This is a genomic window from Methylobacterium sp. EM32 (genome assembly GCF_040593685.1).
In the GTDB taxonomy this organism is placed as follows: Bacteria; Pseudomonadota; Alphaproteobacteria; order Rhizobiales; family Beijerinckiaceae; genus Methylobacterium.
The window spans coordinates 1-56,645 of sequence record NZ_JBEXZS010000103.1; the positions used below are offsets into that span (position 1 = coordinate 1).

Sequence of the window (56,645 nt, forward strand, 5' to 3'; positions counted from 1 at the left end):
TTCGTACCGCCGCGATGGCGTCGCGGCGGTGCAGCCCTCTTTGGGCGTTTCCTCCCTAGACTTCGGGCCGCCTCGCAAGGGCGGCCTTTTTTCTGTTGCGTGCGCGACTCCCGCGGCGGCACTCTCGCGGTGCGGGCGAGGGTCCGGACCGCGCGGGAGATCGATCGATGGAGCGCCCACGGAGCGTCGGCATCGCCTGGTACGAGCCGGGCGACTATCCCCGGATCCGGGAGGCGATGGCGGAATCCGGCCTGCCCGAGAGCTACGCCACCTGGCAGATGTCCGCGACCCAGGTCGAGCGCGAGGTGTCGCGCAGCGGGGTGGCGGTGGCCCGCATCCGGATCGAGCCGGAGGCCTTCCTGGCCTGGTGCCACGCGAAGGGCACCGCACCCGACGCGGCGGCGCGGGCGGCCTTCGTGCGCGAGACGCACGAGGCGGGCGGAGGCTGAGCCGGAAATTCTAGCGCCGGCATTGACGCCAAATTCGTCGCCGGTGGAACGGTTCCTGATCCCATTCTCGACCTCGTCCTGAGGTGTCAGTCGATCAACGATCGACTGACCTCGAAGGAGACTTCCAGAGATCACAGAGCTTTCTGGAGCCCTCCTTCGAGGCTCTCTTCGGTCGCACCTCAGAGGGTCGCGGATGAGATGAGGACGGCCCCCGTGACGCTGTTCTTGCTCGCCGAACAGGCTCCTGCACGATGTCGAGGCCGACTCGTCCGAGCGCCCCGAAATCCCCCTCGATCAATGCCCGGGCCTGACCCTGATCAGCCCTGTGCAGGTTCCCTTGAGCGGACGAGGTCGAGCGCCGCCGCGACGGCGGCCTCCGTCTCCGGCCGCGGCCGCACCAGGGGCAGGCGCAGGTCGGGCGCGACGCCGGGGCGCAGGCGCGCGAGGGCGAGCTTGACCGGGGCGGGATCGGTCTCGAGGGACAGCGCCGCGATCAGCGGCGCGAGCCCGGCCTGGATCGCCCGGGCGCGGGCATGGTCGCCGGCCCGGATCGCCCGCTGCAGGGCGGCGCAAGGGCCCGGCACGAGGTTGGCGATCACCGAGACGCAACCCAGCCCGCCCATCGCGCCGTGGGCGACGGCGGCGGCGTCGTTGCCGCAGAGCACCGGGAAGCCTGGGCCGGCCGCCCGCGCGACCTCGCCCAGGGAGTCGAGGTCGCCGGCGGCATCGACCAGGCCGGCGATCCGCGGCAGGGCGGCGAGGCGCGCCAGGGTCTCGGGCCGCAGCGCCATCCCGGTGCGGGCCGGATCCGCGTGGAGGAGGAGCGGCCGCCCGCACGCCGCGGCGATGGCGGCGCAATGCCGGGTGAGCCCCTCCTGCGTCGGGCGGCTGTAGTAGGACGTGACCGCCAGGGTGGCAGCGGCCCCGGCGGCCTCCGCCGCCAGGGTGCGGTCGATCGCCGTGCGGGTGCAGTTGGTCCCCGACGCGACGATCACCGGGATCCGGCCCTCGGCCGCCGCGACGACGACGCGCACCACGCGGTCGCGCTCCGCCTCGGTCAGGGTCGGCCCTTCGCCGGTGGGGCCGCCGACCACCAGCCCCTCGGTGCCCGCCGCGACCTGGGCGGCGACGAGGTCGCCGAGCGACCGCTCGTCGATGCCGGTCCCGCCGGCGGTGAAGGGCGTGACGAGGGCGGTGAGTGCGCCGCCGAACGGGGGCTCGCGCCCCGTCACGGGGCCAGCGCCAGGGTGGTGTCGGCGAGGCGCACCGCGTCGGGCCGGCGGCCGGTCTCGGCGGCGGCGTAATGCAGCGCGTCCCGGCAGGTGCGGAAGAGGCCGCCACCGAGGCCGTGCGTCTCGACGGCGAGCCAGTGGCCCTCGGCGCTGCGGCCGACGAGGAAGGCGAGGGTGAGACGGGCCGGGCTCGGGGCCGGCGCGGTGACGTCCGTGGGGTGGGGCATCGGGAGTTTTTTCGGTTCGCGCGGCCGTCCTCGCGGCCGCACCCTCAAGGTGTCCCGGTCGGCGTCAAGGATCGAGGCGGGCGGACCGGCCCCGGTATCAGGATCCCGTATGGTTTTGCCGTGACGCCTCGCGCATGCCCTCCCCATACGGCGACGCCCCCGCGGAGGACCGCGAGGGCGAGGACGAGACCGACGAGGAGGCGGATCAGGCCCCTGCCCCGCATGCCGGCGTCACGGCTTGAGCGCGACCCGGCGGATCTCGCCGACCACCACGAGGTAGCACAGGCCGGCCACCAGGGCGTTGAGGCCGACGAAGACCAGGGCGCCGTTGAACGAGCCGGTCTCACGCACGATGTAGCCGATGACGATCGGCGTGGTGATGCCCGCGAGGTTGCCGAAGGTGTTGAACAGGCCGCCGCTCAGGCCCCCCGATTCCTTCGGCGAGGTGTCCGACACCACCGCCCAGCCGAGCGCGCCGATGCCCTTGCCGAAGAAGGCGAGCGCCATCAGCCCGACCACCAGGGCGTCGGCCTGGACGTAGTTGCAGCCGATGATCGCCATCGAGAGCAGCATGCCCGACACGATCGGGATCTTGCGGGCGGCGGTCAGGGAATAGCCGCGGCGCAGAAGCTGGTCCGAGATCACGCCGCCGAGGATGCCGCCCAGGAACCCGCACAGGGCCGGCAGCGTCGCGGCGAAGCCCGCCTGCAGGATCGACAGGCCGCGCTCCTTCACCAGGTAGACCGGGAACCAGGTGAGGAAGAAGTAGGTCAGCGTGTTGATGCAGTACTGGCCGACATAGATGCCGAGCAGCATCCGCTCCGAGAGCAGCTGGCGCAGGGTGCGGCCGGCGCGGGTCGCGGTCTCGGCCTTGCGGCCGTCCATGTCCATCATGGCGCCGCCGGCTTCGAGGTAGTCGCGCTCGGCCGGGTTGATCGCGGGGTGCTCGCGGGGCCCGTGCACCACCTGGGTCCAGAGCAGCGCGAAGGCGATGCCGAGCGCGCCCATCACCGTGAAGACGTGGTGCCAGCCGAAGGCGTGCACGATCCAGCCCATGAGGGGCGCGAACAGCACGGTGGCGAAGTACTGCGCCGAGTTGAAGAAGGCCGAGGCCATGCCGCGCTCGTGCGCCGGGAACCAGGCCGCGGTGATGCGGGCATTGGCCGGGAAGACCGGCGCCTCGGCGAGTCCGACGGCGAGGCGGAGCGAGAACAGCACCGCGACGGCGGCGAAGCCCGAGAAGAAGCCGACCGCGCCCTGCATCAGCGTGAAGGCCGACCACAGGAAGATCGCCGCGGCATAGACCCACTTCACGCCGTAGCGGTCGAGCAGCCAGCCGCCGGGGAGCTGGGCGAGGACGTAGGACCAGGCGAAGGCCGAGAACACGTAGCCCATGGTCACGGCGTCGAAGCCGAGATCCTTGGCCATGGCCGGGCCGGCGATGGCGATGGTCGCCCGGTCGGCGTAGTTGATGGCGGTGGCGGCAAACAGCATCGCCAGGATGACGAGGCGGATGCGGCTCCGCTTCGCGGCCACAAGGCCGAGGACTGCGCTCATGGATCTCCTCCCGGGCGGTCCAGGGAACCGCGACGGCGTCTCGTTCGCGCCCCGTCTTGCAATGAGGGGCGTTCCGGGACGGGACCCTAGGGGCGGCGTCGGGGCGAGGTCCAAGTCAAAGGCTGAATGGGTCGATGCGCGCGCCGCATCGACCAGAGCCTGACAGCGAGGTGGGCGGCATCGATTCCGGGATCAGGAGGCGAGCCCGTAGACCGCGTCGCCGAGGCGGCGGAAGACGGTGCCGGCTTGCGCGCGCTTCCACAGCCGGGTGTTGAGCGCCGCCACCGGGTCGTGGCCCGGCAGGGTCAGGCCGCGGGCGGCGAGCCGCTCCCAGATCTCGGCGGCGTGCATCGGCCGCCCGGCCTCGGCCAGGATCTCCTCCGCCGCCTCCATCAGCCGGCGGCCCTCCTTGCGGCTCTCTTGGCGCGCCGTCGCGCCGGTGGGGGATTCGGTCTGCGGCTGGGTGGATGCGGGAACAGGCTCCGCGACGGGCGGCGAGACCGGCTGCGCCCGGGCCGGTTCGGCGGCAGGCCGGGCGAGCCGGCGGCCGAGATCGAGGTAGAGTTCGTGCTCGGCGATGGCCCGGTCGAGGGCGGCGCGCTGGCGCCGCAGGTCGTCCAGCCGGGCCTCCGTTTCCGCTTCCGACAGGAACATGCTGGCCTCTTGGAATATTCCATATTTCAACAGATCGCATCTTGGTCTGCCGGAATGCGTAGAATAGGAATATTCTTCGAGAGTGCAAGCCCGTCACCGGAATGCCCGGGCACGATCCACCGCGCAAAGGCTGCCGCTCGTCCGGATCTCCCTTCCGGTGCGAGACCGTTGGGGGAAAAGGAATGGCGCTGGAATTCTCCTCTCCCCGCGGGCGGGAAGAGGGCTGTGTTCCCATTCAGGGAACACAGCGAGCGCAGACGTAAGCCGGAGCGAGGGCGAGGGGGTCTCGACGCGCGAGACTCCTCCGGAAACACCCCCTCACCCTCGCCCTGTGGGCTCGCTGCCGACCCAACAAGGGGTCGGCAGCCCTCTCCCCGCCCGCGGGGAGAGGAGAATTCCAGCGTCATTCCCTGTTTTCCGACAGCTCTGCCCACACGTGAAGGCGGTACCGGTCGAAGCGCGGGCTTGACGGATCATCGAGAGATTTCGAATGAATTCGAAACATTCTATTAATTAAAAATGGAATGTTCCTTTATTTGAAATCCCCAGCCCTCGCAGGGAATCAGAATTCCCGATCGTCGACGGGTTGGGACGGAACGGCCATGGCCGCCGCGCCACACGACACCGGCGGCCTTTTATCCTGCCTCCCCTCAGGCAGCCCCTGCCCTCACCACCGCCTTGCGGCGGGCGGGCTTGGGCGGCACGAGCAGGGTGCCGGGATCGGTCGGCATCAGCTGCAGGCCGGCCTCGTCGAGGCTGATCGGCAGCTTCGGAAACACCTCCTTGACGTGGGCCACGTCGGCCTTGAACGCCTGGCGGAAGCTCCTCAGAGAGGCGTTGTCGGCGCCGAACTGCTTGTGGACGAGGTCCCAGGAGAGGCGGAGCGGCCGCTGCAGGCTGCGCAGGCGGTAGCCGACCCAGAACAAGAGGTCGAGCTTGCGCGCCGAGCCCGAGAAGGCGCGGGCGGCCCGGATGTCGACCGGCAGGGCGTGCTGGATCAGGTTGTCGTAGAAATCCTGGTGGAACTGCACCGTCTTCGACCAGGCGATGCCGTCCTGGCCGCTCGCGCGCCAGAGGTCGAGCTGGCGGAAGGGCGGCATGGTGATGGTCGAGGAGCGCGACTGCCCGTCCCACAGGCCGATCTGCATCGTGCAGGCGGCCAGGCGGTGCAGCTGCTCCTTGAACTGCCGGATGGTGCCGCGCTCGCCGCCGGTGACGGCGAAGCCCATCTCGCGCATGAAGCCCGACAGGCTGTCGGCGACCTCGACCGTAGGGCTGCGCTGGCGCACCGCCTCGGTGCAGAGATGCAGGAGCACCAGCCGGGCCTTGGGGCCGTAGGGCAGCCCCTGCAGCTCCATCTGGCCGGTCGATGGGTTCTTCAGCCGGCCGGCGAGGATGCTGAGCGTGTTGCGGCCGTACTCGCGAAAGAATTCCCGCTCGTCGCCGGGGTCGCGGTAGGGCAGACCGCAGAGCGCCAGCACGGAATGGATGTGCTGGATCGTGTCCGGGGTGACGGGCTCGGCCTCGATCACCATCCGCACCGCGTCGCGCCGGCGCTGGTCGCGCCCCATGGCGGCGCGGGCATCCTGCTGGCGGCCGGCCTCCGCCCGCTCGGCGTCGCGCAGGGCCTGGCGGTGGGCGATGTGCTCGACGATGACCGCGAACAGGAACCCGCCCCGGGCCGCTTCCAGCTCCGCCAGCAGGTCCTCGTCGTGGATCGCCGCGATCCTGGCCTCGATGCTCATGCGTGACGTGTCTTGCCTGCCGACCGTGCCCGGCGCTGAACGGCGCTCCCCGCCGGTGATGGGCCGAACCCCGGATACCCAAGCCTTCATGCACGATTCCGATCCCGGGATTCCGGGGGCGGGGACGGGTTATCCCAAGATTCCCACGACTCGTCCCCGTTATCCCGCCCGGATTCCGGCGTCCGCCCGCCGCGAGGCCCGTGCCGGCCCACCGGGAACCCCCACAAGCCGGTTTCGGGACTGGGGGCCTTGGGGAGGCCCCTGCCCCGCCTTGAGCCTGTGGGCGGCCTGTGCACGGCCCTGTGGGCCGGTCCGGGACGGGCGGCGGACGATCCCGCCCGGAGCCTGTGGGCGAACCGGTGGACGGGCCGTGGGTGAGCGGGCGCAGATTTCGATACGGGGCCGGATCGGGGGATCGCGGCCCGCGCAGAGTTCGATACGCGGGGGGCCTCGCGAAACCGGCGGTTTCCGAGGGAAGCGGCGGGGCCCGACGCCGAATCCGATGCGCGGCCACGCCGAATCCGATGCGCGAACCCCCGGAATCCCCGCAGAATCCGATGCGCCTCCACGCAGAGTCCGATGCCGATCCACGCAGAACCGTATGCGCGACCACCCCGCAAACCGTTGTCCGATCAGCGGAATTCACCCCTCCATATAATCCACATAACTGACTCTCTGAGACTCCATGACTGATAAGTCACCTATAGGCCCGAGAGAGGGTTCGTTTTGAAGAACGGCACGAGGCGCCTTCGGCGCAGATTGGATACAATCGACGATTTGAGGGAATTTATGGAATAAGTGAGGAAGATCAGGCTCCTGCCCTGCCGGCTCGCGCGCTTCCCCAGGCGCCCGGCGACGCCTATGAGCGGGTCCGAGGCGCCGCCGGAGGCGGCGCGGGCGGATGGCGAGCGAGCATGAGCACCCCCCCGATCGCGCGGCTTCTCGGGATCATGGCGCGCCTGCGCGATCCCAAGGGCGGCTGTCCCTGGGACCTGGCGCAGAGCCATGCCAGCATTGTCCCCTACACGATCGAGGAGGCCTACGAGGTCGCCGAGGCGGTGGAGAGCGGGGATCCGGAGGAGCTGCGCGACGAGCTCGGCGACCTGCTGTTCCAGGTCGTGTTCCAGGCCCGGATCGCCGAGGAGGCCGGCACTTTCGCGTTCGACGACGTGGCCACTGCCATCGCCGACAAGATGGTGCGCCGCCACCCCCACATCTTCGGCGAGGTCCGCGGCCTCGATCAGGCCGCGGTGAATGCCCAATGGGCGGCGATCAAGGCGCAGGAACGGGCGGAAAAGGAACGGGCGGCGAAGGGCCGTCCGGCCCCGGAGGGTACCCTCGCCGGCGTGCCCCTGGCGCTGCCCGCCCTCGTCCGGGCGGAAAAGATCTCCCGCAAGGCGGCCTCCGTCGGCTTCGACTGGCCGGACGCCGCCGAGGTCATCGCCAAGGTGCGCGAGGAGACCGACGAGGTCGCCCAGGCGCTCGCCGGGGAAGGCCCGGAGGCGGTGGCGGAGGAGATCGGCGACCTGCTGTTCTCCGTCGCCAACCTCGCCCGCCATGCCGGCGTCGATCCGGAGGAGGCCCTGCGGCGCGCGAATCTCAAGTTCCAGCGCCGCTTCTCCGCGATGGAGGAGGAGGTGACGAAGGACGGCCGCACCCTGCCGGAGGCCGGCCTCGCCGCCATGGAGGCGGCCTGGGTCGCGGTGAAAAGGCGGGAGCGCTGAGGCGGCTCACCGGAAGACGTGATCGGCCGGGCTTGACTTCTGTTCGAATGTGAGAGAATTTCTCTGATATGAGAAAAGCTCTCGTGCCCGACCCCGATCCCCTGCCCGACGCCCTGGCCTCCGACATCGACCTGCGCCTCGCCGCCCGGCTCGCCTCCTTACGGCAGGAGCGGGGCCTCTCCCTCGACGAGCTCGCGGGCGCGAGCGGCATCAGCCGCGCGACCCTGTCGCGGCTGGAGCGCGGCGATACCAGCCCGACCGCCTCGCTGCTCGGCCGGCTCTGCACCGTCTACGGCAGGCCGATGTCGCGGCTGCTCGCCGAGATCGAGGCCGACCCGGCCCGGCTGGTGCGCGAGGCCGAGCAGGCGGTCTGGGTCGATCCCGAGACCGGCTTTCGCCGCCGCGGCGTCTCACCCCCGGCCCATGGCTTCTCCGCCGAGCTCGTCCACGGCACCCTGCCGACGGGGGCGGCCATATCTTATGAGGCGCCGCCGGTCGGCGGCCTCGAGCATCACCTCTGGATGCTGGAGGGCCGGCTCGACCTCACCCTCGACGGCGTCACCCACGCCCTCTCGCCGGGGGATTGCCTGCGCTACCTCCTCGCCGGCGCCTCGCGCTTTTCCTGCCCGGGCCCGGAGGCCCGCTACCTCATCGCGATCTGCCGGCCGTGAGTGCGTCCATGCTATCGATCGACACCCTCTCCCCCGAGGCGGCCGAGGCCGCCCTGCCCGGCCTCGCCGCCCTGCTCCATGCCTGCGTCCTCGACGGCGCCAGCATCGGCTTCGTGCTGCCCTTCGCCCTCCCCGAGGCCGAGGCGTTCTGGCGCGACGGGCTGCCGGCCCTGCGCAGCGGCGCGCGCCGGCTGCTGGTGGCGCGGCAGGAAGACAGGATCCTCGGCAGCGCCCAGGTCGGCCTGGCCGGCCCGCCGAACGGCCGTCACCGGGCCGAGATCACCAAGGTGCTGGTCCACCCGCAGGCGCGCCGCCGCGGCCTCGGCCGGGCGCTGATGCTGGCGGCGGAAGCCGTGGCCCGGGCCGAGGGCCGCACGCTCCTGATCCTCGACACGCGGTCCGACGATGCCGGCGAGGCGCTCTACCGGGCCCTCGGCTACGCCGTCACCGGCGTGGTGCCGGATTACGCCCGCTCGCCCGAGGGCGTGCCGGAGGCCTGCACCTTCATGCACAAGCGGCTTCCGGTGCCCGCGCACCAGATTGGAACTTGACGAACTTTTGATTCGCAGATCGCTTGCGCACAATCGAATCCTCGGGTCATGTCGCGCCGGGCCGACTCGGCCCTGCGAGGGGAGGATCCGACGATGACCCACATCACGCTCCGGCGCGCGCTCACACGCTCCGCATTTTTGGGCGCCGCCCTGATGCTCGCCGCGCCCGCTCTCGTGCGGGATGCATGGTCCCAGGACGCCGCGTCCACGGCCGAGCAGACCATCGCGACGATGACCAAGATCTTCGGCGATCATCCGGGCAAGCGCGCGAACCACGCCAAGGGCGTGGTGGTCGAGGGCAGCTTCACCCCCTCGCAGGACGCCAGGACCTTGAGCAAGGCGAGCGTGTTCTCCGGCCCCGCCGTGCCGGTGACGGTGCGCTTCTCCGACGCGACCGGACTGCCGCAGATCCCGGACGGCGCGCCCGAGGCCAACCCGCACGGCCTGTCGGTCAAGTTCAAGCCCGCCGACGGCACCGAGATGGACATCGTCACGAACTCGCTGAAGTTCTTCCCCGTGGCGACCGGCGAGGAATTCCGCGATCTCCTGGTGGCGATCACCAAGAGCGGCCCCGATGCCGCGAAGCCGACCCCGGTCGAGCAGTTCATGGCGGCGCATCCGGCCGCCCCGAAGGCGCTCGCCACTGCCCGGACCCCGTCGAGCTTCGGCCGCCAGACCTATCACGGCGTCAACGCCTTCGTGCTGGTCGACGCCGCCGGCAAGCGCAACGCCTTCCGCTACCGCATCGTGCCGGTGGCCGGCGAGGAGATCCTGAGCGCCGACGACGCCAAGGCGAAGGGCCCGAACTACCTCGTCGAGGAGATGCCGGCGCGGCTCATCAAGGAGCCGGTGTCGTTCCGGGTGCTGGCCCAGATCGCCCAACCCGGCGACGCGACCAAGGATGCGACGATCCCCTGGCCGGAGGACCGCCGCCTCGTCGATCTCGGCACCCTGACCCTGACCAAGGCGGTGCCGGACAGCGAGACCGTCGAGAAGACGCTGCTGTTCATGCCCAACAACCTGCCGGACGGCGTCGAGGTCTCGGACGATCCGCTGATCGACGCCCGGGTGCAATCCTACGCGATCTCGTTCGGCCGCCGCTCGCAGTGAGCGATTTTGGCGCGCGGCTCGGCCGCGCGCCTCCCTCACGCCGCCTCACGCGCGAGCGGCTGGATGCGGTCGATCTCCGCTCCGTTCTGTCTCTGGGCGCGCCTCAGCTCGTAGTCGCCCTGAAGGTTGATCCACACCTGCGGACTCACGCCGAAATAGCGCCCGAGCCGGAGCGCGGTGTCGGCGGTGATCGGCGTCTCCTCCCGCACGATCCGCTCGATCCGAGTGCGTGGTACGCCGCAGGCCTTGGCGACGGCGTAGGGTGTGAGGCCGAGCGGGACCATGAACTCCTCGCGTAAGACCTCTCCGGGATGGAGCGGCGGGAGCAGATCGTCGGTTTCCAGTTCGATCGCCATGGGGCGGTCCCCTCTGACTGGGCCCGGGCGATCCCCGCGCCTTGTATGAGCATTTTTCTCAGTGATAGTCCGTAATCTCGACGTCCTCGGGCCCCTGGCTCGTCCATCGGAAGCAGATGCGCCACTGATCGTTGATCCAGATGGCGTGCTGCCCGGCGCGATCGTTGAGAAGCGGATGCAGTTTATTGCCCGGCGGCATCTTCAGGTCGTCGAGTGACGTGGCGCTGTGGAGGTAGCGCAGCTTGCGGCGCGCGACCTTCAGGATGCCGGTTGGTAGTCCCTTCGGCTGCTGATCGTTGAACACGGCTTCGGTTCGGTCATCGGCGAAGCTGCGAATCACGATCAGTCCCCGGCACGTCATTGGTATCATATCACGATACCAATGACGTGAGCAAGGAATCTGATCGGGCGAGAGATGGTGTCGCTTCGTCTCGGCGCACCACTCTTCCGCATTGTCGACCAACCGCGCCCCCGCTACGCCTATCCCATGACCCCCTTCCTCACGGCCAACCTGCGCTGGCTCGCGGCCGGGTTCCTGCTCCTGTTCTGCGGCTGTTTCGGCCAGACCTTCGTGGTCGCCCTGTCGGGCGGGGTGATCCGGCGGGACTTCGGGCTGTCGGACGGGGCGTTCGGAGCGCTCTATGCCGGCGTCACCCTGGCCTCGGCTGTGGCGCTGGCGGGGCTCGGCGGCCTCATCGACCGCTGGCCGGCGTCGCGGGTGGTGAGCCTCGCGGCCGGCCTGCTGGCGGCCGGCGCCGCCGGCCTCGCCCTGTCGCCGGTCCTCGCGCCCAGCCTCCTCGTCCTCGCCCCGAGCCTGTTCCTGCTCCGCTTCGCCGGCCAGGGGCTGATGCTGCAGACCGCCTACACGCTGCTGGGGCGCTGGTTCTCGGCCGAGCGCGGCCGGGCGGTGTCGCTGGCGGCGCTCGGGTTCAATGCCGGACAGGCCTGCCTGCCCCTCGGCTTCGTCACGGTCGCCGCCCTTCTCGGCTGGCGCGCGGCCTGGCTCGGGATCGCCCTGCTCCTCGTCCTCGTCGCCCTGCCCCTCGCCCGGCACCTCGTGCGGCGCGAGCGGGTGCCGGAGGCGACGACCCGCTCCGGCTTAGGCGAAGGAGCGACGCGGGCGCAGGCCCTCGCCGACCCGTCTCTCTACGGGCTGCTCGCCGCGATGCTGCCGCCCTCCTTCATCAGCAACACGATCTTCTTCCACCAGATGCATCTCGCCGAGAGCCGGGGCTGGCCGCCGGAGATGTGGGCCGCCGCCTTCCCGCCCTACGCGGTGGCGGCCTTCCTCTGCCTGCTCCTCGCCGGCCGCCTCGTCGACCGATACTCGGCGCTCGCGCTGCTGCCCGTCTACCTGGTGCCGTTCGGCCTCGCCTGCCTGATCCTCGGCGGGGTCGCCGCGCCATGGGCCGCCTTCGCCTTCATGCTGCTCTACGGCGTCACCGACGGGATCTCGCTCACCCTGTTCGGCGCGCTCTGGCCCGAGGTCTACGGCACCCGCCATCTCGGGGCGATCCGCGGCGCCATCGTGGCGATCATGGTGCTCGGCACGGCGCTCGGCCCCGTCCTGTCGGGCCTGCTCATCGATGCCGGCGTGCCGTTCGCCGGCATCGTCACCGGGATGGGGATCTACTGCCTCGGCATCTCCGGCGCGCTCGGACTGGTCCGGCGCCGGATGACGGCGCATCTGCGCGGGCGCCGATTCGCGACGGCGTGATTCACCGCTTGGGCCAGACCCAGGACGGTGGGTCGTGGTCCGGCGCCAGGGTCTCGCCGAGGCGCTTCTCCAGGGTGATGCGGGCCGCCCCCTGCCGCTCCAGGGCCGCCACCAGGGCGGCGGCGTGCGACACCACCAGGACCTGATTGCGCTCCGAGGCCCGGGCGATCAGCGCGGCCAGCGGCGCCAGCAGGTCGGCATGCAGGCTGGTCTCGGGCTCGTTGAGCACCATCAGGTCGGGCGGCCGCGGCGACAGGAGTGCGGCGGCGAGCAGGATATAGCGCAGGGTCCCGTCCGAGAGCTCGGCCCCGCGCAAGGGGCGCAGCAGGCCGTGCTGGCGGAGGTCGAGCGCGAAATGGCCGTCGCTGCTCGCGACCGTGAGCGACGATCCCGGAAACGCCTCCGCGATGGTCGCGTCGAGGGCGTCGGAATCGCCGATCTCCCGGATGGTCTGGATCGCCGCCGCCACGTCGGCCCCGTCGCCGGCGAGCACCGGCGTGCGGGTGCCGATCTGCGGCCGGCGCGCCGGCGCGTCCCGGTCGGTGCGGAAATGATCGTAGAAGCGCCAGGCCCGCATCCGCTCGCGGAGCAGCAGCACGTCGAGGGCCTCGCGCGGGTCGGCGCCGTGGGTCATCAGGCTGTCGAAGGCGGGCAGATCGCGAAGAGCCTCGGTCCAGGCGCCGGTGCCGTCGCGCAGGCGCACCAGCGGCCCGCGGCGCTCGGCGAAGACGTTGGAGCGCCCGACCGTCGGCCCGTTCCAGACGCTCTCCGCCTTGATCTCCGGGTCGTGGGAGAAGAACGTGCCCGCGTAGGACGGGGCCGGCAGGCCGAGCGCGATGGCGTAGCCGTAATCGTCGTCCGAGAAGCCGAGCTTCAGCTCGACGGGATGGCGCCGCACCGTGCCCTCGACTGGATGCGTGCCGTCGCGGACCCGGCGCCCGAAGGTTTCGGGCCCCGCCCACAGGGCCGAGGCGAAGCCGCCCTCGCGGGCGAGCGACGGGATCGCCCGCCCCTGCGCGACCTCGGCGAGGAGGCGAAGCGCGCGGTAGAGGCTCGACTTGCCGCTGCCGTTGGCTCCCGTCACCACGGTCAGCCGGTCGAGGCCGAAGACGCTATCGCGCAAGCTGCGGTAGCCGGAGATGGCGAGGCGGTGGATCGGCATGGGATCCCTCGAGGGAGCGACGCGCACGGGATCGTCCGCGGCCGGGTCTTTCGATGGCGGCGCCCTGGCGAGGGACGCGGCGAGCCGCCGCCTCAGTATTTCAATCCCGTGTCGCAGAGCACGGTCACGGCGGTCGCGTCGGCGGGGAGACGCCCGGAGCGCAGCAGCGCGGCAGCCGCGGCGACGTTGGCGGCGGCCGAGTAGCCGACATGCAGGCCCTCCCGCGTCGCGAGCGCCCGGCGCCAGCCTTCGACCTCCTGATCGGTCACGGCGAGGGACAGGTCCATCAGGCCCTCGGACCAGTGCGGCGGGACGCTGCCGTAGCCCGTGCCCTGGATGAGGTGGCGGGGCTTCGTCACCGCCAGCCCCGCCAGGGGCCGGCACCCGTCGGGCTCCACGGCGGCGCAGATCACCCGGGGGTTGCGGGCCCGCAAGGCGGCGGCCACGCCGAGGAAGGTCGCCCCCGTCCCCACGGCGGCCAGCCAGGCATCGACCCGGCCGGCGGCTTGCGCCCAGATCTCCGGCCCGGTCGTCTCCGCATGGGCGCGCACGCCGTCCGGGGCATGGAACTGGTCGACGTAGAAGCCGCCCCGCTCCGCCGCGAGGCGCCGCGCGGCCTCGGCCGCCGCCGTCACGTCGGCGCCGGTGACCTGCCCGGGGACGCCGTCCACCTGCGGCACCAGCACGACCTCGGCCCCCAGGGCTTCCAGCATCCGCGCCCGCTGGGGACTGTTGCCGGCCGACATCGTGACCACGAGCGGATGGCCCAGAGCCGCGCAGGCCACGGCGAGGCCGGCGCCCATGTTGCCGCTGGTCATCTCCACGACGGGGGCTCCCGGGGCCAATCGTCCGTCCGCGCGCGCAGCGAGGAGGATGGCGCGGGCCGCCCGATCCTTGACGCTCCCGCCGGGCTGCATGAACTCGGCCTTCGCCAGGATGCGGCCGGGTCCCGGATGGACGCGGTCGAGGGCGAGCAGCGGCGTGTTGCCGATCAGGCCGAGGGCGGACGGGGTAACCGTCGCGGTCGAGGATGCTTCCGAGGGTGCTTGGCGCGGTGGCGATGAGGACATCGCGGGACTCTAAGCAGACTTGCGTTGGCAGGCCAACGCTTCGCCCGCTTAGGCACTTGTTTTGTCGCAGATTTTTGGCGCCGAACCGGTAACCACTTCGGCGAAATCTGCTTGGCAGGCCCATCCTTCCGTCGGGAGGGGCGTGGTTCCGCCGAGGGATGGGCGGTGCCAGGGTCCACCTGCCCCATCCCCCTGCGTCACCGAGTCCGGCTCTTCGGCGCTCCCAGCATCATGGGGAGCCCCTCCGTCACGACCTGCCGCCCGGGGATCGTCCTACCCCACCCCCCGCAACCGCCGCGCCGCCCCGAACCGGTTGAGGAAGCGCGGCTCCTTCTCCGGCGCGACCCGGACCACGAGGTGGAGGTCGCCCGACGCGTCCTCGCGCCGGTCGAGCACCTCGGCATTCTCGTAGAGCCAGTGCAGCTCGGCGCCTTGCGCCGGCTCCAGGATCACCGCGAAGCTCGTGCGGGTGGCGGCGATCCGGGCCTCGATCCGGCTCATCAGGCGGTCGATGCCCTCGCCGGTCAGCGCCGAGAGCAGCACGGGCTTGGGCCCGTCCTTGCCTGGATCCTTGCCGTTCGGCCGGCTCAGGTTGAGCAGGCGCTCGCGTTCCGCCTCGTCGAGGAGGTCGGCCTTGTTCCAGACCTCGATGATGCGGTCGGCGTCGGGCTCGATGCCGAGCTCGGCCAGCACCTGCGCCACGTCGGCGCCTTGCGCCTCCGCGTCCTCGTGGGCGATGTCGCGGACGTGGAGCAGGATGTCGGCCTCGATCACGTCCTCCAGCGTCGCCCGGAAAGCGGCGATCAGCATGGTCGGCAGGTCGGAGATGAAGCCGACGGTATCGGACAGGATCGCGGTCTCGCCATGCGGCAGCTTGATCGCCCGCGCCGTCGGGTCGAGGGTGGCGAACAGCATGTTCTCCGCCAGCACCTCGGCCCGGGTCAGGCGGTTGAACAGGGTCGACTTGCCCGCATTGGTGTAGCCGACGAGCGCGACGATCGGGTACGGCACCCGGCGGCGCGAGCGGCGGTGCAGGCCGCGGGTGCGGGTGACGGTCTCGAGATCGCGCTCGATGCGGGTCATCCGCTCCTGGATCATCCGCCGGTCGGCCTCGATCTGGGTCTCGCCCGGGCCGCCGAGGAAGCCGAAGCCGCCGCGCTGGCGCTCGAGGTGGGTCCAGGACCGCACCAGCCGACTGCGCTGGTAGGCGAGGTGCGCGTGCTCGACCTGGAGCGTACCCTCGCGGGTCGAGGCGCGGCGCCCGAAGATCTCCAGGATCAGGCCGGTGCGGTCGATGACCTTGACGCCCCAGGCCTTCTCCAGGTTGCGCTGCTGCACCGGCGAGAGCGCGCAATCCATCACCACGAGGCGGATGCCGTCGGCCTCGATCCGCCCGGCGATCTCCTCCACCCGGCCCTTGCCGAGATAGGTCGAGGGCCGGATCTGCTGCACGGTGACGAGGAGCTTGTCGGCGACGTCGAGCTCGATCGCGGCGGCCAGCCCCACCGCCTCGTCGAGGCGGGCGAGGGCCGGGCGGGGTTCGCCGCCGGCATCGCGCCGCGTCTGGTAGGGGCCGATCACCAGCGTGCGGGTCTCGGCCGCGATCGCGGCCTCCGGCTCGGCCTGGCGCTGCAGGCGGATCTCGCCCGGTGTCCGCGGTTCCATCGTGTCTCCGGCTGCTCCCGTATGGGTCGGGAGTCCATCGGATAGAGGTTGGATGGGGCCGCGCGAGAATCAAGCGGCCGGGCGAGTCCGCGATTGCGATTTGACGGCGCCGGCGATCGGAAACGCGGGTCTCGACAAGGAGCCGGCAAAAAACAGGCCGCACGATGCGGCCTGGACACTGGCATGGGGATTCAGGGCACGGGCGTGCCGGCAGGACCCGATCGGCCCGCGGCGCATGCGCGCAGGCCGGTTCTGCGAGGCGGGATCAGGCCTTCTCGGCCCCCTCCTCGCCCTGCTCGAACAGCTGCACGGGATGGCCCGGCATGATGGTCGAGATCGCGTGCTTGTAGACGAGCTGCGAGTGGCCGTCGCGCCGCAGCAGCACGCAGAAGTTGTCGAACCAGGTCACGACACCCTGCAACTTCACCCCGTTGACCAGAAAGATCGTCAGCGGGATCTTGTTCTTGCGAACGTGGTTGAGGAAGGTGTCCTGCAGATTCTGAGCGCGTTCGCCCGCCATTCTTCTTGTCCTTTGAACCCGCTGCCAGTCCCGGTTGACGGGTCGGTCCGTGTTGTTGTGCTGCGGGAGGCGCGACGCGCCGCCCGGGGAACCGGCCGCCCCATTACACGGTGAAGCTCGCCCGGGCGCAAGTGCAGACTGGCCGCAGGGGAAGTCCCCGGGCCCGCCGAACCTGCCGCAACCGGCCGTGCCCGCGATCCTGTCGCGCTCCGGCCACAGGCCGCCCTAGCAGGGCAGCCCGAGCTTGGCACTCACAAAAGTGCGCTCCGGGACGGCCCGGTCACGCGCCGATGCCGAGGGACTTGAGCTTCCGGTGCAGGGCCGAGCGCTCCATGCCGATGAACTCGGCGGTGCGGGAGATGTTGCCGGAGAAGCGGGCGATCTGCGCCACCAGGTACTCGCGCTCGAAGATCTCGCGCGCCTCGCGGAGCGCCAGGCTCATCAGCTTCTCGCCGCCGGCGCCGCTCGGGGTGGTGGGGACGAGGGCGCCGACCTCGCTCGGCAACATCTCGGTGGTCACCTCGGTCTCGGGGTCTCCCTGCGTCAGGATCATCAGCCGCTCGACGTTGTTGCGCAGCTGGCGGACGTTGCCGGGCCAGTCGTGCGACTGCAGCACCGCCATCGCGTCGGCGGCGATGCGCCGTTGCGGCAGGCCGGTGGCGCCGGAGATCTGCTCCATGAAGAACGCGATCAGCTCCGGCACGTCCTCGCGCCGCTCGGCGAGCGAGGGGATGCGGATCGGCACCACGCTGAGACGATGGAACAGGTCCTCGCGGAAGCGCCCGCCGGCGATTTCCTCCGCCAGGTCGCGCGACGAGGACGAGATGATCCGCACGTCGACATGGACCCGGGTGGTGCCGCCGACGCGCTGGAAGTTCTGGTCGACGAGGACCCGCAGGATGCGGTTCTGGGTCTCGCGCGGCATGTCCGCGACCTCGTCGATGTAGAGGCTGCCGCCATGGGCCTCCTCGAGGGCGCCGACGCGCCGCGGCTTGCCGTCCTGGGCCTCGACCCCGAACAGCTCGGCCTCCATCGTCTCCGGGGTGATCGTCGCGGCGTTGATCACCACGAAGGGGCCGTTCGCCCGCGACGAGGCGGCGTGGATGGTGCGGGCGGAGAGCTCCTTGCCGGAGCCCGGCGCACCCGAGATCATCACCCGGGCGTTGGTGGGGGCGACGCGCTCGACGGTCTGGCGCAGCTGGTTGGCCGCCACCGAGGCGCCGACGATGCGGCTCGCCTGGCCGGAGCGCGCCTTGAGGTCGCGCACCTCGCGCTTGAGGCGCGAGGCCTCCAGCGCCCGCTCGGCGACCAGGATCAGCCGGTCGGCCTTGAACGGCTTCTCGATGAAGTCGTAGGCGCCCGCCTTGATCGCCGAGACCGCGGTCTCGATGTTGCCGTGGCCCGAGATCATCACCACCGGCAGGTCCGGGGCCTGGGCCTTGATCACGTCGAGCACCTGCAGCCCGTCGAGGCGCGAGCCCTGGAGCCAGATGTCGAGGAAGACGAGGTGGGGGCGACGCGCCTCGATCGCCGCCAGCGCCTCGTCGGAGGAGCCGGCGGTGCGGGTGCGGTGGCCCTCGTCGTCGAGGATGCCGGCGACGAGCTCGCGGATGTCGGCCTCGTCATCGACGATCAGAATATCGGCGCTCATGGCTTCTCGGGCCTCCCCGCGACGCGGGCGGCGGTCCTGACGGCCCCGCGGCACCCGGTGCTGTGACGAATTTCGCTGTGACGAACAGGGCTGTGACGAAGGCGGCGGCTGAGGGGCGCCGGTCCCGGCGAGCGGGCCCGCCTCACGCGGCGGGCTCCGGAGAGATCTCCGGGCTCTGGGCCGGCCGCGCAGGATTGGCAGCGCCTGCGGCGGGCTTGACCGCGCCGGCGGCCGGCGGCTCGTCGCGCCGCACCTCCCGGAGGACCCGCATGCGCACCTGCCCGCCGCGCCCGCGCGGGTTGTCGTTCAGCTCGATGCCGCCGCCGTGCTCTTCCAAGACCTTGCTCACGATCGCCAATCCGAGGCCCGTGCCCCCCTCGCGGGTGGTCATATAGGGTTCGAGCAGCCGCTGGCGCCCTTCGGGCGGGAATCCCTTGCCGGTATCGGTGATCTCGATCACCGCGGCCTCGCCCTCCTCGTAGAGGCGCACGGCGATCAGGCTCTCACCCCTGACGTCCTCGGGCACTGCCTGCACCGCCTCGACGGCGTTCTTCAGGATGTTGGTGATCGCCTGCGACAGGAGCCGGGTGTCGAAGGCGGCGCTGACGCGGGTCGCGCCCTCCTCCAGCGTGAAGGTCACGTCGGGATGCGCCACCCGCATCATGAACATGTTCTGCTTGACGATCTCGGTCAGGTCGTTGCGGGCGATGGCGGGCTTCGGCATCCGGGCGAAGGACGAGAACTCGTCCACCATCCGCTTGATGTCGTCGACCTGGCGCACGATCGTGGCGACGCACTGCTCGAACACCTCCTTGTCGGCGGTGATGACCTTCCCGTACTTGCGGCGGATGCGCTCGGCCGAGAGCTGGATCGGGGTCAGCGGGTTCTTGATCTCGTGGGCGATGCGGCGGGCGACGTCGGCCCAGGCCGAGGTGCGCTGCGCGGTGACGAGGTCGGTGATGTCGTCGAGGGTGACGACGTAGCCGCGGTCGCCGTCCTGCGACTGCTCGCTCGTGGTGCGCACGTCGATGGTGCGCTCGCGGCCGTTGCGGGCGATCTGGATCTGCTGCTGGGTCGGGCGGGCGCGGGAATCCCCCGGCAGGCCGCCAAATTCCGGCATCACCGCCTCGAGCGGCTCGCCGACGAGGTCGGCGACGGAGCGCCCGAGCATCCGCTCGGCGGAGGGGTTGGCGATGGTGATGACCCCGCGCCCGTCGACGCCGATCACGCCGGCCGGCACCCCGGCCAGCACCGCCTCGGTGAAGCGGCGGCGGCTGTCGATCTGCTCGCTCTGCTCGATCAAGGTGGCGCGCTGGCGGCTGAGCTCCTGGGTCATCTTGTTGAAGCTCTCGCCCAGGTGCTGGAGGTCTCCTTCCGTCTTCCGGAACGGGACCTGGGCGTAGTAGTTGCCCGACGCGACCTGGTCGGCGGCGTTGATCAGCCGGCGGATCGGCGTCACGAAGCGGTTGGCGAAGTTGAGCCCGAACCACACCGCCGAGAGCAGCGCGATCAGGGCGATCAGCGCGAACATCGTCGCGAAGGCGATCTGCACGCTGCGCCGCCCGGCATCGATGGTCAGGAACTCGGTCGCGGCGGCCCGCGACACGCCGGGGAACTCGACCGCGAGCCGCGTCACCTCGCGCTCGACCAGCAGGAAGGCGTCGTCGTAGGCCGGCAGCTTCATCAGCGTGCCGAAGACCCGCCCCTCCCGCGGCAGGAGGCAGGTGGCGTCGGCGGATTTCGCCGCCTCCTCGAAGTCGCTGGCGGAGGGCAGCGGCGGGTCCTTGAGGATGTCGATATTGGCCCGCGCCACGGTCTCGGTCGGCGAGCGCATGATCCGGGCGATCGGCAGGCCGAGCGAGGCGGCGCGCGCGGTCAAAAAATTCTCGAACCAGGCCCGCTCGACGTCGAAGGCGGGGCGCGCCCGGGTGAGGTCGTCGGAGAGGATGCGCGCCTCGCGGGCGAGGCTCTGGCACTGGTTGGTCAGGTAGGCATCGGCCACGTCGACCGACATCAGCACGACGTTGCGCATCCGGTCGGAGAACCAGGGCGACAGGCCGCGCTCCAGGGTGATCGACGCCACCACGGCGAGCAGCACCGTCGGCAGGGTCGCGATCAGGCTGAACAGGCCGACGATGCGGGTGTGGAGCCGGGCGGCGGCCGCGTTGGTGCGCCGGGCGCGGAGGAAGACCCGCGCCTCCCAGGCGATGACGACGACGAGCAGCAGCACCAGGGCGACGTTGCTGAGCAGCAAGGCCACCACCACCGTGTGGGTCGGCGTGATCGCGGTGGCGCCGACCAGGATCAGGAAGGTGGCGAGCGCCAGCGCCAGGGCGACGATGACCGCGAGCGCACCGAACCAGCCCGGACCCCGCGGCGCGGCGTCCTGAGGCAGCCCTGGCGGGCCCGGCCTGGGGGTGTGGCCGGCCGCGCCGGAGGGGGGCGCTGGAGCCCGGGGGCGACGTGTGAACAGCATCCGTGGTGCAAAGCCACTACAGTGTGGCGAAATTAATACGGATGCCGGCGCGGCGGCAATCGGGGCCGGCGGTCGGGCTGCCCGGCCCGGGAGCGGCCCCGATGGATTCGGGGCGCTGGTCCGGAGCCTTGGGGTCGAGGCTCAGGCGGCCTGGGTCGAGCGCGGGCGGCGGACCACCGGCTTCTGGCCGAGCCCGATGCTCTTGGCGAGCTCGGAGCGCTGGGCGGCGTAGTTGGCGGCGACCATCGGGTAGTCCGGCGGCAGGCCCCATTTCTGGCGGTACTGCTCGGGGGTGAGCCCGCGGCCGGCCAGATGGCGCTTCAGCGTCCGGTACCGGCGCCCGTCCTCGAGGCTGATCAGGTAGTCGGGCGAGACGGTCTTCTTGATCGGCACCGGCGGGGTCAGCCGCTCGGGCTCCACCGGGACGGCCGAGCCGAGCCGGGCTACCGCCTCGTGGACGCTGCGGATCAGGCTCGACAGCTCGCCCACCGGCACGCTGTTGTTCGACACGTAGGCCGACACAATGTCGGACACCAGGCCGATCATCTGAGGCGTTTCGACGTGGTCTGCTGAACTCATTGCGGTCCTCGAGAAGTGCGGCCCCCGTCCGAGGTGATGGATGTTACGCCAGTCTCCGTCAACTGCAAGGTGTCTCGATCAACAGAAGAGACGGCACTGCATTAGGTCTCTCCTCTTTCCCAAGGTCATGCGCTCCGGCCGGCGCGGCGGGCGGCGCCTCGGAACGGGGCGCCCGGCGGGACGTGGCCGGATCGGAAAAAACTTTGCCCATCATGGAGTTGGCGGAGCACCCGGGGCCATGCTGCGCCGCTGTCGCCCGAACTTCTGATCGCCACGCCCATCACTTAATAATTGATAAAAACTACGATCCGATACGCTGCGGCGCGATCGATCCTCCCGCAGAGATCCAATCCAGGCGTCCAGGCTCCGGCCGCTGCGACGAGGCCTGATCGATCGAAACCGGGCCGTGCCGCCGGAAGATCGGTCACGCTCGCCCGGTGCCGCGATCATGCGGTGTCTTCGCAAGACGAGACGGGATGTTTCGACTGAGAGATGGGTTGTTTCGACTTTGGGTTGTGCAGACTGATGGCGCGGGCAGCCGCCTTCCAATGGGCGGTACGGCGGCGGAACCGTGACTGGACGGTCGCCGATGCCGGATCGGCGCGGTCTCGCGGCGTTTCGGGAGGTGGGAGGGCGCGGTGCGCGCGAGACCAAAACCGAGCCAGGCCGGCCTCTCCGCCGCCCGGCCTTGCCGGATTGTCCCATTCCGCACCCTCGCATGCGGGGCACGGTGACCGAATGCGTCGGAATGCCGCGCCGGGACGGACTCATTGTCCACGGGCGAACCCCGTCCCGGTGCGCGACGCTCGGCGCGAAAAGCTCAGCGCGGGGTGCGGAACACCTGGAGGTCGAGGTCGCGGACCTTCTTGCGCAGGGTGTTGCGGTTCACCCCCAGCAACTCAGCGGCGCGGATCTGGTTGCCGCGGGTCGCCGCGAGCGCCGCCCCGATCAGCGGCCCCTCGATCTCGCGCAGGATGCGGTGATAGAGGCCGGGCGGCGGCAGGGTATCGCGGTAGCCGGAGAAGTATTCCGACAGGTGCCGCTCCACCGCTGCCGACAGGCCTTCCGCCTCGTTCCCGCCCTTGCGGCCGTTTCCGCCCTGGGCGGGGGCGGAGAGCGGCAGGGTGTCGAGCTCGGCCTCGATCACCGGCCCGGTGATCGTCTCCTGCGGGTAGAGGGCCGCGAGGCGCCGCACCAGGTTCTCGAGCTCGCGCACGTTGCCGGGCCAGCGGTAGCGCTTGAGCTTCTCCATCGCGTCGCCGTCGAGCTGCTTGCGCGTCAGGCCCTCGCGCTCGACCAGCACGAAGAAGTGGCGCACCAGGTCCGGCACGTCCTCGGAGCGCTCGCGCAGAGCCGGCAGGCGCAGCGGCACGACGTTGAGGCGGAAGAACAGGTCCTCGCGGAAGATCCCCTGCTGGATCGAGACCCGGAGGTCCTTGTTGGTCGCCGCGATGATGCGGACGTTGGTCTTGATCGGCACGCGGCCGCCGACGGTGGTGTACTCGCCCTGCTGGAGGACGCGGAGCAGCCGGGTCTGGGCCTCCATCGGCATGTCGCCGATCTCGTCGAGGAACAGCGTGCCGCCCTCGGCCTGCTCGAAGCGGCCGGCCGACCGCGCGGTGGCGCCCGTGAAGGCGCCCTTCTCGTGGCCGAACAGCTCGGATTCGATCAGGTCGCGGGGAATCGCCGCCATGTTGACCGGGACGAACGGCCCCGAGCGGCGGCGTCCGTAATCGTGGAGGGCCCGGGCCACCAGCTCCTTGCCGGTGCCGGATTCGCCGGTGATCATCACCGTGAGGTCCGTCGGCATGAGGCGGGCCAGCGAGCGGTAGATCTCCTGCATCGCCGGCGAGCGGCCGACGAGCGGGATGTCCTCGTTCTCAGGGGGCGCGCCCGGCGCCGCGCTGCCGCGCGGGCGCGACAGGGCGCGGCCGACGATCGCGGTCAGCTCCTTCAGGTCGAAGGGTTTGGGCAGGTACTCGTAGGCGCCGCGCTCGGAGGCGCGGATCGCCGTCATGAAGGTGTTCTGCGCGCTCATCACGATGATCGGCAGGTCCGGCCGCACCCGCTTGATCCGCGGCAGGAGGTCGAAGGCGTTCTCGTCGGGCATCACCACGTCGGTGATCACGAGGTCGCCCTCGCCCTGCGCCACCCAGCGCCACAGGGTGGCGGCGTTGCCGGTCGAGCGGACCTCGTAGCCGGCGCGCGACAGCGCCTGGTTGAGCACGGTGCGGATGGCGGCGTCGTCGTCCGCCACGATGATGTGTCCGTTCGGCATGGCGCTCACTCGGTCTCGGCGGAGGATTCGCGCCCGTCGCGGGAATGCGACATCGGCAGGAGGACGCGGAAGGTGGTGCGGCGGGGGGCGGGGTCGCACTCGACGATGCCGCCGTGGTCGCCGACGATCTTGGCGACCAGCGCGAGGCCGAGGCCCGAGCCTTGCGCCTTGGTGGTGACGAAGGGGTCGAACAGGTCCGGCAGCAGCTCGGCCGAGACGCCGGGTCCGTTGTCGCGCACCGCGACCTCAATCGGCAGGCTGACCCGCTCGCGCGAGCCCGGCACCTGGAGGCGAAGCCCGGTGCGGAAGGCGGTCGAGAGGATGATCTCGCCGTCGACCGCGTCGGCGCCGATCGCCTCGGCGGCGTTCTTGACCAGGTTCAGGATGACCTGGATCAGCTGGTCGCGGTTGCCGAGCACCGGCGGCAACGAGGGGTCGTAGTTCTCGACGAAGCGGATGTGGCGGGCGAAGCCCGACTGGGCCGAGCGCTTCACCTGGTCGAGGACGCCGTGGACGTTGACCGGCCCGCGCTCGACCGGGCGCTCGTCGCCGAACAGTTCCATCCGCTCGACGATGCGCACGATCCGGTCGGATTCGTCGCAGATCAGCCGGGTCAGGAGGCGGTCGTCCTCGGCCGCCGACTGTTCGAGGAGCTGGGCCGCGCCGCGGATGCCGGCGAGCGGGTTCTTGATCTCGTGGGCGAGCATCGCGCCGAGCGCCACCATCGAGCGGGCGGCGCCCCGGTGGGTGAGCTGGCGGTTCATCTTGTCGGCGATGGTGCGCTCCTGGAGCATCAGCACCACGAGGTCGTCGTCGAGATGAGTGGCGAACACGTCGACGCTGCGCTCGATGCCGGTGCGCGGCGAGGCGAGCTCGACCCGGTACTCGCTGACGCTGGCCCGGCGCCGGCGCACCTCGTTGACGAGGGCGATGATCGGCGAGGAGAACGGGATGATGTCGCGCAGGCGCTGGCGCTGCATCATCCGGCGCGAATAGTCGAAGAAGTGCTCCGCCGCCATGTTGACCTGGAGGATGCGCTCGTCCGGGCCGATGGTCAGGACGGGCAGCGGCAGGGCGTTGATGATCATCTCGCTCGTCGGGGCGCTCATCGGCGGCGTCTTCCGGGTGCGGGCGGCAGGGGGTGCGGGCGCATCGCTCATCCTCACGCGGCCTGCTGCGCAGACCGTGCGGCCCGCGGCGCAGCGTGTGCGGGCGAGCCCTCGAAGGCGCGCCGCAGCAGCCGCGCGGCCTCGCCCGGGTCGGTGGTGGTGAGAAGCCGGGTCCGCTCGGGGGCGGTGAGCCCGCCGGCATGGTCGGCATAGGCCGCCAGATGCTTGCGGGCGTGGCGCACGCCCATCCGGGCGCCGTAGAGGGCGATGAGCCCGTCGTAATGCTCGGCGGCGAGCTCCGCCCGCGCCGCGGCGTCGGGCTCCGCGAAGGCTTGCCCCGCCAGCCCCGCCGCGACCGCGGCGACGAGCCAGGGCCGCCCGACCGCCGCGCGGCCGATCATCACGGCATCGGCGCCGGATTCGCGCAGGCAGGCCCGGGCGTCGTCGAGGCTCGCGATGTCGCCGTTGGCGACGAGCGGGATCGCCACCGCGTCGCGCACCGCCCGGATCGCCGCCCAGTCGGCGCGGCCGGTGTAGAATTGCTGCCGGGTGCGGCCGTGCACCGTGACGGCGGCGTAGCCGAGCCGCTCGGCCCGCCGCGCGAGGTCGGGGGCGTTGCGGGTGGCGTCGTCCCAGCCCAGCCGCATCTTGACGGTGACCGGCACCGACACCGCCTCGCGCACCGCGGCGAGCAGGCGCTCGGCGTGGTCGAGGTCGCGCATCAGCGCCGAGCCGGCCTGGCCGCCGGTCACGGCCTTGGCCGGGCAGCCCATGTTGACGTCGATCACGTCGGCGCCGTTGGCCTCGGCGAGGCGCGCGCCCTCCGCCATCCAGCGCGGGTCGCAGCCGGCGAGCTGCACCACGTGGGGCAGCACGCCCTCGCCCTCGGCGCGCAGGCGCGCCTCCTCGGTGCCGCGGGCGAAATCCTCCGCCGCCACCATCTCGGACACGGTCGCGGTGGCCCCTAACCGGCGGGCGATGCGGCGCATATGCAGGTCGGTGACGCCGGACAGGGGCGCGAGCAGCGCCCCGCGCAGCTGCGATGCCCCGGCGGACATCCGGCCTTCTGGCAGCGCTGCCGGTCCGGCCCCCGGCGCCCCGGCGCTCAAATAATGGTCAGTCGTCATTGTGCACAGCAAATAGCCAAAACCCGCTCATACGCAAGCGCGTTCGGGCTTCGATCCCCGAATTGCCTGCGAATTGGCTGGTGGAGTGACCCTGTTCGGGCCGGTCGGCCCAGCGCGGTGGCGTTCCGCAGGACTCGGGCTCTTCGGGGAGGATAACGGGGCATCGCGGCGGAATGGAAGCGGCGAAGACCCAGGCTTTGCTGCGCTGCGAGATGGAGGCCGGGCCGCGGCGAGGCGCAAGCCACCGGCTTGTCGGGCCTTGGAGCGCGTCGCACATCATCGAATTGTATCAATTTATTGCGTATCCAAACGACATTTCAAAGTATGGCGCGTTCCCCTCTCCCGTGTGGGAGAGGGGTTAGGGGTGAGGGTGGAGACGGTGCCGGACGAGACTCCGACCGTTCAGCTGCCAGCACGACGTTCAGAGCTTCACACGGAAGCGCGCCACCCTCACCCCTACCCCTCTCCCACACGGGAGAGGGGATCCCGCGACGTCCTTGTCTTGGGAAGATCTTGGATAGCCGCCTCGGCATGCGCCCGATGCAACCCCGAACCGCAACAGCGCGGGGCGGGGAGCGGTATGTCCCACCGCCCGCACCCGCTTCTCCTTCCCACGCGGCACCGCCCTTCCCCTGGTGCATTTGCCTCCAAGGACCGCCGCCGCTAAGGAGCGGACATTCCGGGAGCGACCATTTTGACACTTCCCCAGATCGCCGCGGTGGTCGTCGCCGCGGGGCGCGGCATTCGCGTCGGCGGCGACACGCCCAAGCAGTATCGCCGCGTCGGCGGCCAGGCGGTCCTGACCCGGACCCTGGCGGCGCTCGCGGCCCATCCGGGCATCACGCGGATCCAGGTGGTGATCGCCGCCGATGCCGCGGCCTTCTACGACGAGTGCCTCGACGATCTCGACCAGGCGGCGCGGGACAAGCTCGCCCGGCCGGCCGAGGGCGGCGCGACGCGGCAGGCCTCGGTCCGGTCCGGGCTCGAGGCGCTCGCCCGGGCGGGTGCGCCAGAGCTGGTGCTGGTGCACGATGCCGCCCGCCCCTTCGTCGACGAGGCGCTGATCGACCGGGCGATCGCGGCGGCCGACCACCACGGCGCCGCCGTGCCGGGCGTGCCGGTGAGCGACACGATCAAGGTGGTCGAGCCGGACGGACGGGTGCGCGAGACGCCGAAACGCGAGACTTTACGCGCGGTGCAGACTCCGCAAGCGTTCCGCTTCGCGCTGCTCGCCGAGGCGCACGCCCGCGCCGCGGCGGAAGGTTATGACGGCTTCACCGACGACGGCGCGCTCGCCGAATGGGCCGGCCTGCCGGTGGCGGTCTTCCCCGGAGACCTGCGCAACCGCAAGATCACCCAGGCCGCTGACCTCGTCGAGGCCGACCGCGCCTTCTCGCCGGGACCCAGCCCGGCCGCCCAGGATGATTCCATGACCCTTCTGACCCGCCTCGGCACCGGCTTCGACGTGCACGCCTTCACGGAGGGCGACCACGTGTGGCTCGGCGGCGTGCGCATCCCGGCCGATCGCGGCGTGCTCGCCCATTCGGACGGCGACGTGGTGCTGCACGCGCTGACCGACGCGATCCTGGGCGCGCTCGCCGACGGCGATATCGGCGTCCACTTCCCGCCGAGCGACCCGCGCTGGCGCGGCGCCTCCTCCGACCAGTTCCTCGCCGACGCGGTGCGCCGGGTGGCCGAGCGCGGCGGGGTGATCGACCACCTCGACATCACGGTGCTGGCCGAGGCGCCGCGCATCGGCGCCCACCGCGAGGCGATCCGCAGCCGGATCGCCGAGATCGCCGGGGTGCCGCTCTCGGCGGTTTCGATCAAGGCGACCACGACGGAGAAGCTCGGCTTCGTCGGCCGGGCCGAGGGCCTCGCCGCCCAGGCCGCGGCGACCGTCCGCCTGCCGGAGGCGCGGTCCTGATGTTCGACGCCGCCCTCGTCACCCGCGCGAGCGTGCTGATCGCCGCCTATCGCGTGCGCCAGGCCCGCCTCGTCACCGCCGAATCCTGCACCGGCGGCCTCGTCGCCGCCCTGCTCACCGAGGTGGCGGGCTCCTCCCTGGTGGTGGAGCGCGGCTTCGTCACCTACTCGAACGAGGCCAAGGCCGAGATCCTCGGCGTCGACTTCAACCTGATCTCGGCCCACGGCGCGGTGAGCGAGCCGGTGGCCCGGGCGATGGCCGAAGGGGCGCTCGCCCATTCCCGCGCCGACGTGGCGCTCGCCATCACGGGCATCGCGGGCCCGGGCGGCGCCACGGCGGCCAAGCCCGTCGGCCTCGTCCATTTCGGCCTCGTCGCCGCCGGCCGGGCGACCCGGCACATCGAGCGCCGCTACGGCGATCTCGGCCGCTCCGAGGTCCGGCGCTGCGCCGTCGAGGACGCGCTCGGCTTCCTGGAGATGGGGCTGGAGAAGGTGTGAGGCGCGGGCCGCAGGATGGGCCTCGCCAGGATGGGCTCTTGCGTCGACAACACTCAGGGTCATCCCGGGGCCGCGAAAGCGGAGCCCGGGATCCAGAACCGCCGATCATGAAGAATAAAGCGGAACACGTCTCGCTTCATACTGGACAACCTGCGGTTCTGGATTCCGGGCTCCGCTTCGCGGCCCCGGAATGACCAGGAGGGTGTCAGTTCTGGTGGCGCTGATCGGCTACAAGTCCAGCATCCAGGTCTCCCCGATCAGGTCCTGCCCGAACGAGCGGTGCGGGGCGCTCTCGACCAGGCGGAAGCCCGCTTCGGCGTAGATCCGTCGCGCCGCGCCGAGCACGTCGTTGGTCCAGAGGGTCAGCTGCCGGTAGCCGCGCGCGCGGGCGCCCTCGATGCAGGACGCCGTGAGGCGCCGGCCGAGGCCCTGGCCGCGGGCGGCGGGCTCGACGTAGAGCAGGCGCAGCTTCCCCACATTCTCGGAGGCGGGCACCAGGAAGACGCTGCCCATCACCTCAGCCCCCTGCTCGGCGATCCAGGCCCCGGCCCGGCCCGGATCGAAGTCGCGCACGAACCCGGCCAGGATCTCGGCCACCAGGGCCTCGAAGGTGAGGTCGAAACCGTAGTCCCGGGCGTAGAGCACGCCCTGGCGGTGGGTGATCCGGCCGATGTCGCCGGGCCGCAGGTCGCGCAGGGTGACGACCGCCTCGAGGCCCTCCGACGGGTCCCCGAGCAGGCGGCGCACCCGCGCCATCGCGTCGGCGAGGGCCGTCCGGCCGGTGGCCGGGAGGCGCGCCAGCAGCGCCTCGACCTCGGCCCGCGAGGCCGCGTCCAGCGGCGCGAAGGCGGCCTGCCCCTCCGGCGTCAGGGCGAGGACCTGGCGTCGCCCGTCGGCCGCCGCAATTCGGCGGGTCACGAGGCCCCGCTCCTCGAAGCGCTTGAGCAGGCGGCTGAGATAGCCGGCATCGAGGCCGAGATCCCGGCCGAGGACCGAGGCGGTCAGGCCGTCGCGATGGGCGAGCTCGTAGAGCACCCGCGCTTCGGTGAGCGAGAAGGCGCTGCGGTGCAGCCCCTCCTCCAGGAGGCCGATCTGCCGGGTGTAGAACCGGCCGAAGGCCCGTACAGCCGCGACCGTCGCGGCATCGACCTCGTCTGCGTGCATCATCGGCTCCGGCTCCCGTCCATGGGCAGCAGGATCGCCGAGATATTTGACTCAGTCAACGATCGTTGGGCCGTCCTGCCAGCAGCCGCGCCACGAGGTCGTGCACCTGCCTGAGCCGGAAGGGTTTTCGCAGGAAGGCGACGTGGCCGGCGGCGCGCTCCCGCACGGTGTCCTCCGGCATCGAACTCATCAGCACGACCGGGATTCCGCGCGTCTCCGGATCGGCCGTGAGGACGGCCAGCATCGCCGGCCCGTCCATCACCGGCATCATGAAGTCGAGGAAGATCAGGTCGGGACGGCCGGCGGCGACGCGGGCGAGGCCCTGCCGCCCGTTGGCGGCGGTGACCACATTGTGGCCGTCGTCGGAGAGGACGGCGTCCAGCAATTCGGCGATGCCGAACTCGTCGTCCACGATGAGCACCGTCGCCACCGGCCTATTCCCCGCCGCGGCCCGCGGCGTCCCGGTCGGCCAGGATCGCCTCGGCCCGCTCGGGGCCGTCGTCGATCGCCAGGCCGCCCGGCCGGATGTCGAAGACGCGCTGCCGGGGATCGATCCGGGCGTCCCTGGCCTTGGCGACGGCGATCAGGCGATGGACGCCCGAGCGCAGGACGCAGGAGCGCATCAGCACCACGTTCTCGGCGACGCTCGATGTCTGCCGCAGCGAGGGCGCGCCGGAGGGGGCGTCGAGGAAGGTGCCGCGCAGGTCGGTTTCTCGGGTGTACATCGCCGTCACGCCCAGGGCCCTCATCTCGGCCGTGAGGGCGGCGAAGATGCGGACGATCCGGTCCTGATCCCCTGCGATCCGGCACATCGCGTCCAGACCGTCGATGAACACGCGCCGGACCCCGCGGTTCCGTATGGTCGCGATGAGATCGGTGCAGATCTCGTCGATCAGCCCCTCGGTGGCGGGCTGCCACAGCATCCCGACCCGGCCGGCCTCGATCAGGTCGGCGACCGGAAGGTCCAGTGCCCGGGCCTTGGCGCGGAGCGCCGCCTCGCTCTCGTAGAAACCGCAGAGCAGGCCCGGCGCCCCTTGGTCGGCGCCGAGGAACTGCAGGCCGAGCGTCGTCTTGCCGATGCCGGCCGGGCCGCCGACCAGGGTGGTGGAATCGTGCGGCAGGCCGCCGCCCAGCATCGCGTCGAGGGCGGGCGAGCCGGTGGTGAGGGCCGCGCCCTCGACGTGGTCGCGCCGGCTCGGCAGCCGCAACCGCGCCTCGATGCGCGGAAACACCCGGATCCCGTCATCGGTGATGCGGAAGGCGTGGCGCCCGCGCAGGAAGCCGCTGCCGCGGAACTTGCGCACCTCCAGCTCGCGCTCGGCCCGCCACCCGGTGAGCCGGCTCGACAGGACGATCAGGCCGTCGACCATCGTGTGCTCGGCCGCCACCAGGTCGGCCCCGGCCGAGGCGCTGGTGAGGAGGAGCGCGGTGGCGCCGGTCGCGGCGGCCTGGGTCTGCAATTCGTGGATGAAGGTCTTGAACTCGAGGGCCGAGGCCGCGGTCTCCTCCGCCGCCACCAGCCCGTCGAGGACGAGCAGGCTCGCCTCGCGGACAGCCATCTCGCGGCGCAAAAGGGTCAGGAGGCCGGCGAGCCCATCGTCCTGCAGGGTGCGGAAGGCGCTCAAATACGTGATCCGGTCGGGGATCAGGCCGGCCCGGAAGAAGCCGAGCGGCGCGATGTGGCCGAGCATCCGGGCATGGCTCTCGGCCAGCAGCGTGACGTAGAGCGCCCGGTGCTCGGGCGAGGTTCCGGCGTGCGTGTAGCAGGCCTGGTTGCCGAAGATGGTCTTGCCCGCGCCCGGCGTGCCCTGGACGATGTAGACGCCGCCGCGAAACAGCCCGCCGCCGAGGATGTCGTCGAGGCCGGCGATTCCCGTCGGAACCCGCTCCAGCTCTCCGTAGGCACCGGCCTGTTCCATGCTGGGTCCCACCCCGGTCATCCTGTGCTCTCGGCTGCCGTGATCGTCTATGCGCGAAGGGGAAGCGTTACCGTGAAGGTTGCGCCTTCGCCAGGGCGGCTGTCGAGGGCGACGTCGCCGCCCATCGCCTCGGCGAGGCGGCGCACCAGCCACAGGCCGACCCCGAACCCGGTCGGGGCCGCCGCAGGGTCGCCCACCGCCCGCTCGAAGCGCTCGAAGATGCGGCCCTGGTCGGCCGGCGCGATGCCGATGCCCCGGTCGCTCACCCGGATCCGCGCCACGGCCCCGTCCCGGAGGCCCGAGACCGTGATCGCGCTGCCGTCGCCGTACTTGATCGCGTTGGTGACGAGGTTGTCGAGGATCTGGTCGAGGGCGAGGCGTTCGCAGGAGAGCACGAGGTCCTCCGGCACCGCGACCGCGATCGCGCTGCCGGCATGGGCCGCCATCGGGGTCAGGGCCGCCACGACCTCCTGTGCCACCTCGGCGAGGGGCACGGGGGCGGCGAGCAGCGCGAGCTGCCCGGTCTGGACCCGGGACACGTCGAGGAGGGTGGTGGCCCGGCGGACATAGCGCTCGACGAGCCAGCGCAGCTGCGCCAGCCCCTGCGCCACCCTGCCCTCCGGCGCCTCGCGCGCGGCGGCGCCGAGCAGGCGCTCGACCTGGCCGAGGATCGGGGTCATCGGGTTGCGCAATTCGTGCGCGACGCCGGCCAGGAACGCGTCGCGCTCGGCGAGCGCCCGGCGTAGGGCCGCGACCTCCCGGCGCAGGGCCGCCGCCTCGTCGGCGGCCTCGGCCGGATCGGGGACGTCGTCCGCGCGCAGCCGCACCGGGCCGCTCATGCGGCCGGCCGCCCGGCGCAGCGAGGGCAGGCTGCGATCCGGCGGGCGGCCTTCCGGCTCTGCGGCGTCGGCGCGGGGGCTGAGGTCGGTCTCACCCGGATGGCATAACAAATCGCGGCCGGACAGGCGAGCGCCTGCGGTCGCGCTTGCCGGGCCGCGCCGCGCCTGTTCCTGCGTTGTACCGCCGCGGTGCGTCCCTTATCGCCGCGGCACGTTCCTTACCGCCGCGGCGCCTGGACCGAGATCACCCGGGCGCCGCCGACCGGGCGCTCGCCGCCGTTGATGACGTAGAGCACCGGATCGGCCTTCGGCTGGGGCGGGATGCCCGACACGGTCGGGATGCCGTAAGTGCCCTCGCCCCAGGCCGAGGGCACGAGCTCGCTCGGGCGCGGCAGCTTGAAATAGGGCTCGGCGACGAGGCCGGGCTCCAGCACGCCGTTCGCCCCGTAGGCGCCCAGCGGTCCCGCGAAGGTGGTGCCGCCATAGGCCGCGAACCGGCGGCCGTGGAGCGCCCCGGCTCGGCCATGCCGCCCGCGCAGGTCGTAGATCGCGGCGCGTCCCGGGTGGGCCGGCGCGAGGTGAGCGCGCCCGCCCTGCCCCGCGCCCCCGGGGCCGCGCAGCGGCTGCGCCTCGGCGCCGGCGCCGACCAGGGTGGCGGCGAGGGTGAGGACGATCAGGTCGCGGCGCATGGTGTGTCTTCCCGGCTCCCGGCACTCGGCTTGGGGTCAATGCCGGGGTGCCATCCTCGTTCCCGCGCGGGAGCCGCGCCAGCCGTGGCAGAGTGCGGATGGGCAGTCGGCCTCCCCGCGCAGAGACCAGCCCGCCCCGTCGATTCCTCTCAATCCATCGGGTGCAGGCGCGTCGCCGCGGAGCGGTCAGGCGAACTGGTCGGCCCCGAAGACGCGACGGTGCGCAGGCAGGTCCCAGACCGTCTCGATGAACGCCAGCTTCGCGGCCCTCTCCGGATCGAGCGCGGCGGCGCGTGCGGCGTCGCAGGTGAACCAGGCATCCACCTCGACGATGTCGCCATCGAAGTGGTCGACGGGCACGATCTTGCGCAGCGCAAGTCCGAAGGGTTTCAGAAGCCGCACAAGGTCATGCAGGAGTTTCTGTCCTTCGTAGATGGGATAGAGATGCGCCTCCAGCTTGACGCCGAGACAATTGAAAAGGGTGTCTCCGAAACCTTCCAGGACTTCGTACTCGAACCCTTGCACGTCGATCTTGATCGCATCCGGCAGGGGCACCTCGCCGCGACCGACGAGGGAGTCGTAGCGCACGCAATCGACCTCGACGGTGTGGGTGATGCGGAATGCCGGCTCGATCGAATAGCGCCAGAGCAGGCTGCTGTTCGGCGTGAGCAGCGACGTGCATCCGAGGCTCTTGGTGACGTTGAGGGTGCGCCGCTCGCTGCGATGGCTCAGCGCGCGCTCGACGACCAGGGCGCCGCGGACGGTCGCCATGCGCTCCCGGATGGCGGCCGCTTCGGGCGGGTTCGGCTCGAACATGACGGGCCGGATCCGGTCGAGATGGGGTTGCCATTCCGCGCCGAGCCCGCCGAGCCCGCCGACATCGATCAGGTTGACGGGGACGAAAGTCGGCTTGAGCGCGACCTCCAGCGGAAGCTCGGGAAATGTGCGGGTGATTTTCCCCATCCACAGGTCGGCCACCGCACCGATATCGAGGACGACGGCGCCACGCTGCTTCAGTTTATGGGCGTATATCTTGCCCAGTATCCCTGCAGCGACCAGGAACAGCTGCCCGCGCCGATCGACCGGCCGGTCCAGTTCGGCACACAACTCGCGGAACCGGTGCGGCCAATGCGCGCCTTCGACCGAGCGATCGCCGAGAGCCGCCCGGTGGCTCTTCTCGCCGGGCACCTTGAAGTGCTCGACCTCACCGATGCCGTAGGTGCGTCGAAGCGCTTCCGGTAGGTCGTCGTGGCAACTGATAAGGCCGATTCGTGCCCGGCCTCGAAGAACCCGCGCCAGGGTTCCGCTCAGCACCAGGTCATAGTGCAGGACCAGACTGTGCACCGAGGTCCGTGCGGCCCAGGCCGGATCCTGGGCGGACAGCGCCAGGACCCTTCGCATCGTGTTGACGACCCAGGCGATTCCACGGCGCGATCCGATCCCGTACTCATGATCGATGGCCTCCGCGTAGAGGCCGCCCAAGCAATCTGCTGCAGGAATGGCGTCGTTGAATGCCTTGATCGCCTCCGAAAATTCAGGATCGTCGACGACAGACGTGTTTTTGAACCAGATTTCAGCGAATTCCAGTCGGTTTGCCCGATAGTAGTTGTGATTCTCGGCTTCGTCCTCCTCGCTGACGATGGTGCATGATCCTTCACCATCGCCGAGGCGGAGGAGCAGATAGGGTGTGCCTGTATCGAGAGCTTGATTGATCTCATTTTCGACATCAGTGATGCTGGCAGTCGCGAAGCGTTCCTTGATTTCTGACAGCATTCGGACCGCTTCGCCGTAATTGAAACGACATAGAAATCTAACGAACTGGCCGTGGATTTTTACTTCTTCCCCAAGTTCGGGAAAGCGAGAGCCCGTCTCTGCGATCAAGTCGAGCGCTCGCTCGATGTCTCCGACGCGAGCATGTTGTACGGCAGAAAAAAGCAACATCGTGCCGGTAAGCTTGCCGGCGCGACGGGCAGACTCCAAGTGTGGGATCGCCTTTTGGGGTGATTTACAATATATGCATACATTATACGATAAATCTTTGATGCATCGATCCCAGAATTCGGGATAGGACATGAATCGTTCTGACACGCGCAAAAGAGCTTCAAGGTCGTTATCTTTGTGGATAAAATATAAAATTCGTAGAGGAATATACCAGAAATCTTCATTGTCGGCATTAGATTTGATATGATCATATATTTTTTCATTATCGAATTCATGATCGACGCGAAGAGCAAGAGACCATTTTTTGATGATTTCATCTTCGATCATTGAAATTGCTTCTCTCATATATGTTCAGAACATATCTTATGCGAACAAATTTCGATTTGCAATCGCCGATAGGTCAGATTATAAGCGGTCTCCTCCGACCATCATATCTGACTCTACGTCAACGCGGCTGACGGTCATGTGCGATGGCTCAGAACTGCAGAGCTCTCGCGATCGGATCGGCGCGGGGCGGCGCTGGCTCGCGCTGCGGATCCCGATATCGACTGGTCCACCCGCGTCCTGATTCCTGAGCGGGAGCGATCGAACAGGGCCGAGCCGGTCGTGGTTGATCGCCGGGAACGGCGTCGGACCCTCGGCGGCCCGGCAGGCCGATCAGGAGCCGCCCCCCGACGGAAGTCTCACGACCTAAGTCTCACGACGAATTGTCGGATGGGCCGCGGAACACGGCTGGCTTAACGATCGGTGTCGGCGGCGGACCACGTGCGAGCGGGCGGTCTCAATCCCCCCGCTCCGCGCAAAGGCGCCGCCCGACGCCCGGTTCACCCCCAACGCGACGACCCCGACGCGGCGAAGATTCGCGCGGGCGGCGCGTGCCGTTCTTGACGGAAACGCTCCTAAGGAGGAACACCCCATGGCAAGCTCAGCCGCCCTCGGGAAAGCCGGCGATGCCGCGCGCCCGATGACGCGGGAGGAGAAGAAGGTCATCCTGGCCTCCTCCCTCGGCACCGTGTTCGAGTGGTACGACTTCTACCTCTACGGCTCCCTCGCCGGCATCATCGGCGCGCAGTTCTTCTCGTCCTACCCGCCGGCGACCCGGGACATCTTCGCGCTGCTCGCTTTCGCGGCGGGCTTCCTGGTGCGGCCGTTCGGCGCCCTGGTGTTCGGGCGCGTCGGCGACATCGTCGGGCGCAAATACACCTTCCTGGTCACCATCCTGATCATGGGCCTGTCGACCTTCATCGTCGGCATCCTGCCCAACGCGTCGCAGATCGGCATCGCGGCGCCGATCATCCTGATCATCCTGCGCCTCGCGCAAGGGCTCGCGCTCGGCGGCGAGTACGGGGGTGCGGCCACCTACGTCGCCGAGCACGCGCCGCAGGGCCGGCGCGGCTTCTACACCAGCTGGATCCAGACCACGGCGACGCTCGGCCTGTTCCTGTCGCTGGTGGTGATCCTGGCGGTGCGGTCCTTCACCGGCGAGGCCGCCTTCGCCGAGTGGGGCTGGCGCATCCCGTTCCTGGTCTCGGTGCTGCTGCTCGGCATCTCGCTCTGGATCCGCCTCCAGCTCAGCGAGTCGCCAGCCTTCCAGCGCATGAAGGAGGAGGGCAAGACCTCGAAGGCCCCCCTCACCGAGGCCTTCGGCCAGTGGCGCAACGCTAGAATCGCGCTCATCGCGCTGCTCGGCCTCGTCGCCGGCCAGGGCGTGGTCTGGTACACCGGCCAATTCTACGCCCTGTTCTTCCTGCAATCGATCCTGAAGGTCGACGGCTACACCGCGAACCTCCTGATCGCCTGGGCGCTCCTGCTCGGCACCGGCTTCTTCGTGGTGTTCGGCTGGCTCTCGGACAAGATCGGCCGCAAGCCGATCATCCTGGCCGGCTGCCTGATCGCGGCGCTCAGCTTCTTCCCGGTGTTCAAGCAGATCACCACGCTCGCCAACCCCGCCCTCGAGAAGGCGATCGAAAACGTCAAGGTGACGGTGGTGGCCGATCCGGCCCAGTGCGGCAGCCTGTTCAACCCCGTCGGCACACGGGTGTTCTCGGCCCCCTGCGACCTCGCCCGCGACTTCCTCGCCAAGTCCTCGGTGCGCTACGCCACCGAGGCCGGACCGGCCGGCCAGCCGACGGTGGTGCGGATCAACGGCACCGAGGTCCCGTTCGCGGCGGGCGCCCCGGCGGCGGAGTTCAACAAGGTGGCGGCCTCCGCGCTCCAGGCGGCGGGCTACCCGAAGGCGGGCGATGCCCAGGTGGTGAAGATGGCGAACCCGTTCGACATCTTCCGGCCGCAGGTCGCCGGGGTGATCGGGCTGCTCTTCGTCCTCGTGCTCTTCGTCACGATGGTCTACGGCCCGATCGCCGCGGCCCTGGTCGAGCTCTTCCCGACCCGGATCCGCTACACCTCGATGTCCCTGCCCTACCATATCGGCAACGGCTGGTTCGGCGGCCTCCTGCCCGCCACCGCCTTCGCGATGGTGGCCCAGACCGGCGACATCTATTACGGCCTCTGGTACCCGATCGTCATCGCGCTGATGACCTTCGTGCTTGGCCTGCTGTTGGTGCCCGAGACCAAGGATCGGGACATCTTCGACGAGCGGGACACCGCCGCGCATTGAGGATGAGGACGGTGTGATGCCAGAGGGGCGCCCGCGGCGAGGCTGCGGGCGCCCTTTTCGCGTCTGAAAAAGTCGCTTGTCGTTCGCGGTCTTTCCCTGTTCCCACATGCGACCTCATCCTGAGGTGCGAGCTTTGCTCGCCTCGAAGGAGGCCTCCAGATACCGCCGCGATGTCTGGAGGCCTCCTTCGAGGTCAGTCGATCTTCAATCGACTGACACCTCAGGATGAGGTCGCGGGTTGGGTGTCCAGAGCCGCAAGGACGTTTGTCGCAGTCCAACGACAAAGGCCCGCCTCAGCGAGACGGGCCCTGCCACTCATCCGTGCCGGTCGATCACCGGCAGGTCGTCACCCGCCGCACGATCCAGCCTTCCCCGTCGACGAAGAGCTTCTTGCGCGAGGTCGAGCACTGGGCGTCGTCGGCCTCCGCCGCGGGGGCGGTGACGCTCGCGGTGGCGGCGACGTCGCGGGTGGTGCCCGCTCCGGCCTTCGGCGCCTTGTCGACCGCGGGGGCGGCGCTCGCACAGAGCGGGGCGCCGGCCGTGGCCAGGGCGGCCAGGACGACCGCCAGGCGGGCGAACAGGGGCAGTCGGGCGCAGGGACGCGCACGCATGATCGGTGATCCCATCGGTTGAATGCCGAGCGGCAACGTCCGGCGAAGTGGCTCTGGACCGCTCTCTCTTGCCATGGATAAGTCGCGAGCGCCCGAAGAGTTGCGTCGGACAAGCGTGTCCGTTTCGAAAACGGTAAACACGCGGGTGCGACGCCGCGGTGACATTTCGCACCACGACGGGGAACTGCCGGAGCGGCCGTATCGAATCGGCCCTCGATTGGTACCCTGATTCACCAGGACTGCAACGGACTTTGAACCGCCGAAGTGCCGGCGAGTTCCTGCCGCAGTGTCGGCCAGACGAGCCGGGCTTCCACTGCGCCCGGTCTTGAGCCTGGCCCTTGGGCCCGATCCGCCGTCAGGCCGGCAGCGCCCGCCCCTGCCCGGCCCGGCGCTGCACCAGCCACAGGCTGATGGCGACGTTGAGCAGGTTCCAGCCGACCCCGTTGGCGAAGGCCGCCGCGTAGGAGCCGGTGAGGTCGAAGATCACGCCCGACAGCCAGCCGCCGAGCGCCATGCCGAATAGGGTCGCCATGATGACGATTCCGACCCGGCCCCCGGCCTCGCTCGCCGGAAACAGCTCGCGCACGATGATCGCGTAGGCCGGCACGATGCCGCCCTGGAACAGGCCGAACAGGGCCGAGATCACGTAGAGCGAGGTCAGCCCGTCGAAGGCGAGGTAGAGGAGGAGCGCCACGCCCTGGAGCACCGAGCCGACCAGCAGCGTCGGCAACCCGCCGATCCGGTCGGCGAGGAAGCCGGAGGCGACTCGGCTGACGATGCCGAAGCCGAGCATCAGGGACAGCATCTCGGCGCCGCGGGCGACGCCGTAGCCGAGATCGCCGCAATAGGCGACGATGTGGACCTGCGGCATCGACATGGCGACGCAGCAGGCGAGGCCCGCGACCACGAGGATGCCCTGGAGGACGTTCGGCGGCAGGCCGAGCGTGCCGCCCCCCGCCGCCCCGCCCCGCTCGACGGCCGCGACCGGCGGGCGGGCGCGCATCAGCAGCGCCAGCGGCAGCATGGTGGCGAGGCAGAACAGGCCGATGCCGGCCTGCGTGGCGCGCCAGCCCCAGGCCGACACCGCGTGCTGGACCAGCGGCGGCCATAGCGTCCCGGCGAGGTAGTTGCCGGCAGCGCAGATCGAGACCGCGATGCCGCGCCGGCGGGCGAACCACAGCGAGATGTCGGCCATCAGCGGCCCGAAGGCGGCCGACGAGCCGAGCAGCCCGATCAGGATCCCGTGCGCGAGCGCGAACTGCCACAGGCTGGTCGAGAGCGCGGTGGCGCCGTAGCCGAGGAAGAGGCAGACTCCGCCGAGCACCAGCGGCGCCAGGATGCCGAACCGGTCGGCGAGCCGCCCCATCAGCACGCCCCCGAAGGCGAAGCCGACCATGGTGAGGGTGTAGGGCAAGGCGGCGGCCCCGCGGGCGGCGCCGAACTCCGCCTGCACGGCGGGCAGCACCACCACCACCGACCACATGCCGACGCCCCCGATGGTGGTCAGCAGCACGGAGACGACGAGGCGGCGCCAGGCGGCGGCGGAATCGAGCCCGTCGGCGGGCAGCGGGCGGGTCGGCACGGGCGTTTCCTCGACTCGGTTATGGTTGATCGAGGCTGTAGCAGGCGGGGCGGCGTGCGAGGAGCGATCCCGGCGCAACCCCCGCCCGCTCCGGCTCACCCCTCCGCCACCGTCTCCGGGTAGCGCGCCGCGAGGTCCCGTCGCATCGCCTCGACCCAGTCCCGGCCGCGCTCGCCCTTGGGTGTCCGGATCGGCACCTCCGCCACCAGGCTCGCCGGCCGGCCGGAGAGCAGCAGCAGCCGGTCGGCCACCGCCAGGGCCTCGGGCACGTTGTGGGTCACCATCAGCACCGCCGTGCCGCGCGCGGCCGCGCTGCCGAACACCGCGGCGCGCAGGGACGCCGCCGCCGCGTCGTCGAGGGAGACGAAGGGCTCGTCGAGGACGAGGAGGCCGGGGGCGAGCGCCAGCGCCCGGGCGAGCGCGACCCGGCGGGCCATGCCGAGCGACAAGGCCCGGGGATAGCGCCCGCGCCAGGCGGTGAGACCCAGTTCCTCGAACAGCGCGTCGAGCGATTGTCCGCGCTCCGGCCGCGGCAGGGACAGGCGCACGTTCTCCTCGACCGTTCGCCAGGGCAGGAGCCGCGGCTCCTGGAACACCATGCCGATGCGCAAGCCAGGGCGGGTGGTGAGCTCGCCCTCGAAGTCGCGGTCGAGGCCGAGCAGGAGGCGCAGGGTCGTGGTCTTGCCCGCCCCCGACGGGCCGATCAGGCACAGGGTCTCGGCCGCCCGGACCGTCAGGCCGAGGTCGCGCACCGCCTCGACCGGCTCGGACCTGTCCGGGCGGTAGACCTTGCGGCGGACCGCCAGGGTGAGGATCGGGGCGGCCGCCTCGCGGCGGAGGTCGGCGCCGGCGGCGGTCATCTTATCGCCAGCGGCGGGCATGGGCGTCGAGGGGCTGGAGCAGCAGGACGTCGACCGCCAGCATCACGGCGCTGAACACGAGGCTGTAGCCGATCAGCGCCGCGACGTCGAAGAGCTGGAAGTAGTACGAGATGGCGTAGCCGACGCCGTTCGGCCGGCCGAGCAGCTCGACCACCAGCACGATCTTCCAGGCGAGCGAGACGCCCGAGCGCGCCGCCGCCACCGCGAAGGGTACGAGCTGGGGCAGGAGCACGTGGCGGATCCACGTCCGGCGGTCGTACCGGAAGGCCTGCGCCATCTCCTCGAGACCGGGATCGAGCCCGCGGGCGCCCTCGCGCAGGATCACCGCGACGTTCGGCATCTTGTTCAGCGCCACCGCCAGGATCGCCGCGGTCTCGGTCAGGCCGAGCCAGATATAGGCCAGCACGGTGATGACGAGCGCCGGGGTGTTGAGCAGCACCAGGAGCGGCGTGTCGAGGAGCCGGTCGGCGGCCCGCGAGCGGCCGAGCGCGATGCCGAGCAAAGCCCCCGTCGCCATGGCGAGGCAGAACGAGGCCGCGACCCGCCAGAGCGTGATGCCGATGTTGCGCAGGAGGTCGCCCGAGGCCGCCTCCCGCCCCACGAACGCCGCCACCGCCTCCGGCGACGGCAGGGTGCGCGGATCCGTGGTGCGGCTCGCGAGCCACCAGACGACGAGGAGCAGCGCGACCGACCCGAGGCGGGCGAGGAGGGCCATCAGGCGGTCGAGGTGCGCGGGGACGGCTCAGCCATTCGGCCCGCCGTCCCAGTACAACCCCTCCGGCAGGGTCGCGGCCGCCCCGACCAAGCGCTCGCCGCCGAGCCGCGCCAGCACCGCGTAGAGGCGCTCGGCATCCTTGCGCTCGGCGGCGGCGGGCCGGTGCGGGATGCCGTCGAGGAAGGCGCGCTTGAGCGTGGCGTAGGTCGCCTCGTCCTCCGCCGCCATCAGGGGGCGAACGGGCGTCCAGGCCGCCTCCCCGGCCGCCAGCGCCTGCTTGGCCCGGGCCGAGGCGCGGGCGAAGCCCGCGATCGTGCGGGGCTCGCGCTGCAGCAGGGCCTCGTCGAAGACGTAGCCGAGGAGCGCGATCGGCCCCTCGACCCCGAACGAGGCGGCGATGCCGTCGGCGCCGATCAGGCGGCGGAAGCCCCGCGCCTCGAGCCGGGCGCAGAAGGTCCAGTACAGGAGCGCGGCGTCGAGCTCGCCCGATTCGAGCTTGCGCATCAGCAGCGGCGGCGCGCCGAAGACGGGTTTCGCCTCGCGCTCGAGGTCGAGCCCGTCCTTCTCGCGGGCCCGCGCCCGCAGGAGCAGCCAGTTCTTGTCGAGCGGTCCCCCCGCCACCCCGAGGCGCTTGCCCGCGAGGCCGGCCACCGTATCGAGGGAACTGGTCCCCGGCACCATCAGGGCGCCCTCGGTGGAGGAATAGGGCAGGAACTTCACCGCCCGCCCCTCCGCCCGCAAGCGTGCGGCCCAGAGCAGGTCCGACACGATGGTGTCGACCTGGCCGCCCTGGAAGGCGATGCGGGCGGCGTCGCTCCCGGCGAGGCGCACGCCCTCGAGGCTCAGCCCCTCCGCCGCGTCGATCCCCTCCGCCTTGATGACCGCCGCCTCCCAGGCGACGGTGCCGAACGGCAGGAGCCCGACCTTCAGGGTGGAGGCCGTGGACGCCTGCGGGGCGGCGGTCTGCGCCCCGGCGGCACGGAGCTGCGCGATCGGCCACAGCCCGGCCGCCGCCATCAATCCGCGCCGTGAGAGCATGGGCGCCTCTCCCTGTTGCCCGGCTCGTTCCACCCGGCCGGTTCGCCCCTGAGAGGTAGGCGGCCGGACCGGCGGCGTCCACCGCTCGCGTGCGGGGATGTGAGGCCGCACCCTGGGCGGACCCGCCGCCGCGGTCACTTGTACTATCGTCGGGCGGGCCGCGTCGGGCGGGTGCGGATCATCATGCGCGCCGATCCGTGGGCCCGAAAAGTGCGGCGACGGCGGATCGCGGTGATTCTCGGGAGTGCCGAGAGAGTCGGCGACTCTGTCGCTCGCGGACTTCGCTCGCGGACTTGCCTCTCGCGCGCCGCCGCGGCCCACGCCCATCCATCGACATCCCGGCCAGAGGTCGCCGGCCAGATGTCCACGGTGCGACAGCGGCCGCTGCCGCACCGTCCGCCGCCACGTTTGACAAGGGCCGGGCTGAGACCTACCAGACCGCCATGTTTTGGAGGCATTGATGGCGGCGCAGACTCGCAAAATTTGCCTGAACATGATTGTCAAGAACGAAGCCGATAAAATAGAAAAGTGCCTGCGCGCTGTTGCGGACTACATCTCCTGCTGGGTCATCGGCGATACGGGCTCGACCGACGGCACGCAGGACATCATCAGCGACTTCTTCCGATCGCGCGGCCTCCCCGGCGAGCTGCACAGCTTTCCGTTCCGGACCTTCGACCAGGCCAGGAACGCGGCTTTGGACCTGGCCCGGGACTCGCGCCTCGACTACGACTACATCCTGTTCGTCGATGCGGACATGGAGCTCGTCGTCGACGACCAGGATTTCGCGCGAAAGCTGAACGCCGACGTCTATCAGGTCCTGCAGACATCGGGCGTGGCCTACTGGAACAGCCGCCTGCTGCGGCGCGGTGCCAAGGCGCGGTACGTCGGCGTCACCCACGAATATCTGAGCCTCGAGGACGGGACGACCGAGCAGCTGGACGGGGTCCGCTTCGTCGACCACGCGTCGGGCACGAACCGGGCCGGCAAGTTCGCCCGCGACGCCGCCCTGCTCCGCGACGGGCTCGCGACCGAGACCGACCCGTTCCTGCGCACGCGCTACACCTTCTACCTGGCCAACAGCCTGCGCGACGACGGCGACCTTGCCGAGGCCCTGGAGCAGTACGAGGCGCGCGCTCGCCAGGGCTACTGGCAGGAGGAGGTCTTCGCCAGCCTGTTGAACGCCGCGAAGATCAAGGCGCGGCTGAACCATCCCGTCGACGACGTCATCGAGAGTTTCGAGCAGGCCGCCGCCGCCTGCCCTGAGCGCACGGCCGAGGCGATGCACGACGCGGCCCGGTTCTGCCGCGACCGCGGCCTGTACGAGCGGGGCTACCAGCTCGCCCGCCGGGGGGAGAACGCCGCGATCCCGAGATCCGGGCTGTTCGTCTCGGAATGGATCTACCGCTACGGCCTGCTCGACGAGATGGCGGTCGCGGCCTACTGGACCGGCCGGCATGCCGAAGCGGTCATGCTCATCGACAAGATCCTGGGCCTGCCGGACGTGCCGGGCGAGCATGTCGCACGCCTGAAGAACAACCGGCTCTTGTCCGTCGAGCGGATCGCCGAGATCCGACGCGCCCCCGACGGGGAGGGGCGGGCCGCCGCGGGGTTGCTGGAGCAGGCGCGACGCGGCGAGAGCTTCGGGTTGCCGGACGAGCAGGTCATCGCGACCTACCTGCTCGTCGCCGAGGTCGATCCGACCTGCGCCGAGGCCTTCCACGGCGCGTCGCGCTTCTGCCGCTACAAGCAGCGGCACGAGCAGGGCTATCACCTGGCGGTCCGCGGCCTGCAGGTGGCGGAGGCCAGGGGGGCGGAATCCAAGGGCGCGGAATCCCTGCAAGGCGAGGCCTGGATTTCCGATTACGGCCTCCTCGACGAGCTCTCGGTGCATGCCTACTGGACCGGGCGCTACGACGAGGCGATCCGTGCCTGCAACCGCCTCCTGGGCGAGGGCAAGATCCCGCAGGACATGGTCGAGCGGGTCGCCAACAACCTCCGCTTCAGCTCCGAGGGCCTGGCGAGAGCGGAGAAGCAATCGCTGCAGATCCCGAGGGTCTTCCACTTCATCATCGCGTCGAGCGACCCCGACGTGTCGCCGCGCTTCTCCCTGGTCAATTACCTGGCGGTGAGATCCGCCCTCGACCTGAACGAGGGGTTCCGGGCGACCATCCACTGCGATCCGGAGCCGCACGGGCCCTACTGGGACCTGCTGAAGGACCGCGTCGAGGTCGTCCGGACGACCTTGCCGCGGCAGGTCTTCGGCCGGCCGGTGGACCTGATCGCGCACCGCGTCGACGTGCTGAGGATGCAGATCCTCCTGGATCAGGGCGGGATCTACCTCGATGTCGACACGATCTGCCAGAGGCCGTTCGCGCCGCTGCTCGACGGCCGCGTCGTCCTCGGGCGCGAGGAGATTCCGGACGGGGCCGGCGGGCGACGGCCGGTCGGCCTGTGCAACGCCACGATCATCGCTCCGCCCGGCGCGGAATTCCTGCGGTTGTGGTACGACGAGTACCGCGCGTTCGTCGGCGGCCCGAGCGGCGATGCCTGGAACAAGTTCTCGGTCCAGGTGCCCCTGGCCCTCGCCGAGGCGAATCCCCACCTCGTCAGGGTCGAGCCTGCTACGTCGTTCTTCTGGCCGAGCTGGGACGATCACGGCATCGAGGCGCTGTTCAAGCACGACCTGGACTTCCCCGAGGCCTATTGCTTCCACCTGTGGCAGGCGAAATCGTCGGGCTGGATCGCGGGACTCGATCCCGAGACGATCCTCAGGGACGACACGACCTACAACCGGATCGCCCGCCGCTTCCTGCCGCGGCCGGCGGCGCCCGCCGCCCCGCCCGCGCAGCGTTTCGAGGCCCTCCCGGCGCTCGAACCGGTCATCGGCGCGGACAAGCCGCGCTTCAATCTCTGCCTCCTCCGTCACAACGAGCACGACATGGTCTACGACGACGTCGTGCGCGTCCTCTCCGCCTCCCTGCGCGACCTGGGCCACGACTGTTCCCTGACCTACGATGAACCGGCCCGAGGTTCGGTCAACATCGTGGTGGGCAACCTCCTGCACCCGGTCCAGGACGAGCGGCGCGTCGCTCCCTTCCGCTCGGGGCCGTTCCTCGTCTACCAGCTGGAACAGCTCGACATCATCGCCGGGCAACGGGAGGGTGGGAGGTACCTCGACTTCCTCGGCCTGGCCTCGCACATCCTCGACTATTCACGGGCCGGGCTCGCGCATCTTCGGGCAAGGCCGAACCCGCCTGGCGTCTCGTTCCTGCCCCCGGGCTTCCACCGCTGCCTGGAGGTCACCTGTCCGGCGCCGGAGCAGGAGATCGACGTCCTGTTCTACGGCTCGCATTCCGAGCGGCGCGGGCGTGTCCTGGAGGCCGTCCGCGCCCAGGGCCTGAACGCCGTCCACCTGTTCAACGTCTACGGCGAGCCGCTATGGGACGCGATCCGGCGATCGAAGATCATCCTGAACATCCACTCCACGCCGGGCTTCCGGGCCCTGGAGACCGTCCGCATCGTTCCTCTCCTGGCCAATCGCTGCTTCGTCGTGTCGGAGGCGAGCGACGACAATCCGTTCGGGCCGGGTGTGGCGTTCTGCGAGATCGAGGACATGGCCGAACTCTGCCGCGCCTATCTGGCGGTGGGCGCTCCCCTCAGGCAGGCCGTCGCCACGGAAGGCTACCTCGCCGTCCGCCGGGTCGATTTCGCCGCGCGGCTGCGCGACGTCCTGAACGGCCTCGACCTCGCGCAACTCGTGTTGCGCGCGTGAGCCGATCCGGCGACCCTGCCGGACTGCGAAACGAAGGAGACGGATCCCATGCCGAAGGACGACGTCCTCGAGCCCGACGCGATCGCCGCGCACCTCGCCGACCTGCCGGCCTGGCGGCACGCCGACGGCTGGATCACCCGCACCTACCGGACGAACAGCTGGAAGGGCACCCTGATGGTGATCAACACCGTCGGTCACCTCGCCGAGGCGGCCTGGCACCACCCGGACCTCACCGCGTCCTACGCCTGGGTCGAGGTGCGGCTGACCACTCACTCCGCCAAGGGCCTGACCGAGAAGGACTTCGCCCTGGCGCGCAAGATCGAGGAGGTGGTCGGCTGGCAGCCGGGGCTGGAGGGCGGCGCGCTCGAGGGCACGCCGACCGATCCGCGCTTCGCCTACATCAAGTACGACCGGTAGGGCTCGCGCCGTCACCGCCCGCTCGCCTTCACCCGCCGGCACTGCGTCTTGAGGTAGGTCGTCTGCCCCACCCCGGCGCGGATCTCGGAGCGGGCGATGATCTCCTGCCAGCCGTTGGCGCAGCCGATCTCGCTCGCGACCCGGGTCTTGAACACGTCGGTGGCGGTGGCCTCGTCGCAATCCTGCACCGGAACCGTGCCGGCGCAGATCAGCACCAGAGCCAGGAAGCCGTTCATCGCCTCACCCCTCCCCGCGAACAGCCGGGATAATGGAGCGCGGCGGCGCGAGCCCAACCCGTACCTTGGCCGGCCTGTCCCCTGTGGGCCTTCAGGCCGGGACCTCCGCCACCAAGCCGGGATCGAAACTGCTTCCCTCGACCGGGTTGGCGAGGCAGCGCGTGCCGTGGAGCACGAGGTCGTGGCCGGCATGGAAGTGGCCGGAGATCCAGAGGGCCGGCCGGTGGGCATCGGCCAAGTCGGCGAGCAAAGTGGTGGCGTAGAAGGCCGGCACCCACCAGGGCACGCCGGGCGCGTCGCGGTAGCGGTCGGCGGTCTCGGGGATCGGCGGGTGGTGGGTGACCGCGACGGTCGGGCCCGGATGCGGCCGGGCGAGCGCCGCCGCTACGGCGGCCCGGTCGGCCGCGTGGGCCGCCATCGCGGCCTGCGGCGTCCAGGGCGTGCCGTCTCCCTGGCGGATCGCCCGGTACTCGCGCGAGCCGGTCGCCGGATCGGTCATGCGGCCGGCCGCATAGGCGACCGGGTCGGCGGGCCGGTCCGGCGCCTCCGCCGCGAGCCAGCGCCCGGCGAGGCGCCAGTCGCTCCACAAAGTCGCGCCGACGAAGCGCACGCCGCCGATCACGCGGGTCTCGCCGCCCTGGAGCAGCACCACCCGCTCGCGGCCGGCCGCGCGGTTGATCGCCGCCACCCCGTCCGCGAGCGCCGCCAGCAGCTCCGGGGCGGTGCGGGGATCGCCGGACGGCGCGTAACGCTCGTGGTTGCCCGGCACCAGCACCACAGGCCGCTCGCCAGCGAGGTGCAGGAGCGCGGCGAGCCCCCGCTCCGGCTCGCCCTCCCAGACGTCGCCGGCGCAGACCAGGAGGTCGAAGGGCTGCGTCGGAACCGGCACGGCCGCGAGGGGCCGGCGCTCCAGGTGCAGGTCGGAGAGCGGGAACAGGCGCATCGTTCGGTTCGGTCTTTGACAATCAGGCGCCGAACAGCGACAGCACCACCGGCCGCCGGTCGAGGTTGTAGACCTGCGCCTCCCGGGCGGCCTTCGCGGCGCGCTCGGCGGCGTCGGCCAGCGCCGCGAGGCGGGACGGCGGCTCGCCCTGGCGGCGCTCGATCTCGGCGGCGAGCCGGCGCTGCACCGTGTCGAGGGCGGTGGCGTAGAGCGCGTCGGCCTCGCGGCCGGCGAGCCGCTCGGCGAGCCGCAGGGCCCGGCGCCAGTCCGGCCGGTCGCCCTGGTCGAGCAGGGCCTCGACCTCGTCGACCACCCCGATCGTGTCGGGGTCGAGGAGTTCGAGGGCGCGGGCGACCGAGCCCTCGCTCAAGGCGGCGGCTCGCTCGATCAGCGCTGGCGGCGCCCCGGCCTGGGCCGGCCCGAGGCCGCGCAGCACCCGCGCCACCTCCCCCGCCGGGAGCGGCTTCAGGGCGAGGCGCCGGCAGCGCGAGCGGATGGTCGGCAGCAGGCGTCCGGGGGCATGGCTGACGATCAGGAACAGCGAGCGCGGCGGCGGTTCCTCGATCACCTTCAGGAGCGCGTTGGCGCTGGCGAGGTTCAACTCGTCGGCACAGTCGACGATGCAGATCCGGTAGCCGGCATCGGCCGAGGTCTCGGCGAAGAGGTGGAGGGCCCGGCGCGCCGCATCGACGCCGATCTGCGTCGGCACGGTCTTGGCGCCCGGCGCCTTCTGGCGCCGCAGCAGCACGAGGTTGGGATGCGACAGGCCCGCGACCTGGCGCGCCACCGGGTGGCCGGGGGGCAGGTCCAGGCTGTCGGGCAGGCCCGCGCCGTCGCCGCGGGCGAGCAGGTGGCGGGCGACCCGGAAGGCGAGCGTCGCCTTGCCGATGCCCTTCGGCCCGCCCAGCAGCCAGGCATGGTGCAGCCGCCCGGCGCCGATCGCCTCGCGAAAAGCGCGCTCGGCCGCCTCCTGGCCGAGGAGATCCTGCCGCTCGCGCGGGCGCGGCACGCCCGGGATCTCGCCCGGCTCGAGACCGTCGTCTCCCTTGTCAGGCGGCATCGGACCGGTCCCGGACGAGATGCGGCAGCCGGGCCGCGATCGCCGCGCGGATCGCCTGCGCGACGCGGTCGGGGGAGCCTTGCGCGTCGATGACCGCGCAGCGCGCCGGCTCGGCCGCGGCGATGGCGAGGAAGGCCGCCCGCAGGCGCTCGTGGAAGCCCAAGGCTTCCGCCTCGAACCGGTCGGGGGAGCTGGCAGCGGCGTGGCCGCGCTGGCGCGCCCGGGCGAGGCCGATCTCGGGGCTCAAGTCGAGGATCAGGGTCAGGTCCGGCCGGGTCGTCCCGACCACCACCCGCTCCAGGGCCGACAGCGTCTCGGGCTCGAGCCCGCCGGCCGCGCCCTGGTAGGCCCGGGTCGAATCGCTGAAGCGGTCGCACAGCACGATCGCGCCGCGGGCGAGGCTCGGGCGGATCAGGGTCGCGAGGTGGTCGAGGCGGGCGGCGGCGAACATGAGCGCCTCGGCGAAGGGGCCGTGGGGCTTGGCGACGCCGGAGAGCACCGCGGCGCGGATCCGCTCGGCCCGGGGCGAGCCGCCCGGCTCGCGGGTGGTCACCACCTCGCGGGGCTTGGCCGTGCCGTCGGCGCGCAGCCAGGCCGCGGCCTGGGCGATCTGGGTCGACTTGCCGGCGCCCTCGCCGCCCTCGAAGGTGATGAAGCAGCCGCGGCGCCGGGGTTCGACCGTCGCGGCCGTCGGGGGAGCCTCGCTCACGACCGGCTGGTGATCCGGCCGAGGGCCTGGCGGAACCAGCCGGTGCCGACCTCCATGGCCGCGTCGAGGGCGCGCTGGGTCATGGTGCCGGCGGGCACGGCTTCGGCGGTGTAGAGCGGCATGTCGAGCACCACCTGCTCGCCGCGGGTGACCTTGAGCCGGCCGACCTCGCGGCCCTCCTCCACCGGGGCGGTCAGCGGGCCCTGGTAGGTGGCGCGCGCCACCAGCCGGTCGCTGTTGCCCCGCGGCAGCATCAGCCGCACCGGCTTCTTCGTGACGAGCGGCACCCGGCCCTTCTCGGCCCCGAAGGTCTCGGCCTCGGCCACGGTCTCGCCGGCATTGAAGACCTGGCGCGCCTCGAAGGCGCGGAACCCCCACTCGATCAGCTTGCGCGATTCGGCGGCGCGGTCGCGGGCGGTCTTGAGGCCGCTCACCACCAGGACCAGGCGCTGGCCGTTCTGCACCGCCGAGCCGGTCAGGCCGTAGCCGGATTCCTCGAGGTAGCCGGTCTTCAGCCCGTCGGCGCCGACATCGAGGGTGAGCAGCGGGTTGCGATTCTGCTGGCGGATCTTGTTCCAGGTGAACTCACGCTCGGCGAAGAGCTTGTAGTTCTCCGGATAGGTCTCGATCAGGTGGATGGCGAGCTTCGCGAGGTCGCGGGCCGTCACCTTCTGGTCGGGCGCCGAGTAGCCGGTGGCGTTGCGGAAGGTCGAGCGGTCGAGCCCGATCTCCTTCGCGTGCCGGTTCATGATCTGGGCGAAATTGTCCTCGGTGCCGGCGACGCCCTCGGCCGCCGCGATCGCCGCGTCGTTGCCGGACTGCACGATGATGCCGCGCAGGAGGTCGGGCAGCTTCACCTTGCTGTTGAGCTGGGCGAACATCGACGAGCCGCCGCCGCCCGCGCCGCCGCGGCGCCAGGCATTCTCGCTGATGGTGAACTCGGTGTCGGGGCCGAGCTTGCCCTTGCGCATCTCGTCGAAGAGCACCTCGACGGTCATCAGCTTGGCCATGCTGGCGGGCGAGAACGGCTCGTCGGCGCCCTTCTCGAACAAAACCGCGCCGGTATCGGCGTCGATCAGGATCGCGTGCGGCGCCAGAGTCTGGAAGGCAGGATTTTGGGATGTCTGGGCCCGCGCGTCGGAGGCCGCGACGGCGGCGCCGAGGATGGCTGCCAGAGCTAGTCCCGCGGCGCGGCGCGCGAGCGCCCTGCCCGCTCCGGTGGTCGCTGTCACACGCATACCCCTACCGCCTCATCGTCCGGCCGAACCGGGAGCCTGCCGCACTGTGCCGCCCCGCCCGCGCGCGCGCAACCGCGCCTGTGCCGCAGTGCGGGATGGGAACCGTTTCGGATGTGGACCCTGTCGAGGTTGGCAGACGCCAATCGCCCGACGCCCGCGTCATCACCCCCTCATTCCTCATCCTATCAGCGACCTCATCCTGAGGTGTCGGTCGATCGAAGATCGACTGACCTCGAAGGAGGCCTCCAGATCCCGCTGAGATCTCTGGAGGCCTCCTTCGAGGCTCACTTCGTTCGCACCTCAGGACGAGGTCGCGGGTGGAGCAGCATGAACGTCCATCCCGAAGGGCGCCCCTGCCCTCAATACATCCCCGCCACCTTCGAGCGCGGCGGCATGCCGGGCTTGTGGCCCGTCGCCTTGGCATCTTCCCGGTCGCCCTTCTGGGCGCCGACGAGGCGCAGCGGCGGCGCGATCGGCAGCGGGCCGTTCTTCGCGATCACGGTCGTCTTCGCGGCCTTTGCCCCGGCCGGATGCGCTGCGGCCTGCATCGCCTGGGCGAGCGAGGCGCGGTCCGCCGCCGGATGGGCCGCGAAGGCCATGGCCTGGCTCGGGACTTGGCTCGGGAGCGCCGGCCGGCGGGCCAGGGCGACGGAGGCCGGCGCGGGTGCCGGCCTGGCAATCCGGGGCGCGGCGAGGCCCGGGTTCAGGCCCTCGACGGCGGCCACACGGACGGGAGGGGGCATCCGGGCCGGCTCGCGGGGTGCCTCGGCCACCTGAACCGGTGCGCGGACGGGCGCACGCACGGCCGGGCGGCGGATCTCCGGCTCGGCCTCGGCGAGCTGGACCGGCGCGACGACCCGCGGCCTCTCGACGATCGGGCGCACCGGCTCCGGCTCGGGCTGGCGGAACGCGAAGGGTTTCGCGTCGTCACCCGCATCCGCCACCATGATGTTGGCGCCCGACGGCGAGCCGGCGGGCTGTCCGTCGGTGCGCAGGGTCGCCATCAGCTTGCGGTCGTCGCTGCCGCCGACCGAGGCCTTGCCGACATACTCGACCCGGACCTTCGTGGTGCCGCGGCGCCGGAAGTCGAGCGCCTCGGCCACCGCCTGCGACACGTCCATCAGCCGGTCGGCGTGGTAGGGCCCGCGGTCGTTGACCCGCACCACCATCGAGTGGCCGTTCGCCAGGTTCGTGACCCGGGCGTAGCTCGGCAGCGGCAGGGTCGGATGCGCCGCCGCGACCGAGAACCGGTCGAAAATCTCGCCGTTGGCGGTCTGGCGGCCGTGGAAGGCGGTGCCGTACCAGGAGGCCAGGCCCTCGCGCACGTAGCCGCGGGCGTCCTGGCGCGGCACGTAGGTGCGGCCGGCGACCACGTAGGGCTTGCCGGTCATCTGCCGGCCGCCGCCCTTCGGGATCCTGTCGTTCTCGCCGTAGAGCCGCGGGCTCGCGGCGACGCCGTATTTCGGATCGATCTCGCGGCCGCCGCTCCTGACCGCCAGGTTCTTGGGCGTCGGCCCGGCGCAATTGGCCGCCGCGAGGGCGATGCCCGCCACCGCGGCCCACCGCACGACCGGCATCGGCCGGAGGGCCCCCCGCTCCGTCTCCGGACGCGTGGAACCGCTCTTCGAAGATCCCGCCATCGACCCCTCGGATCCCCCGCGCCGCCTGACGGCCGCCGCCCGCCCGGGAGGGCTGGGAGGGCGGGCGCCAGGACCGCACAGGGTTACGCTGCACTTGTGGAAGACCCTGCCGGCCCTGCGTAAATGAAATCTCAACGGGGCCTCCGGCGCGAGTCCCCTCCACCGCCGTCCACAGGCAGTGTGCCGGCCCCGCCGGGCGATCGCGGCCTTGGGAACCGTCCGCGGCGGGGCCGGCGGGAGACGGGTTCGGCCGGGATGGCCGGACGGCCGGGCGTTTCGCGAGCGGCCCGTAACCCCCGGATGACTCCTCTTTTCGGACGACTTGGATTTCCGGGCGGATCGGGCAGGCTCGATCCCGCGTGGGGCCGGCCGCCGTCGCGCGGCGGCCCGTGAGCGTGCCCCGCCCGGGAGGAACGCCATGGGACACGCTTCGAGGAACGCCCTGTCGCGGCCGCTCGCCGCGTCGCTGCTGGCCGCCATGCTGGCCTGCCCCGCTCTCGCGCAGCCGGCCCCCGCCGATCCCGGGCCGGGCGTCCCGGCGGGCTGGTCGCAGGAGGTGCGGATGGTCGTCGCCCTCGCGGTGCCGGAGGAGAAGGCCCAGGCGCTGCTTCCGGCGGGCTGGACCGTCAACCCGGCCCAGCAGGGGCCGGGCCGGGGCGCCAACCTCTCGGTGGTCTTCCGCGAGCAGCTCGCGGCCACGGGACCGGACGGCAAGCCGGCGGGGGCCGAGGAGCGGGCCGCCGTGCTGGCGGTGCCGGCCCGGCGCGGCGACGAGACGGGCTTCGTGATCGTGCGCACCTTCGCCGATGCCCGGTCCGGGCCCGGCTACTACAAGGTCGGCGTGCCGGCGGCGGTGACGCTTGAGCGGCGCGGCAGCGCCACCGCCCTCGCGGCCCAGGCCGAGGAGGCCTGGAGCGTGACCGCCGAGAGCGGCGAGCGGCTGAGCCTGCGGGTCGCCTATGCGCGCGGCGCGCCGGTCCGGGCCCAGCCCACCGCCCTCAACCTCTCGGCCGCCGATCCGCGGGTCCGGCGGACCTACCGGGTCGACCAGGGCGTCGATCCGGTCCTGAGCCGGCCCGCCGGCATCGACCGGACGACGGCCCTGTCCTTCACGGCCTCGGGCGGCGCGCTCGCCCCGATCTTCGACGGCCGGGAGCAGGTGGTCGCGGTCCTGTCCCTGCCCTGGTACGCGCGCCAGATGTTCGCGCCCGCCGCGATCGATTGAGACGGGATCCGGAAGATGACTTCCGGCTCCCGTCTCACCAGCCCGCGCGGCGCTTGAGCGAAGTCATATGACCGCGGACCCGGCGCGCCGCCTATTCCGCCGGCTGCGGTGCGCCGGGTCCCGGCTCCGCCTTGCCCGGTTCCTTCCGGCCGGGTTCCTTCTTCCGCCCCGCCACCAGCCGCTCGGCCGCGACGTAGAAGACCGGAGTGACGAACAGGGTGAGCAGGGTCGCGACGAGCAGCCCGCCAATCACCACCGTGCCCATCGAGATCCGGGCGTTGGCGCTGGCCCCCGTGGCGATGGCGAGCGGCACCGAGCCGAGGATGAAGGCGAAGGAGGTCATCAGGATCGGCCGCATCCGCAGCCGCACCGCGTCCTGCGCCGCCGTCACCGCGTCCTCGCCCTTGTCCCGCAGGTCGCGGGCGAAGGAGACGAGCAGGATCGCGTTCTTGGCCGCCAGCCCCACCAGCAGCAGGAGGCCGATCTGACCGAAGATGTCGAGGGGCAGGTCGCGCAGGGCCAGCGCGCCCACCGCGCCGAACAGGGCGAGCGGCGTCACCAGGATCACCACGAAGGGCAGCCGCAGGCTCTCGTACTGGCCGGCGAGCAAGAGCACGATCATCACCACGCCGAGCCCGAAGATCAGCGGCGCCCAGCCGCCGGCGATCTTCTCCTGGTAGGCGACCTCGGTCCATTCCACCGCGTAGTCGGTCGGGAGCGCCGTGTCGGCGAGGCGCTCGATCGCCGCGATCGCCGCGCCGGAGCTCGCGCTCTCGGCGGTGTCGACCGCGATCTCGATCGCCGGGTAGGTGTTGTAGGACAGGACCGCCGTCGGCCCGCTGACGAAGTGCGGCGTGACCAGCGACCCGATCTGCACCGGCTCGCCGCGGTTGTTCGGCACCGTCAGCCGCGACAGGTCCTCGATCGTGCGCCGCCCTTGCGACTCGCTCTGGACGTAGACCTGGTAGACGAAGCCGAACTTGTTGAAGAGGTTGACGAAGGACGAGCCGACATAGGTGCCGAGCGCGTCGAACAAGGATTGCAGGCTGACGCCGAGCTGCTCGGCCTTGGCGCGGTCGATGTCGAGGCGCAGCTGCGGCACGCCGTAGCTCGTGGTGGCGGTGGCGCCGCCGACCTCGGGGAGCTTCTTCAATTGCGCGATGAAGCCCTCGGCGGTCTTGGCGAGCTTGAGCCCGCCCTCGCCGCTGCGGTCCTGCAATTCGAGCGTCAGGCCGCCGCGGGAGCCGAGGCCGGGCAGCGGCGAGGGATCGACGATGCGCAGGACCCCGTCGGGATGGTTCTTGAACTGCTTGCGCAGGCGCCCGACCACGTCGGTGACCGTCTCGGTGCGCTCGTCCCAGGGCTTCAGGGTCGGAATCTGGAAGCCGTAGAACGGCGCGGTGACGTCGGCCAGGATGCCGCGCCCGGCGACCCCGATCGTGCCGGCGACAGAGGGCTCGGCCATCGCCGCCTTGCCGACCTCCTCCACCATCGCGGCGGTGCGGCTGACCGAGGCGCCCTTCGGCATCGCGATGTCGGCGAAGAAGTAGCCCTGGTCCTCCTGCGGCACGAAGGCGCTCGGGCGGCTCGTGACCATCCAGGCGGTGAGCCCGGCGAAGACGAGGAACACGAGCCCCGTGGCGATCAGGTGGCGCGACAGCCGCCCCGCCGAGCCGACCGCGAACCCGGTCGCCCGGTCGAGGACGGCGTTGAACCAGCGCAGGGGCGCGCGCCAGCGGCTCTGATGCGCGGTCTTGTCGTGGGGCTTCAGCAGCAGGGCGCAGAGCGCCGGCGTCAGGGTGAGCGAGACGACGGCCGAGATCAGCACCGAGATCGCGATGGTCAGGGCGAACTGGTTGTAGAGCTGGCCGGTCAGCCCCGGGATGAAGGCCACCGGCACGAACAGGGCGGCGAGCACCAGGGTGGTGGCGATGACCGGGCCCGCGACCTCGTTCACCGCCTCGCGGGCGGCCTCGCGGGGCTCCTGCCCCTCCTCCATCAGCCGCTCGGTGTTCTCGACCACGATGATCGCGTCGTCGACCACGAGCCCCACCGCCAGCACCAGCCCGAGCAGGCTCAGGGTGTTGAACGAGAAGCCGAGGAGCGCCATCGGCCCGAAGGTGCCGACCAGCGCCACCGGCACCGCGATCGCCGGGATCAGCGTCGCGCGCCAGTTCTGCAGGAACAGGTAGGTGATCACGACGACCAGCACGATCGCCTCGATCAGGGTCTTGACCACCTCGTGGATCGAGGCGTCGACGAACTCGGTGCGGTCGAGGGCGATCTTGTATTTCAGGCCCGGGGGAAAGCGCTTGGCGAGGTCCTTCATCGTGGCGCGCACGCCCTTCATCACCTCGACGGCGTTGGCCTCCGGGTTCTGGTACAGGCCGAGCGAGGCGGCGGGCAGGTTGTCGTAGGTCGAGCGGCTGCCATACTGCTCCGAGCCGAGCTCGACCCGGCCGACGTCGCGGATGCGCACCACCGAGCCGTCGGGATTGGCCCGGATCACCACGTCGGCGAATTCCTTCGCCTCCGTCAGGCGGCCCTTGGTGACGATCTGCAGCTCGAAGGCGGGCGCGTCGCGCACCGGCTCCTTGCCGAGCGAGCCGACGGTGATCTGGGCGTTCTGCTGCTCGACCGCCTGGACGATCTGGCTCGGGCCGAGGCCCAGCGATTCCATCCGCGCCGGATCGAGCCAGACCCGCATCGCGTAGCGCTTGTTGGAGAAGTTGACGATGCGGCCCATGCCGGTGACCCGGCGCAGGGGCTTGATCACCTGGGTCTCGGCCCAGTTCGACAGGAAGAGCTCGTCGTAGCGGTTGTCGTCGCTGTAGAGCACGACGTTGCCGAGGCGCTGGCGCGACGACTTGACGATCTCCAGCCCCTGGTCGCGCACCGCCTGCGGCAGGCGCGATTCGGCGCGCTGCGCCCGGGTCAGCACGTCGGCCGCCGCGGCGTTGAGGTCGGAGCCGACCTCGAAGGTCGCGTCCAGGTTGACGCTGCCGTCGGCGTTGCTGGTCGAGTTGATGTAGATCAGGTCCTGCGCGCCGTTGATCTCCTGCTCGAGCGGGATCGCGATCGCCTCGTAGGCCTGCTGCGCGGTGGCCCCCGGATAGGTCGCCTGGATGTTGATGATCGGCGGCGCGATCTCGGGGAACTGGGCGATCGGCAGGGAGAAGCCGGCCACGGCCCCGATCAGGGTGATCAGCACCGAGATCACGCCCGCCAGGACGGGCCGGTCGACGAAATAGGCGAACATCCCGGATCCCGCTGGACCGCCGGGCGCCGCACGGGCCCCGCGGGCGAACGAGGCGGGAGGCGGGACCTGCGACGGTGAGGTGATGGCTCATCCGCA

47 protein-coding genes are annotated in these 56,645 nt (G+C 71.1%); 12 read left to right on the top strand and 35 right to left on the bottom strand.

What is annotated here, in order from left to right:
* Window positions 1-167: 167 nt before the first annotated feature.
* Window positions 168-449: a hypothetical protein gene (locus tag ABZT49_RS14715; protein WP_355286777.1), complete on the top strand. Its 282-nt coding sequence runs from the start codon at window positions 168-170 to the stop codon at window positions 447-449.
* A gap of 317 nt (window positions 450-766) precedes the next feature.
* Here ABZT49_RS14715 and dapA read toward each other — a convergent pair whose 3' ends face one another.
* The 5 genes from dapA to ABZT49_RS14740 form a co-directional block, all read right to left on the bottom strand.
* Complete coding sequence (gene dapA / locus ABZT49_RS14720; protein ID WP_355286778.1) at window positions 767-1,681, bottom strand: 4-hydroxy-tetrahydrodipicolinate synthase; 915 nt, start codon at window positions 1,679-1,681, stop codon at window positions 767-769.
* On the bottom strand, window positions 1,678-1,908 hold the full coding sequence (locus ABZT49_RS14725) for a hypothetical protein (RefSeq protein ID WP_355286779.1): 231 nt from the start codon (window positions 1,906-1,908) through the stop codon (window positions 1,678-1,680). Before ABZT49_RS14725 ends, dapA begins: the two co-directional genes overlap by 4 nt.
* Window positions 1,909-2,139: 231 nt before the next feature.
* Entirely contained in the window at window positions 2,140-3,465 is a 1,326-nt protein-coding gene (locus ABZT49_RS14730; RefSeq protein ID WP_355286780.1) for an MFS transporter, read from the bottom strand.
* Window positions 3,466-3,657: 192 nt separating this feature from the next.
* Window positions 3,658-4,119: an HTH domain-containing protein gene (locus ABZT49_RS14735; protein ID WP_355286781.1), complete on the bottom strand. Its 462-nt coding sequence runs from the start codon at window positions 4,117-4,119 to the stop codon at window positions 3,658-3,660.
* Window positions 4,120-4,769: 650 nt separating this feature from the next.
* Window positions 4,770-5,864, bottom strand: coding sequence for a replication protein RepA (locus tag ABZT49_RS14740; protein ID WP_355286782.1), 1,095 nt, complete (start codon window positions 5,862-5,864; stop codon window positions 4,770-4,772).
* A gap of 914 nt (window positions 5,865-6,778) precedes the next feature.
* On the opposite strand from ABZT49_RS14740, the gene mazG reads away from it, so the two are divergent.
* From mazG to ABZT49_RS14760, 4 genes are all read left to right on the top strand, one after another.
* A complete protein-coding gene (mazG, locus tag ABZT49_RS14745) occupies window positions 6,779-7,588 on the top strand; it encodes a nucleoside triphosphate pyrophosphohydrolase (RefSeq protein ID WP_355286783.1) in 810 nt (269 codons plus the stop codon).
* Window positions 7,589-7,656: 68 nt separating this feature from the next.
* Window positions 7,657-8,259 (top strand): helix-turn-helix domain-containing protein, encoded by a 603-nt coding sequence (locus ABZT49_RS14750; RefSeq protein WP_355286784.1) that lies wholly within the window; start codon window positions 7,657-7,659, stop codon window positions 8,257-8,259.
* Between the two features lie 8 nt (window positions 8,260-8,267).
* On the top strand, window positions 8,268-8,810 hold the full coding sequence (locus ABZT49_RS14755) for a GNAT family N-acetyltransferase (RefSeq protein WP_355286785.1): 543 nt from the start codon (window positions 8,268-8,270) through the stop codon (window positions 8,808-8,810).
* Between the two features lie 93 nt (window positions 8,811-8,903).
* Window positions 8,904-9,920 carry a catalase family peroxidase gene (locus ABZT49_RS14760; RefSeq protein ID WP_407943508.1) on the top strand — a complete coding sequence of 339 codons (1,017 nt, stop codon included), beginning with the start codon at window positions 8,904-8,906 and terminating at the stop codon, window positions 9,918-9,920.
* A 35-nt stretch (window positions 9,921-9,955) separates the two neighbouring features.
* Here the strand turns inward: ABZT49_RS14760 and ABZT49_RS14765 are convergent, their stop codons facing one another.
* Window positions 9,956-10,276 (bottom strand): HigA family addiction module antitoxin, encoded by a 321-nt coding sequence (locus ABZT49_RS14765; protein ID WP_355286786.1) that lies wholly within the window; start codon window positions 10,274-10,276, stop codon window positions 9,956-9,958.
* A 58-nt stretch (window positions 10,277-10,334) separates the two neighbouring features.
* Window positions 10,335-10,616, bottom strand: a complete 282-nt coding sequence (locus ABZT49_RS14770; RefSeq protein ID WP_355286787.1) for a type II toxin-antitoxin system RelE/ParE family toxin — start codon at window positions 10,614-10,616, stop codon at window positions 10,335-10,337.
* Window positions 10,617-10,763: 147 nt separating this feature from the next.
* Between ABZT49_RS14770 and ABZT49_RS14775 the strand changes: the two genes are divergently transcribed.
* Window positions 10,764-11,993: an MFS transporter gene (locus ABZT49_RS14775; protein WP_355286788.1), complete on the top strand. Its 1,230-nt coding sequence runs from the start codon at window positions 10,764-10,766 to the stop codon at window positions 11,991-11,993.
* Between the two features lies 1 nt (window position 11,994).
* Here the strand turns inward: ABZT49_RS14775 and ABZT49_RS14780 are convergent, their stop codons facing one another.
* From ABZT49_RS14780 to dusB, 10 genes are all read right to left on the bottom strand, one after another.
* Window positions 11,995-13,155 (bottom strand): AAA family ATPase, encoded by a 1,161-nt coding sequence (locus tag ABZT49_RS14780; protein WP_355286789.1) that lies wholly within the window; start codon window positions 13,153-13,155, stop codon window positions 11,995-11,997.
* A gap of 92 nt (window positions 13,156-13,247) precedes the next feature.
* Entirely contained in the window at window positions 13,248-14,225 is a 978-nt protein-coding gene (locus ABZT49_RS14785) for a cysteine synthase family protein (protein ID WP_355286790.1), read from the bottom strand.
* Window positions 14,226-14,498: 273 nt separating this feature from the next.
* The gene (gene hflX, locus ABZT49_RS14790; protein WP_355286791.1) at window positions 14,499-15,890 is read right to left on the bottom strand and encodes a GTPase HflX; all 1,392 of its coding nucleotides are present in this window, start codon (window positions 15,888-15,890) and stop codon (window positions 14,499-14,501) included.
* Window positions 15,891-16,155: 265 nt separating this feature from the next.
* Complete coding sequence (gene hfq / locus ABZT49_RS14795) at window positions 16,156-16,410, bottom strand: RNA chaperone Hfq (protein WP_048429571.1); 255 nt, start codon at window positions 16,408-16,410, stop codon at window positions 16,156-16,158.
* A gap of 280 nt (window positions 16,411-16,690) precedes the next feature.
* Complete coding sequence (locus ABZT49_RS14800) at window positions 16,691-18,061, bottom strand: sigma-54 dependent transcriptional regulator (protein WP_093564975.1); 1,371 nt, start codon at window positions 18,059-18,061, stop codon at window positions 16,691-16,693.
* Between the two features lie 142 nt (window positions 18,062-18,203).
* On the bottom strand, window positions 18,204-20,537 hold the full coding sequence (locus ABZT49_RS14805) for a PAS domain-containing sensor histidine kinase (protein WP_355286792.1): 2,334 nt from the start codon (window positions 20,535-20,537) through the stop codon (window positions 18,204-18,206).
* A gap of 141 nt (window positions 20,538-20,678) precedes the next feature.
* Window positions 20,679-21,116, bottom strand: coding sequence for a MucR family transcriptional regulator (locus ABZT49_RS14810; RefSeq protein ID WP_355286793.1), 438 nt, complete (start codon window positions 21,114-21,116; stop codon window positions 20,679-20,681).
* A gap of 820 nt (window positions 21,117-21,936) precedes the next feature.
* Entirely contained in the window at window positions 21,937-23,394 is a 1,458-nt protein-coding gene (gene ntrC, locus ABZT49_RS14815; protein ID WP_093564972.1) for a nitrogen regulation protein NR(I), read from the bottom strand.
* A gap of 5 nt (window positions 23,395-23,399) precedes the next feature.
* Complete coding sequence (locus tag ABZT49_RS14820; RefSeq protein WP_093564971.1) at window positions 23,400-24,503, bottom strand: nitrogen regulation protein NR(II); 1,104 nt, start codon at window positions 24,501-24,503, stop codon at window positions 23,400-23,402.
* 53 nt (window positions 24,504-24,556) lie between these two features.
* Entirely contained in the window at window positions 24,557-25,630 is a 1,074-nt protein-coding gene (gene dusB / locus ABZT49_RS14825; protein ID WP_355286794.1) for a tRNA dihydrouridine synthase DusB, read from the bottom strand.
* Window positions 25,631-26,339: 709 nt separating this feature from the next.
* Between dusB and ABZT49_RS14830 the strand changes: the two genes are divergently transcribed.
* Window positions 26,340-27,557: a bifunctional 2-C-methyl-D-erythritol 4-phosphate cytidylyltransferase/2-C-methyl-D-erythritol 2,4-cyclodiphosphate synthase gene (locus tag ABZT49_RS14830; protein WP_355286823.1), complete on the top strand. Its 1,218-nt coding sequence runs from the start codon at window positions 26,340-26,342 to the stop codon at window positions 27,555-27,557.
* Complete coding sequence (locus ABZT49_RS14835; RefSeq protein WP_109975486.1) at window positions 27,554-28,054, top strand: CinA family protein; 501 nt, start codon at window positions 27,554-27,556, stop codon at window positions 28,052-28,054. The genes ABZT49_RS14830 and ABZT49_RS14835 overlap by 4 nt, the downstream gene beginning before the upstream one ends.
* Window positions 28,055-28,282: 228 nt before the next feature.
* Here ABZT49_RS14835 and ABZT49_RS14840 read toward each other — a convergent pair whose 3' ends face one another.
* From ABZT49_RS14840 to ABZT49_RS14865, 6 genes are all read right to left on the bottom strand, one after another.
* Window positions 28,283-29,221: a bifunctional helix-turn-helix transcriptional regulator/GNAT family N-acetyltransferase gene (locus ABZT49_RS14840; RefSeq protein ID WP_355286795.1), complete on the bottom strand. Its 939-nt coding sequence runs from the start codon at window positions 29,219-29,221 to the stop codon at window positions 28,283-28,285.
* Between the two features lie 52 nt (window positions 29,222-29,273).
* Complete coding sequence (locus tag ABZT49_RS14845; protein ID WP_355286796.1) at window positions 29,274-29,648, bottom strand: response regulator; 375 nt, start codon at window positions 29,646-29,648, stop codon at window positions 29,274-29,276.
* A 4-nt stretch (window positions 29,649-29,652) separates the two neighbouring features.
* Window positions 29,653-31,137, bottom strand: a complete 1,485-nt coding sequence (locus tag ABZT49_RS14850; protein ID WP_355286797.1) for an ATPase domain-containing protein — start codon at window positions 31,135-31,137, stop codon at window positions 29,653-29,655.
* Between the two features lie 47 nt (window positions 31,138-31,184).
* Window positions 31,185-31,976 (bottom strand): HAMP domain-containing sensor histidine kinase, encoded by a 792-nt coding sequence (locus ABZT49_RS14855; RefSeq protein WP_355286798.1) that lies wholly within the window; start codon window positions 31,974-31,976, stop codon window positions 31,185-31,187.
* Between the two features lie 218 nt (window positions 31,977-32,194).
* Complete coding sequence (locus ABZT49_RS14860; protein ID WP_355286799.1) at window positions 32,195-32,665, bottom strand: hypothetical protein; 471 nt, start codon at window positions 32,663-32,665, stop codon at window positions 32,195-32,197.
* Window positions 32,666-32,851: 186 nt separating this feature from the next.
* Window positions 32,852-34,933, bottom strand: coding sequence for an FkbM family methyltransferase (locus ABZT49_RS14865; RefSeq protein ID WP_355286800.1), 2,082 nt, complete (start codon window positions 34,931-34,933; stop codon window positions 32,852-32,854).
* Window positions 34,934-35,570: 637 nt separating this feature from the next.
* Between ABZT49_RS14865 and ABZT49_RS14870 the strand changes: the two genes are divergently transcribed.
* Window positions 35,571-37,223, top strand: a complete 1,653-nt coding sequence (locus ABZT49_RS14870) for an MFS transporter (RefSeq protein ID WP_355286824.1) — start codon at window positions 35,571-35,573, stop codon at window positions 37,221-37,223.
* A gap of 332 nt (window positions 37,224-37,555) precedes the next feature.
* Here the strand turns inward: ABZT49_RS14870 and ABZT49_RS14875 are convergent, their stop codons facing one another.
* The 5 genes from ABZT49_RS14875 to ABZT49_RS14895 form a co-directional block, all read right to left on the bottom strand.
* Window positions 37,556-37,834 carry a hypothetical protein gene (locus tag ABZT49_RS14875; RefSeq protein ID WP_355286801.1) on the bottom strand — a complete coding sequence of 93 codons (279 nt, stop codon included), beginning with the start codon at window positions 37,832-37,834 and terminating at the stop codon, window positions 37,556-37,558.
* Window positions 37,835-38,189: 355 nt separating this feature from the next.
* Complete coding sequence (locus ABZT49_RS14880; protein WP_355286802.1) at window positions 38,190-39,416, bottom strand: MFS transporter; 1,227 nt, start codon at window positions 39,414-39,416, stop codon at window positions 38,190-38,192.
* Window positions 39,417-39,511: 95 nt separating this feature from the next.
* Window positions 39,512-40,276, bottom strand: a complete 765-nt coding sequence (locus ABZT49_RS14885; protein WP_355286803.1) for an ATP-binding cassette domain-containing protein — start codon at window positions 40,274-40,276, stop codon at window positions 39,512-39,514.
* A gap of 1 nt (window position 40,277) precedes the next feature.
* Window positions 40,278-41,012 (bottom strand): ABC transporter permease subunit, encoded by a 735-nt coding sequence (locus ABZT49_RS14890; RefSeq protein ID WP_355286804.1) that lies wholly within the window; start codon window positions 41,010-41,012, stop codon window positions 40,278-40,280.
* 27 nt (window positions 41,013-41,039) lie between these two features.
* Window positions 41,040-42,050, bottom strand: coding sequence for an ABC transporter substrate-binding protein (locus ABZT49_RS14895; protein ID WP_355286805.1), 1,011 nt, complete (start codon window positions 42,048-42,050; stop codon window positions 41,040-41,042).
* A 460-nt stretch (window positions 42,051-42,510) separates the two neighbouring features.
* Here ABZT49_RS14895 and ABZT49_RS14900 point away from each other — a divergent pair, with 460 nt between their 5' ends.
* Both ABZT49_RS14900 and ABZT49_RS14905 read left to right on the top strand, forming a co-directional pair.
* Window positions 42,511-45,822 (top strand): glycosyltransferase, encoded by a 3,312-nt coding sequence (locus ABZT49_RS14900; RefSeq protein ID WP_355286806.1) that lies wholly within the window; start codon window positions 42,511-42,513, stop codon window positions 45,820-45,822.
* A 48-nt stretch (window positions 45,823-45,870) separates the two neighbouring features.
* The gene (locus ABZT49_RS14905) at window positions 45,871-46,239 is read left to right on the top strand and encodes a 4a-hydroxytetrahydrobiopterin dehydratase (RefSeq protein ID WP_355286807.1); all 369 of its coding nucleotides are present in this window, start codon (window positions 45,871-45,873) and stop codon (window positions 46,237-46,239) included.
* Between the two features lie 11 nt (window positions 46,240-46,250).
* On the opposite strand, the gene ABZT49_RS14910 is transcribed toward ABZT49_RS14905, so the two are convergent.
* From ABZT49_RS14910 to ABZT49_RS14935, 6 genes are all read right to left on the bottom strand, one after another.
* Window positions 46,251-46,475, bottom strand: a complete 225-nt coding sequence (locus ABZT49_RS14910) for a hypothetical protein (protein WP_355286808.1) — start codon at window positions 46,473-46,475, stop codon at window positions 46,251-46,253.
* A gap of 91 nt (window positions 46,476-46,566) precedes the next feature.
* Entirely contained in the window at window positions 46,567-47,418 is an 852-nt protein-coding gene (locus ABZT49_RS14915) for a metallophosphoesterase (RefSeq protein WP_355286809.1), read from the bottom strand.
* 22 nt (window positions 47,419-47,440) lie between these two features.
* On the bottom strand, window positions 47,441-48,478 hold the full coding sequence (locus ABZT49_RS14920) for a DNA polymerase III subunit delta' (protein ID WP_355286810.1): 1,038 nt from the start codon (window positions 48,476-48,478) through the stop codon (window positions 47,441-47,443).
* Window positions 48,468-49,187 (bottom strand): dTMP kinase, encoded by a 720-nt coding sequence (gene tmk, locus ABZT49_RS14925; RefSeq protein WP_355286811.1) that lies wholly within the window; start codon window positions 49,185-49,187, stop codon window positions 48,468-48,470. Before tmk ends, ABZT49_RS14920 begins: the two co-directional genes overlap by 11 nt.
* Window positions 49,184-50,425 carry a D-alanyl-D-alanine carboxypeptidase family protein gene (locus tag ABZT49_RS14930; protein WP_355286812.1) on the bottom strand — a complete coding sequence of 414 codons (1,242 nt, stop codon included), beginning with the start codon at window positions 50,423-50,425 and terminating at the stop codon, window positions 49,184-49,186. Before ABZT49_RS14930 ends, tmk begins: the two co-directional genes overlap by 4 nt.
* 359 nt (window positions 50,426-50,784) lie before the next feature.
* The gene (locus ABZT49_RS14935; RefSeq protein ID WP_407943509.1) at window positions 50,785-52,065 is read right to left on the bottom strand and encodes a septal ring lytic transglycosylase RlpA family protein; all 1,281 of its coding nucleotides are present in this window, start codon (window positions 52,063-52,065) and stop codon (window positions 50,785-50,787) included.
* Window positions 52,066-52,483: 418 nt separating this feature from the next.
* On the opposite strand from ABZT49_RS14935, the gene ABZT49_RS14940 reads away from it, so the two are divergent.
* Window positions 52,484-53,290, top strand: coding sequence for a hypothetical protein (locus ABZT49_RS14940; protein WP_355286814.1), 807 nt, complete (start codon window positions 52,484-52,486; stop codon window positions 53,288-53,290).
* A gap of 91 nt (window positions 53,291-53,381) precedes the next feature.
* Here ABZT49_RS14940 and ABZT49_RS14945 read toward each other — a convergent pair whose 3' ends face one another.
* Window positions 53,382-56,549: an efflux RND transporter permease subunit gene (locus ABZT49_RS14945; RefSeq protein ID WP_355286815.1), complete on the bottom strand. Its 3,168-nt coding sequence runs from the start codon at window positions 56,547-56,549 to the stop codon at window positions 53,382-53,384.
* Window positions 56,550-56,645: the final 96 nt, after the last annotated feature.

What these genes read in the sequence shown, in the direction of transcription:
- ABZT49_RS14740 (WP_355286782.1), bottom strand. Translation starts at nt 5,864, where the DNA reads ATGAGCATCGAGGCCAGGATCGCGGCGATCCACGACGAGGACCTGCTG.
- ABZT49_RS14785 (WP_355286790.1), bottom strand. Translation starts at nt 14,225, where the DNA reads ATGTCCTCATCGCCACCGCGCCAAGCACCCTCGGAAGCATCCTCGACC.
- ABZT49_RS14940 (WP_355286814.1), top strand. Translation starts at nt 52,484, where the DNA reads ATGGGACACGCTTCGAGGAACGCCCTGTCGCGGCCGCTCGCCGCGTCG.
- ABZT49_RS14920 (WP_355286810.1), bottom strand. Translation starts at nt 48,478, where the DNA reads ATGCCGCCTGACAAGGGAGACGACGGTCTCGAGCCGGGCGAGATCCCG.
- ABZT49_RS14810 (WP_355286793.1), bottom strand. Translation starts at nt 21,116, where the DNA reads ATGAGTTCAGCAGACCACGTCGAAACGCCTCAGATGATCGGCCTGGTG.
- ABZT49_RS14905 (WP_355286807.1), top strand. Translation starts at nt 45,871, where the DNA reads ATGCCGAAGGACGACGTCCTCGAGCCCGACGCGATCGCCGCGCACCTC.
- ABZT49_RS14860 (WP_355286799.1), bottom strand. Translation starts at nt 32,665, where the DNA reads ATGCGCCGCGACCTGATCGTCCTCACCCTCGCCGCCACCCTGGTCGGC.
- ABZT49_RS14750 (WP_355286784.1), top strand. Translation starts at nt 7,657, where the DNA reads ATGAGAAAAGCTCTCGTGCCCGACCCCGATCCCCTGCCCGACGCCCTG.
- ABZT49_RS14805 (WP_355286792.1), bottom strand. Translation starts at nt 20,537, where the DNA reads ATGCTGTTCACACGTCGCCCCCGGGCTCCAGCGCCCCCCTCCGGCGCG.
- ABZT49_RS14935 (WP_407943509.1), bottom strand. Translation starts at nt 52,065, where the DNA reads ATGGCGGGATCTTCGAAGAGCGGTTCCACGCGTCCGGAGACGGAGCGG.
- ABZT49_RS14850 (WP_355286797.1), bottom strand. Translation starts at nt 31,137, where the DNA reads ATGGAACAGGCCGGTGCCTACGGAGAGCTGGAGCGGGTTCCGACGGGA.
- hfq (WP_048429571.1), bottom strand. Translation starts at nt 16,410, where the DNA reads ATGGCGGGCGAACGCGCTCAGAATCTGCAGGACACCTTCCTCAACCAC.
- ABZT49_RS14855 (WP_355286798.1), bottom strand. Translation starts at nt 31,976, where the DNA reads ATGAGCGGCCCGGTGCGGCTGCGCGCGGACGACGTCCCCGATCCGGCC.
- ABZT49_RS14735 (WP_355286781.1), bottom strand. Translation starts at nt 4,119, where the DNA reads ATGTTCCTGTCGGAAGCGGAAACGGAGGCCCGGCTGGACGACCTGCGG.
- ABZT49_RS14775 (WP_355286788.1), top strand. Translation starts at nt 10,764, where the DNA reads ATGACCCCCTTCCTCACGGCCAACCTGCGCTGGCTCGCGGCCGGGTTC.
- ABZT49_RS14875 (WP_355286801.1), bottom strand. Translation starts at nt 37,834, where the DNA reads ATGCGTGCGCGTCCCTGCGCCCGACTGCCCCTGTTCGCCCGCCTGGCG.
- ABZT49_RS14820 (WP_093564971.1), bottom strand. Translation starts at nt 24,503, where the DNA reads ATGAGCGCCCCGACGAGCGAGATGATCATCAACGCCCTGCCGCTGCCC.
- dusB (WP_355286794.1), bottom strand. Translation starts at nt 25,630, where the DNA reads ATGACGACTGACCATTATTTGAGCGCCGGGGCGCCGGGGGCCGGACCG.
- mazG (WP_355286783.1), top strand. Translation starts at nt 6,779, where the DNA reads ATGAGCACCCCCCCGATCGCGCGGCTTCTCGGGATCATGGCGCGCCTG.
- hflX (WP_355286791.1), bottom strand. Translation starts at nt 15,890, where the DNA reads ATGGAACCGCGGACACCGGGCGAGATCCGCCTGCAGCGCCAGGCCGAG.
- ABZT49_RS14945 (WP_355286815.1), bottom strand. Translation starts at nt 56,549, where the DNA reads ATGTTCGCCTATTTCGTCGACCGGCCCGTCCTGGCGGGCGTGATCTCG.
- ABZT49_RS14725 (WP_355286779.1), bottom strand. Translation starts at nt 1,908, where the DNA reads ATGCCCCACCCCACGGACGTCACCGCGCCGGCCCCGAGCCCGGCCCGT.
- ABZT49_RS14910 (WP_355286808.1), bottom strand. Translation starts at nt 46,475, where the DNA reads ATGAACGGCTTCCTGGCTCTGGTGCTGATCTGCGCCGGCACGGTTCCG.
- ABZT49_RS14760 (WP_407943508.1), top strand. Translation starts at nt 8,904, where the DNA reads ATGACCCACATCACGCTCCGGCGCGCGCTCACACGCTCCGCATTTTTG.
- ABZT49_RS14865 (WP_355286800.1), bottom strand. Translation starts at nt 34,933, where the DNA reads ATGATCGAAGATGAAATCATCAAAAAATGGTCTCTTGCTCTTCGCGTC.
- ABZT49_RS14870 (WP_355286824.1), top strand. Translation starts at nt 35,571, where the DNA reads ATGACGCGGGAGGAGAAGAAGGTCATCCTGGCCTCCTCCCTCGGCACC.
- ABZT49_RS14900 (WP_355286806.1), top strand. Translation starts at nt 42,511, where the DNA reads ATGGCGGCGCAGACTCGCAAAATTTGCCTGAACATGATTGTCAAGAAC.
- ABZT49_RS14930 (WP_355286812.1), bottom strand. Translation starts at nt 50,425, where the DNA reads ATGCGTGTGACAGCGACCACCGGAGCGGGCAGGGCGCTCGCGCGCCGC.
- ABZT49_RS14715 (WP_355286777.1), top strand. Translation starts at nt 168, where the DNA reads ATGGAGCGCCCACGGAGCGTCGGCATCGCCTGGTACGAGCCGGGCGAC.
- ABZT49_RS14840 (WP_355286795.1), bottom strand. Translation starts at nt 29,221, where the DNA reads ATGATGCACGCAGACGAGGTCGATGCCGCGACGGTCGCGGCTGTACGG.
- ntrC (WP_093564972.1), bottom strand. Translation starts at nt 23,394, where the DNA reads ATGCCGAACGGACACATCATCGTGGCGGACGACGACGCCGCCATCCGC.
- ABZT49_RS14780 (WP_355286789.1), bottom strand. Translation starts at nt 13,155, where the DNA reads ATGCCGATCCACCGCCTCGCCATCTCCGGCTACCGCAGCTTGCGCGAT.
- ABZT49_RS14895 (WP_355286805.1), bottom strand. Translation starts at nt 42,050, where the DNA reads ATGCTCTCACGGCGCGGATTGATGGCGGCGGCCGGGCTGTGGCCGATC.
- ABZT49_RS14765 (WP_355286786.1), bottom strand. Translation starts at nt 10,276, where the DNA reads ATGGCGATCGAACTGGAAACCGACGATCTGCTCCCGCCGCTCCATCCC.
- ABZT49_RS14755 (WP_355286785.1), top strand. Translation starts at nt 8,268, where the DNA reads ATGCTATCGATCGACACCCTCTCCCCCGAGGCGGCCGAGGCCGCCCTG.
- ABZT49_RS14885 (WP_355286803.1), bottom strand. Translation starts at nt 40,276, where the DNA reads ATGACCGCCGCCGGCGCCGACCTCCGCCGCGAGGCGGCCGCCCCGATC.
- ABZT49_RS14800 (WP_093564975.1), bottom strand. Translation starts at nt 18,061, where the DNA reads ATGAGCGCCGATATTCTGATCGTCGATGACGAGGCCGACATCCGCGAG.
- ABZT49_RS14890 (WP_355286804.1), bottom strand. Translation starts at nt 41,012, where the DNA reads ATGGCCCTCCTCGCCCGCCTCGGGTCGGTCGCGCTGCTCCTCGTCGTC.
- ABZT49_RS14730 (WP_355286780.1), bottom strand. Translation starts at nt 3,465, where the DNA reads ATGAGCGCAGTCCTCGGCCTTGTGGCCGCGAAGCGGAGCCGCATCCGC.
- ABZT49_RS14915 (WP_355286809.1), bottom strand. Translation starts at nt 47,418, where the DNA reads ATGCGCCTGTTCCCGCTCTCCGACCTGCACCTGGAGCGCCGGCCCCTC.